Origin of the sequence: Corynebacterium tapiri (assembly GCF_006334925.1) — a bacterium.
Classification (GTDB): domain Bacteria; phylum Actinomycetota; class Actinomycetes; order Mycobacteriales; family Mycobacteriaceae; genus Corynebacterium; species Corynebacterium tapiri.
The window spans coordinates 57084-112889 of sequence record NZ_VDHJ01000007.1 but is presented as its reverse complement, the minus strand read 5'-3'; the positions used below and the strand labels follow the sequence as shown (position 1 = coordinate 112889).

Here is a 55806-nt window from a genome sequence, read left to right as displayed (position 1 = left end):
GGCCGAGGCGGATGTGATCATCATGGTGGTGGATACCAACGTGGGTATCACCGAAACTGACTCCGTCATGGCGCAGCGTCTGCAGCGTTCCGAGGTCCCTGTCATCTTGGTGGCCAATAAGTTCGACTCCGACTCCCAGTTTGCCGACATGACCGAGTTCTACTCGCTCGGCCTCGGCGATCCTTGGCCGGTCTCCGCTCTGCACGGACGCGGTGGCGCCGACGTGCTGGATAAGACTCTGAGCCTGTTCCCGGAGGTGCCGCGTGCTACCTCGATTACCGAGGGGCCGCGCCGAGTGGCCCTGGTGGGCCGACCCAACGTGGGTAAGTCCTCTCTGCTGAATAAGTTTGCCCGTGAAGAGCGCTCGGTGGTCGACAACGTGGCAGGCACCACGGTGGACCCGGTCGACTCCATCATCGAGCTGGATGAGAAGACCTGGCGCTTCATTGATACCGCCGGGCTGCGCAAGAAGGTCAAAAATGCCCAGGGGCATGAGTACTACGCCAGCCTGCGTACGCGCGGTGTCATCGACGCTGCCGAGGTCTGCGTTTTGCTTATCGACGCCTCCGAACCCATCTCGGAGCAGGATCAGCGTGTGCTCGCTCTCGTCCTGGAAGCTGGAAAAGCCCTAGTGGTGGCTTTCAATAAGTGGGACCTGATGGAGGAGGATCGCCGCTACTTCTTCGACCGCGAATTCGAGGAGCAGCTCGCCCACATTCCCTGGGTGAAAAAGGTCAACATCTCGGCCAAGACCGGTCGCGCCCTGCACCGCCTTGAGCCCGCCATGATGGAGGCTCTGGACAACTGGGACAAGCGCATCTCCACCGGTCAGTTGAATAACTGGCTGCGCGAGGCCATCGCGGCTAACCCGCCGCCGATGAAGAACAACCGTCTGCCCAAGGTGCTCTTTGCCACCCAGGCTTCGACTCGACCGCCGACAATCGTGCTGTTTACCACTGGCTTCCTCGATGCTGGCTACCGGCGCTACCTGGAGCGCAAGTTCCGCGAACGCTTCGGCTTTGAGGGCAGCCCGATTCGAATCGCTGTGCGCGTGCGCGAGCGTCGCGATCGCCGCAAGAAGTAACCGCTCGTGTCTAGGCCTGCGCCCACTCATAAAGGGCGCGAATGGCCTCGGCGTGCGTGTCGTACTCGGTGAGCGAACCGTCGATAAGCACTGAGCCACCGCCGGGGGTGGAGAGCTCCACCTGGGCTGAGGCCTCGTCTCGGTCCCGGATGAAGAAGGTGCGGCTGACCACATGGTCATCGTTGCCAACGAAGCCGCCTTCTTGTCCAGCGATGGGGAACTCGGAAGTAGCAACATCGATGAGATCGAGCGAGTTGGGTTCTCCGTAGTTAGCCCACAGAAGAGTTTGTGCTAGAGCCTCATCAATGCGATTCGCTTGTGCCATATTCCCGCATTTTAGCTTCGTTCCAGAACGAACGCGTCTGTGCGGTAGGGGATGGGAAGCAGCTGACCAGGTTGGAATTCCAAGCGTTCATGCAGATACCAGTTGAGGTTATCCGTAACGCGTTGGCGCACTTTTTCCGAGGACTTCAGCCAGTAAGAGCGTGTGTGAGCCAGCAGATGGAGCTGATCTGTCCGTAGGTGTGTGACCCAGCGGGTTCGTACCTCCCGGCTAATGGTCCAGGGGTAATGCACCTCAGGAACAAACCCCTCGCGGTGAATGTCTCCGGAATGAATAATGCGGGCTAGACGCAGGATCCACGGATGCGAAACGTCCAACGTATTCCACGCCAGCACCACCTTTCCGCCAGGGGAGAGGATGCGGTCAAGCTCCTGACATACCGCGGATGCATCCAGCCAGTGCCACGTTTGTGCAATGACGGCACCGTCCACACTGTTATCGGCCAGGCCCGTTGACTCAGCGACTGCCTGCCACACGTGCGCAATGGATTTGGAAGCGGCGATCGAGACCATAGCGGGAGAAGGATCGAGTGCACCTAGGAAAGAGGCGTTGAGCTTTTCGACGAACTTTCCTGTGCCTGCACCAATGTCCACGATCTGGTCGCAGCCGTTGAGCAGAGAAGTCACTTCCGGGGGGTACGAGGGACGCACAGCATCGTAGACGTCTGCATCTCGAACAAAGGCTCCAGCAGAATGCTGGCGATGTTGAGTAGACCGAAACGTCGGGGTGGACTTGGCCGAAGGCGGACGATGGAGTGACGGGCGCTGCACAACTCACCACTGTACAAAGCGCGATCTCACGGCCGGTGCTCTGACCATACCTAGTAAGCACCGCTAAAGTAGTGGGCATGTCACACAACAACCAGCGAGCCGTCATCGTTTTCAATCCGGTCAAGATTGAACGCGAGGAACTCGAGCCGCTCGTCAAGGCGGCCGCCTCCAAACACGGTTGGCAGGAGCCCGAATGGGTCGAGACCACCGAAGATGATCCCGGCGAGGGGCAAGCGAAAGAGGCTGCTGCCGATGGCGCAGACATGGTCTTGGCCTGTGGCGGTGATGGGACGGTGCGTGCCGTGTCCACTGGCCTGCGGGATACTGAAGCTGCAATGGGCATCATCCCGCAGGGAACTGGCAATCTGCTTGCACGCAATTTGGGATTGCCACTGGGCATGGAAAAGGCCATTGACGTCGCTTTTGGCGGCGCAGACCGAGTGATCGACTTCTGTGCTGCAGACGTGGTTGATGAAAGCGGCGAGGAACGCACCATCCCATTCGCTGTCATGGCTGGCGTGGGTATCGATGCTCAAATGATTGAGAACACCGACGATGACCTGAAGAAGAAGACCGGTGTGTTCGCCTATGCAGTGGCTGTGATCAAGTCACTCGGCGGAGGAAACCGCTTGAATCTCACCTACCGAATTGATGAGGGGGAGGAGACAAAGACCCGGGCTCATTCCGTGATCGTGGGCAATTGTGGCGAATTGATCGGGGCGATCGAGCTCATTCCGGATGCAGAACCCGACGACGGGCTTATCGACCTCTTAATTATGCGCCCCAAGGGAGTCTTTGGCTGGATCCCCATTATCTGCCGCATCGCTGGTCAAATTGCCTGGAAGTACCTAGGCCGTGGGAAGCGTTTCGACGGTGCCAAGCACACTTCAGACGATGTTCACTACGCCACAGGACACACTGTCTCTGTCGAGCTTTCGCAGCCTGAAGTCTTTGAAGTTGACGGCGATACCGTGGGTAAAGTTCGTTCTTTCGCCATCAGGTTGGATCCCCTGTCGCTTTCGGTGCGGGTTCCACAGGACGCCTGAGAGGAGATAATACGTCTGTGACTTCGACGGATTCAGCACAATCGGCTCAGGCTTCGCGCTGCTCCGACTTCGCTATCGAGCCGTTGCCCGGCACGGCTAAGACGGAGCGGGTGTACGTAGTTTTCGAGCATCCGAACGGGTGGAGCCATGATGTCTTAGACGGAGATACCTTTGGCTCTGATCTCACTGCAAAGATTGCCGCTCACTTGGACGGCAAAGCCGGGCTCCAGCTGATCCGCCAGCCTGGAAGAGAAGGGCGGCAGGTAAGACGGTCGCACTGCTTTATCGTGTGGGCCGAGCTAGCGATCACTGAGCTGGTGTGGATGAATGGTCCGGAGGAAATTCTCAACCTCGATCTGAGTGGGCCAGGAAAGAACGACGCAGAGATCGTTGAGCATCCCTTGGTCTTAGTGTGTACTCACGGCAAGCGGGACGTGTGCTGTGCGATTAAGGGGCGTCCGTTGGCCTCCTCCCTGCACCAGGCCTTCTGCGCACATGGTGGAACGGACAGCGTATGGGAGACCAGCCACACCAAGGGGCACCGCTTCGCCCCGTCCGTTCTGCTTATGCCCTGGGGGTATAGCTTTGGTCGACTGAATTACTTGGCGGCCACAGATTTGGTCCGGCGGGCGAATAAGGGCGAGATGTTTCTGGCCAGCAATCGCGGCCGAGGTATTTATGACCAGCACGGGCAAGTTACCGAAATTGCCGTGGCCACCCAGCTGGCTAAGGTCGGGGAGACGGTTTACTACGGCGATCTCTCTGTGCACGGTTCTGTCGTAGAGCACCGTGACGGGCGACGCTTTGTTGTCGAAACGCGTAGCCGCGAAGTAGACGGGGTCCTAGCCTCCTGCGGCAAGGCCCCAGGCGTGCAAACGGTCGTGGAGGCGACGAGCGTGAGTGAGCTCTAACCCTCGTTCTTTGCGGCAATGGCTCCGGACAACACGGTCGCAAACGTCGTCCACGCTGCATAGAGGCTCAAAACCGCTCCGCGTTCCGGGCTGGACTTCCAGGTCCGGCGAGTGAGATCTAGGCTGCTCAGGGCTAGGGCCCCGGCACCCGCGGTGGATAGCCAGGGGCGTCGAGCCCTAAAGAACAACCCACACCATCCGGCGTTCAGCACGAGGTTTGCCCCCAAAGCAGTGGCATAGCTACGCGCCTGGGTGGTCTGTTCTTTCTCTAGGTGGTCCGCGATGACGAGCGAGCTCATGCCCGCGATGTCCAAGTACAGCGCGCTCCACGCCTCGGGGAAAACCCATGCAGGCGGCTGGAAGGCGGGTTTGCGCAAGCGCTTGTACCACCTGTTGTCGGGCTTGGTCAGGACGCTGCCTGCTACCGCGGTCGCAGCCACTGCGGATCCCACACCTGCAACGACCTTGAACCATCGGCGGGTATCAGTGTGCTCGGTGGCTTTAGCAATAGCTTCTGCAAAGGCGGTGTTTCCGCCTTCGGGTTGGCCAACCAGGCCTTCCAGGTCGCGCTCTTTGACCACTGTGTGGTGAAGTAGCGATCCCATAAGCGCGTTGATGAGGCCGAGGTCAATTGGGGTCACAAGCGCCAGACCGCGGGCAGCGATTTGCTGATTAAGAATTGGCGCGGTTACCACCGGGTGGGTGGGCAGCTTGGTCACGCGCGAATAGGTCTTCAGCATATCCGAATAGGCCAGCGTGTCAGGTCCACCGATATCGAAAGTGCGGTTGAGTTCGGCCGGCAGATTGGCTGCGCGGGTGAGATAGAAGATGGCGTCGTCTACGGCGATGGGGGTGATCTGGTTGCGGATCCAATCTGGTCCGATGACGCCAGGCAGACGTTCGGCAGCATGGCGCAGCATGGTGAACGACGAGGAACCTTCGCCAATTACCACGCCCGCCTGCAGGCATGCGGCGGGTACGGACGACTCCAAAAAGACCTGTCCTACTTTGACCCGCGACACCAAGTGGGCGGATAGCTCCTGATCGTCCGGGTGGAGGCCTCCCAGGTAGACCACCCGGGAGATCTGAGCGTCTTCGGCGGCCGAAATGAAGCGTTGCGCCATGTTTCGCTCGGCGGTGACAAAGTCTTCTTCGCTATCACCCATGGAGTGCAGGAGGTACCACGCGACATCGACGTCTTCTAACGCGTGACGTAGGTCGTCCTGCGAGGAAGCATCACCGACAAAGACCTCAACTTCACCGGCGTGCGCGGTGTCGTGCTCGGGCACGATGCGCTCGCTATACGGCATGGACTCGGCCTTGTCGCGACTCCGGGAAAAGGCACGGACTGCCCACCCCTGTTCGATGAGGGCTGAGACCACCTTGCTGCCGATGTATCCGGTGGCGCCGGTGACCAGGGCGTGGCGGGTAGCGTCTTCCCGCTTAGGCTCGTTCATCTCGGGGGATCCTCTTCCATCGCGTTAGACTTCCACTGGTTACCCTGCTCAGTGTAGGTGTTATGTCACACTGAGGAGTATGACTGCAACGGCGTCGTTTCCCACCGCCCCTCCACAAACCCGGCCCTGGGCAGCAGTTGTCGCGCCCGCCGTTTTGGTAGCTGCGTTACTGCTGGCATCCGCGCTGGCTAGCCCCGCCTCGCCGACGTTCTATAAGGCAACCTTGGCTTCTGCCGCAGTCCTCTTTGCCACCTGGTGGTGGCAGGGCGACAGGGGAGTTTTCAAAGCGGATCAGCTGGCTACCCACGTCCTGCGTGGTGCAATCTTCGGCGCTGGTTTGGCGCTGTTGTTCTTCCTCGGGGCAGTAGCCGTGTCCTATATCCCGGTGTTGGCAGGACCAGTGGAAAGGCTCCTGGTCAATGCGCAGGGGCCGGCTGTGGGACTGACCTTGCTAGTCACCTTGGTAAATGGAGTCGGGGAGGAACTGTTCTTCCGTAACACCGTCGTCCGTCACCTCCGCCCACGGTGTGGGCGCTGGGTGTACTTTGCAGCGCTTGGACTCTACGTTGCGGTCACCGCCACCATGCTGGTCCCGCTATTGGCAGTGGCCGCGATCGCCGTGGGCGCTCTGGCCCACTATGAAGCCCACCGCACCGGGGCTTTGACGTCCGCGATAGTCATGCACGCGGTATGGGCGGTGATGCTGATTGGACTGATGCCGATCGTTCTTTAACGGTCAGATAGGCAAAAACGCACAACCAGCGGTTGTGCGTTATTTCTGTCGGGCTAACAGGATTTGAACCTGCGACCCCTACACCCCCAGTGTAGTGCGCTACCAAACTGCGCCATAGCCCGTCCGTCGCGCGGTGTATCGTGCGACTCGCACAGCTTACAACACTGTGATCTTCTGCTCCGAATCGGCAGGTCAAGGGCAGTGATCTAGGGCCGAGGTCAACTAGTCTGCAATGACCCCATCGGCGTAATACCAGCAGTTATCACTTCCGCGTTCGAACCGGGAGCGCTCGCGCTGGGATCCACGCTCTGCTCCCTTGTAGAACGCTTCGAACTCCACAATGCCGGTGTCGTCAGTAAGCCCGCCATTGACGACATCCAGGATGTCGAGCCGGTAGAACCGGATCGGAAATTCGCTTAAGTCCAGCGAATCCGGACGAGTGGCCGGGGCCCAAGTCCGCAGCAAGTAGTCCTCGTTACGCACTGCGAATGCGCTGAATCGAGACCGCATGAGGGCGAGGGCGGTCGGGGCTGGCTGTCCCTCGTGATAACGCTGACAGCACTCGTCGAAGGGCAGTCCGGTGCTACACGGGCAACGCACTAGCGATCCTGAACAGTGATGCCAGAGAATAGGCCGTCAACGTCGCTGGACTTAGCGACGGCGAGCAACGATTCCTTCTCCTCTGCGCTCAAGTCACCGATCAGCTCGATGCGGCGCTCGAAGGTGGTGGAATCAACTTGGCGGACATCTACTCGCACATCGTCCAGGTCCATCTTCGAGCCAGCCTTGCGGATGGCTTGAGACGCTGTCACCGCGACAGCAGCCATCAGCAAATCGGCTGCCGAGTGGCCCTGATCTTTACCGCCGTCCCGTTTGGTGCGATCGGTCTGGATCTCACCGAAGGTCGTGGACACCACATCGCCATAACGCAGACCCCGGGCGCTGTGGGAGAATACGTGATCCTTCTCGGGGGTCTCGACCGCGGACTCATCGCGGAGGTAGAACTGTACCCAATCGCCGATGATGTCAGCTGCGCGCTGTGCCGTGCCCTGCCTGGTCAGCAGGTGGTCGGCCTTGTCTAGGGCCACCAAAGACTTGGGGTAGCGGGTGAGCGAGAAGATGGTCTGAGCGTTGTCCACGCCGACGGTCTGATCGATCGGGGAGTGCACGAGTAGAAGGGGCTTGCGCAGGCGGGGGAGATAGGCCTCTGGGTTGGTTTCCGCCAGATCTTCGAGGAAGCCACGGGAAATCACAAGCTCGCGCCCACCCAGCGTGACGGTGACCTCTCCGTTGGCATCAACCTCGCTGATCTTGTCGGCATAATGCAGAACGGAGTGGGCGGGATCGAAGGGAGCGCCAATCGTGGCGACGGCCTTCAGACCTTTCAGCTCGGTGGCGGCTTTGAGAGTGGCAGCTCCACCCAGCGAGTGCCCCATGATCAACTGCGGAGCCTGGTAGTTTTCCTCCAACCAGGCGTAGGCAGCCTTGATGTCGGCGACATTCTGCGAGAACGAAGTGTCCTGGAACTTGCCTTCGGACTGGCCTAGGCCGGGGAAGTCGAAACGCAATGTGGCGATTCCGTAATCAGTGAGGCGCTTGGACACGCGCGAAGCGCCAGGGGTATGGCGAGATCCCGCGAAACAATGCGCGAAGATCGCAAACGCCTTAGGGCGCGTCGACGGAAAATCGATGGTGGCTGCGAGCTTGACGCCTGTAGATGAGGGCAGGGACACGTTGACGGATTGCACTGACGGCCTTTCTTTCCGGTCGAAGTCTGCCTTACTTTATCGCAGCCGAGTCCCCATCCCCGCTGGGGAGGTGGTGCACTAGTATGGCAGCGTTAACGACCCGGGCCGACCGGTCCCTGCTCATCCAAGCGGAAGGACAAGACATGGCAGCTTTTGGATGGTTCTGGAGGGCAATGGGAGCGCAGTCCGAGCGCAACCAGAAGAAATCCCTCAAGACCGTCGCAGCCGCCCGAGCTGCGATGGAAGAGATGCGGGGTTGGTCAGACGCGCAGGTAGCACAACGGGGGCGTGAGGCTGCCAACACGCAGGGTGAAGGCAAACACCCTGTTGTTTTGGCGTCTTTGGCGCTTGCCGCAGAGCGCACGATGGGGTTGCAGCCTTTCGACGTGCAGCTGCAAGGTGTGCAGCGACTCTTGGCTGGTGACGTTATCCACATGGCCACAGGTGAGGGCAAGACTTTGGTGGGCGCGATGGCAGCAACAGGCTTCGCGATGTCCGGCAAGCGCGTCCATGTGGTGACTGTGAATGACTATCTGGCGGCCCGAGACGCTCAGTGGATGCGTCCGCTTGTGGAGTTTTTCGGGGTGAGTGTTTCCCACGTCATCGATGAAATGGACGCACCGCAGCGTCGTCACGCCTACGCCTGCGACGTCGTGTATGCACCGGTCACTGAGATCGGCTTCGACCACCTGCGCGACAATCAGGTAACCCGCCGCGAGGACGAGGTTCAGGTGCACGCTGATGTGGCGCTTGTCGACGAAGCCGATTCCGTCCTCGTAGACGAAGCACTCGTACCGCTTGTTCTGGCGGGAAGTGTGAGCGCACAACAGTCGACAGGTGAGATCACCGCGGCTGTTTCTCATCTGCGCGAGGGGCGCCACTACACGGTTGATGCGGATCGGCGAAACGTGTTCCTGACAGACGAGGGTGCAGCGGAGATCGAGCGACGCTTGGGCATCGATTCGTTGTATTCGGAGGACGCTATCGGCTCGGTTCTGGTGCGGGTGAACCTGGCGTTGCATGCACAGGCGCTGTTGACCAGGGATGTCCACTACCTGGTGCAGGACGGCAAGGTGCAGCTCATCGACGCTTCTCGGGGCCGTGTGGCCGACCTGCAGCGTTGGCCCGATGGCTTGCAGGCCGCGGTCGAGGCTAAGGAGGGCCTTGCGGTATCCGACGGGGGACGCATCCTGGACCAGATCACTCTGCAGGCGTTGATGTCGCGCTATCCCACGGTGTGCGGCATGACGGGTACCGCAGTAGAAGCGGTGGATCAGCTGCGGCAATTCTATGGGCTTACGGTTTCCGTCATCGAGCCCAACGTCCCGAGCCAGCGCATCGACCATAGCGATGCCGTCTATGCCACTGCGCAATTGCGTAACCGGGCAGTCGTCGAGGAGATTGCTCAGGCCCACGCGAAGGGACAGCCGGTACTGGTGGGTACACATGACGTTGCTGAATCGGAGGCATTAGCCGCTGCGCTCGAGAAACGTGGAATCTCAGTAGCGGTACTGAACGCGAAAAACGACGAACAGGAGGCAGCGATTGTCGCCGAAGCCGGAAAGGCCTCCCGCGTGACCGTGTCCACGCAGATGGCCGGGCGCGGAACCGACATCACTCTGGGCGAAGGCGTGGCAGAGCTGGGTGGACTCAAGGTCATCGGCACCTCGCGTCACCGTTCCTCACGTCTAGATCACCAGCTGCGCGGACGTAGTGGTCGCCAGGGAGACCCGGGAGAGAGTCTGTTCTTTGTCAGCTTGGAAGATGACCTCATCACCACCGGAAGCGACGGTGCACAGGTCAGTGCGCAGCCTGATCAAGCGGGCCGTATCGAGGAAAAGCGCGTGCATGACTTCATTGCCCACTGCCAGCGAGTGACTGAAGGGCAGCTGCTCACCATTCACGCCCAGACCTGGAAATACAACAAGCTGCTGGCTGATCAGCGTGAGATCATCGACGAACGACGCGCGAGCCTCCTGGACACAGATGCCGCCTGGCAGCAGCTTGCCCAGGCCGCCCCAGAGAGAGCCGCAGAGCTAGAGCATTTGAATGCGGAGACGAAGCAACAGGCTGCGCGCGAGATCATGCTCTTTCACTTGGACGATGAGTGGGCAGAGCACCTTGCCATCATGGACGACGTGCGCGAATCGATTCATTTGCGCGCGATTGCCAAGGAAACCCCGATCGACGAGTTTCATCGCATTGCGGTTCGCGAGTTTAAAGATCTTGCCCAACGAGCGGTAGAGAAGTCGGTGGAGACGTTCCGCTCTGTGCTTATCGACGATTCGGGGGCACACCTGGAAGACGCCGGACGCTCTCGCCCATCCGCCACGTGGACGTACATGGTCTCGGACAATCCCCTGTCCGGTGGCGGTGGCGGAGCCCTTTCGACATTCGAAAGCTTTATCAGTTGATAGTGACGGGGCATGAGCATCGTCGCGCTAGTATGATTACCAATAAATCGAAACCACTCGGAGGTAAATAATGAGTGAGAACACGGGCACCCCGGAGGCTCAGATCGAGACCACCTCGGTCTTCCGCTCGGATCTGCTGAAGGAAATGGAGTCCCAGGCAGCTGCCGCTCCAGCCGACAGTGCTGAAGGCGTGCCGAGCGGGCAGGCTCTCCTGGTGGTTAAGCGTGGACCCAATGCTGGGGCACGTTTCCTTCTCGACCAGACCTCCACCTCGGCGGGTCGCCACCCGGAGTCCGACATCTTCCTGGATGACGTGACGGTGTCGCGTCGCCACGCTGAGTTCCGCATGAGCGAGGGCGACTTCGAGGTCGTAGATGTGGGATCTCTGAACGGAACCTACGTCAACCGGGAGCCACGCAACGCTCAGGTCTTGTCCAACGGCGACGAGATCCAGATCGGCAAGTTCCGCCTGGTTTTCATCCTCGGCGATAAGTAAGAACTATCGCCCGGTCCGGCCACGAACAGTAGGGCGGAACCGGTAGCTTTTCGGCATGAGAATCGCTATCGGGTCCGTGCTCCGTATTCGTGGTTGCACTTTTATGTACCCAATTCCTCGGTAGTAAGAAATCTCTTTGACTGTGAACGCACTCCGTAAACCGCAGGCTTCCCGCCAGACTAAGAAGACGATGTCCATTGGTGTGGTCTTGGAACGTGTCCGGGAAGAGTTTCCTGAGGTCACCGTTTCTAAGATTCGCTTCTTGGAATCAGAAGGCCTGATCACCCCTCAGCGGACCGCTTCCGGATACCGTCGTTTCACCGATGACGATGTAGAGCGCCTGCGTTTCATCTTGACTACACAGCGGGACAATTACCTGCCGTTGAAGGTGATCCGAGAGCAGCTCGACGCCATGGATGCGGGGCACGTCGCAGCAGTGATGACCCCGGCAGCTCAGGCGGCTGCATCAAGTCCGGTTTCCTTGGCTGTTCAGCAAACCCGCGTGACTGCAGCAGATCTAGCCGCTCAGGCGCAGTGCGAGGAGACTTTCCTGGCCGAGTTGGTCAAGGCTGGAATCATCACGCCCGATGCCTCCGGATTTTTTACCGCCGACGACGTTGCTTCCGCATCAGCGGCCCACAAGCTTCACGAGTCGGGGTTGAGCGTTTCCCACCTCAAGCGTGTCAAGACCGCTGCGCAGCGCCAGGCGGACGTTATCACCAGCGCAGCAGGTGCACAGTCCGGGCATGGACGCAGCGCGGACGCCAAGCAGGCAGCTGAGGAGAGCGCGGCTCACCTGACGTCCTTGGTCATCAACCTGCATTCAGTGTTGGTGAAGGCTGCAGTACGTGCGGATGTGCAGTCCTCATGATCGAGCTGGAACTTGCCGGGATTCAGCGCATCGGGCCCGAGCCTTTTCATTGCGCACTCTTGCTGTGGCGCGAAGAAGCTCGGATACTGCCCATTTGGGTATCTGCGCACGATGCCGATGAGCTTGAGCGCAGGATAGAGGATGACGAGGACGTCGATACGCAGCGTCGCCCCAACACTTACGATCTCTTAGCGGAGACTCTGGAGCATGTCGAAGGAGGCGTCCGGCAACTCGCGCTGACCAGCTACTTTGAAGGTGTTTACATAGGGGAGATCACTCTCGGGTCATCGCAGGTGATCGATGCTCGGCCAAGCGATGTCTTGATCCTTGCGCAGCTGATGAAGCGAGAAGTGATGGCTGACGAGGAGGCTTTGAGTCAGGCCTTCCTCAAGCTCAATGACGATGAGCTGGAGGAGTACTTGGGCTTCCGTTTTGGCGAGGACTCGGAGCCCTCCAGCCCGTCTGGTGAGGTCGATGAAATCTTGCGTCACCTGGACTTTGACCTTGAAGTTGATAGCAATGATTCTTCTGAGGCCAATGATTCAGATGAAGGCCCTGGGGCAGAGGGTGACAAACGGGAAAATCGTTCCTAAACTTAAAGTTGAGGTTGAGGGTTCGGCGTGTCGGACCGAGATGTATTGACGAGCGTCTAACCTTGCCTTTTAATGGCAGATACGTGCTACAGACGCATCTGTGGACCTAAACCCCAACGGAGTAATTACGTGATCGAGCACAACACCCTCAACGGCGCCTACGTCCAGGAATCGCTTTTCGACGTCGGCCCGGGCGATGAAGTCGGCTACCGAGTGCCCATTGCATGCCAGGTAGCGGGGATCACCTACCGTCAGCTCGACTACTGGGCGCGTACTGATCTGGTTAAGCCGTCGATTCGGAACGCCCGTGGCTCTGGCTCCCAGCGTCTTTATTCCTTCCGCGACATTCTGGTGCTCAAGATTGTCAAGCGTCTGCTGGATACGGGCATCTCCCTGCAGAACATCCGCTTGGCCGTTGATCGTCTGCGCGACCGGGGTGTGAACGACATTGCCGAGATCACCCTGGTATCCGACGGCACCACCGTGTACGAGTGCCGTTCCGCAGACGAGGTTATTGACCTGCTCGGTGGCGGCCAGGGCGTGTTCGGAATTGCTGTACCGGGCATTGTGAAGGAACTCTCGGGCACCATCGCGTCGTTCCCGTCGGAGCGCGTAGACCTGGACGACGCAGTCATCGGCATCGATGAGCTGGCTGCCCGTCGCGCACGCAAGAGCTCCTAGTAAGAATTAAGCTCCCCTTGCCCGTTCTCGGGAAGGGGAGCTTTGCCTTCATCGACTAAACACCACTGGTCTGTGCAATGGCTTGCGGCAAGTCGGAGGGGTTCGCATGTGTGGTGGTAGTAGCGACCGAGGCCAATTCCTGGTCTGCTGGTTGATCACCGACATGCACGATGGCGAGCTCAACTGCGGAGTCAGCAAGCTGCTGGCGCACGGCCTCGATGTTGCCTTGGTCGCTGGTGCCCGAGGTGATCAACACGACGTGAGCCGGCTGGCCCGTAGCACGAGAGCGATCGGCAGCGTTGGCTACAGCTGCAGCCACCGCTTCGCGAGTAAGTGGTTGGCCACCAATTCCCAGCAGATTCGCTGACTTTCCGATAGCTCCACCGTCGGTGCTAAAGCCGATATTGACGCGGAAACCCTCAGTTACGCCTGGGTTCAAGGGAGACGAGTAGTTCCACAGGGCTACCTGCTTACCTTGCTGAGTGAGATGAGTAGCTGCATCGCCAATGCCCTGCGCAGCGGCGTCCTTAGCCGATTGCATAGCGGTTGAGGTATCAAGCAGGAACAACGTATCTGCTGGAGCAAGCTGTGGCGACTGAGACTCAGTCTGCGTAGCCGGGCTCTCTTGGTAGTTTTCGGCAGCTGAACTGACCACCTTTTCAGCGGCCTCAGTCTGGGCGGGACCGACGCCTCCATGCGGCTGCAACACGTGCGCGACAAGAGTCTTTCCATCAACGTTCGCGACCGGCTGGGGACTTGCCTGTGCAGCCAAGGAATGCTCGTCGAGCTGGGCACTGATGTCCTCGCCCTCAGGCGCAATCAGCACAACGGCATCTGAGACTGAATCTACTGCTTCCACCCGGTTGCAACCGCCGGAAGCCGAGAGGATGCCAGCCACCTCTGAGGAGGTACTGCCATCCGTGGCGGCAACCGGGATCAACGCGCACTCATCGGCCTGGGCAGATGCACTGCTAGAGGCCGATGCGGAGGACGTGGTCGGGGAGGCCGGCTCGGGCGTGCCCGAATCTCGGAGAAACCACCACAACAATAAGACCACGATTGTCAGGAGTGCGATGATCGCCAGGATCAGGCCGACTGGTTTCCGAGCACTGCTAGAGGCAAGCTCTTCCGGGCGGGAATGGCGTCCCATAGATACGTTCTCCTACCGCGTTGATCGAGAAAGGACTAAATGTCCTCATCGTAGTCTTTCAGGACGCGCTCGACGCTGCGGACAAGCCGCGTGCGCAGTGCTCGTCCTGATTCCGCCAGACTGCGCTGCTGCGCGACGTACTCCGCCTTGCCGTCTGGAGTTTCTATGGCAATGACTCCCAGCCCAAGCGAGCGACAATCGTATGGTGAAGCCTCCATATCGATGATGCGGGCGCGAGTAGCTAGGTCGAAGGCCTCGAGCATGAGCTCGCTGCCGACCAGAGGAGCCAACTTGGCGGCCCATTTATACAAATCCATCGTGGCGTGAATGCACCCGGCTTGGTCGAAGCGGGGCTGGTCCTCGCGTTCCAGGATGGTGAGGTTAAGCGGGCGGGCAGCAGGGGTGAAGAATCGGAAGGCGTCGTAGTGGGTGCACTTAATGCGATGGGTTTCTACGACTTTGTTGGTCTCCTCTGCGGAGAGCCGGAGGGGCAGGTCATGACGCGGGCGGTCTGTTCGATACACCATGGCCCACTCGTGCAGGCCGAAGCAATCGAACGACGCCGGGTTGGCTTCGGTGGACTTTTGCAAATGGACGACGTAATCGATCAATCCTCGTTGGCGTTCCACAAAGGCGGGGACATCGAAATACGTCACACCGTCCTGGCAAAGATAGCCGCGGGGAAAATGGTCAACTGGGGCGTCGAGAAGCCCAATCCCTGCCCCGGGGTGCCAGCGCTTGAGATGTGCGGGCCGGAAGGGGTAGTACTCAAAAAGAAAGTCGAACACTGGGTGTTTTTGGCCGTGGGAGCGTCGCTGGAGATGGCTCTGCGTGCGCTCTTCTGCCGCGGCGTAATGCCGCTGGGCGCGTTGGCTCCATTCCGAATAGGGGAGAACCTGCGTGAGCTGCATTGGTTAGCCTCGACGACGGCGTGCGATCGGCTCTTGCTTCTTTTTGCGACGTGGTCGCTGCGGTCGCTGTCCAGGCTTCTTATCTGACTGCCTGCCGCCAGCGTGCTGAGCAGAACCCTTCGCAGCGTTCTTTGCCTGCTGCTGTACCGGAGGGGGCAGGGGAGCACCAGCGAACTTTCGCGCACCTGTGAGCTTGGCCAAGACGGGCGAATCGGCATCGACGCGGACCTCGTCAGCGGACACCCCGGCTTTGCGCATGAGCGTCTCCACCTCTTTGGTCTGCTCGTCCATGACTAGGGTGACCACCATTCCTGCGGTGCCGGCGCGTGCGGTTCGCCCGGCGCGGTGGAGATAGGCCTTGTGCTCTGCGGGCGGGTCGACGTGCACCACCAGAGAGACATCGTGGACGTCGATGCCACGAGCAGCGATGTCGGTGGCTACCAGGACAGGGATGCTTCCGTCATGGAACCCGGAGATCGCGCGAGTGCGAGCCCCCTGGGACTTGTCACCGTGGAGGCCGTGGGCGTCAATGCCGATGCGACGCAGCTTTTTAACCTGCCGATCAACTCCATGCTTAGTACGCATGAACATGATCGTCTTACCCTCCCGGGCCGCGATCCGGGCCACAACCTCGTTTTTGCTTTCACGCGTTCCGACCAGCAGGCGCTTGTGGGTCATGGTGTCGACCGCAGCCTGGGCGGGCGCGGTGGAATGCGTGCGCGGATTAGTCAGGTATCGCTCAACGAGCTTGTTGACCTCGCCATCCAAGGTGGCAGAAAACAGAAGGCGCTGTCCGTCGCGCGGGGTGAGATCAAGCAGCTTGCGGACCTGCGGCAAGAAGCCCATGTCGGCCATCTGGTCGGCCTCATCAAGTGCGGTAATGCACACCTCGTCGAGGTGCAGCTTCTTCTGGTTGATCAGATCCTGTGCACGGCCTGGGGTGGCCACGAGTAGGTCAACGGACTGGGTTAGAGCCCGCAGGTGGTGATTGATGTTGACGCCACCGACCACCTCAATGACGCGCAAGCCCACTGCGGCGGCTGGATCTTCCAGGCGCTCGCGGATCTGGCTAGCGAGCTCGCGGGTGGGAGTGAGGATGAGCCCGCGGGGGTGGCCCGGGCGAGACAGGCCTCGGCCGGTGAGGCGCGCAAGCATGGGCAGACCGAAGGTGAAGGTCTTGCCGGAACCTGTCGGGCCGCGGCCGAGTACGTCGCGCCCGACCAGTGCATCGGGGATGGCGGCGGCCTGGATAGGGAAGGGCTCGATGATCCCTTGCTTCGTGAGTACCTGAGTGATGGGTACGGGCAGGCCGAGATCAGCGAAGGTTGTCATTGCCTCAACCCTAGCGGGCACAACACAAACCCCCGCAATCCTGCCGCGCATAATGGGCGACTGGTGTGCGGGGGAGCGTCGAAAAGCGAAAAAGACTTAGCTCTCGACCGCGATTTCAGAGCGGTCCGCGGACCACAGCGTGTGGAAGGAGCCTTCTTTGTCGATGCGGCGGTAGGTGTGAGCACCGAAGAAGTCGCGCTGGCCCTGGATGATGGCGGCGGGCAGACGCTCGGCACGCAAGGAGTCGTAGTACGCCAGCGAAGAAGTAAACACCGGAGCCGGCAGACCAAGCTGGGTGGCAACGATCACGATGCGACGCCAGGAGTCGATGAGGTCCTTGAGCTCGCCGTTGAAGTACGGGTCGAGCAGCAGCGACGGCAGCTCAGGGTTGGCGTCGTAGGCCTCGCGGATGCGGTTGAGGAACTTCGCGCGGATGATGCAGCCGCCACGCCAGATGGTGGCCAGATCGCGCGGGTCGACGTCCCAGTCGTGCTCGGCGGAGCCGGCCTGGATCTCGTCGAAGCCCTGGGCGTAGGCGACCAGCTTGGAGGCGTACAGCGCGCGGCGGACGTCCTCGATGAACTCCTCGCGGCTGATGCCCAGGTCCTCGAAGGTCTTCAGTGCGCCGGTCGGCAGATTGCCCTGAGCGGCGGCACGCTGGTCCAGAGAGGAAGACAGTGCGCGGGCGAAGACAGCTTCGCCGATGCCGGTGGTGGGGATGCCCAGGTCCAGGGCCTCCTTCACCGTCCAGCGTCCGGTGCCCTTCTGTCCGGCGGCGTCCAGGATGACGTCCACGAGCGGCTTGCCGGTCTCGGCGTCCACCTGTCGAAGGACCTCGGCAGTGATCTCGATGAGGTAGGAGTCCAGATCGCCCTTGTTCCACTCGGCGAAGATGTCGGCGATCTCGGCGGGCTCGAGGCCAGCGCCGAAACGAAGCAGCTGGTAGGCCTCGCCGATAACCTGCATGTCGGCGTACTCAATGCCGTTGTGAACCATCTTGACAAAGTGGCCAGCCCCATCGGGCCCGATGTGCGTCACGCAGGGGACACCGTCGACCTTGGCGGCAATCGACTCCAGCAGCGGTCCCAGGGACTCCCAGGACTCCACCGGGCCACCGGGCATGATCGAGGGGCCGTTGAGGGCACCTTCCTCGCCGCCCGAGATGCCAGCTCCAACGAAGTGACGGCCGCGCAGAGCCATCTCCTTTTCGCGGCGGATGGTATCAGTAAACAGGGCGTTACCACCGTCAATGATGACGTCGCCCTCCTCCATGGCGTCGGCCAACTGGTTGATCACGGCATCGGTGGCGGCACCGGCCTGGACCATAATGATGGCCTTGCGCGGACGCTCGAGAGAAGCAACAAACTCCTCAATGGTCTCGGACGAGATGAAGTTACCCGTCTCACCGAAAGCGGCCATGAAGGCCTCGGTTTTACCGGCGGAGCGGTTGTACACGGCGACGGTGTGGCCGCGGGATGCGAAGTTACGTGCCAGATTGGACCCCATAACGGCAAGTCCAACGACGCCGATCTGGGCGAGATTCTGCTCATTGGTCATAGCTGCCAGTCTACGGTGGTGCGGCGCCGGAATAAAGACGAAACGCAAAAAAGATAACACCAATTTTTGTTCGGCTAGGATCAGCGGTCATGACGCTTCTCGACGCCCTCGGCAACCTCCCGCTCACGCAACCTCTCACGCCCGAGCAGCTGGAGACGCTCAATGCTCACAACGGGGGACTGGATCAGACGATTCACCTGCGGTACTGCCATATTGCTCCGCGCTGCGTGCGAGCACGATTAAGCGTTGACGATTCACACCTGCAGCCGGCTGGGCTCGTCCACGGTGGGGTGTACGCCAGCATGGCGGAGTCGGTGGGCTCGCTGGCATCCGTAGTAACGCTGGGGGAGCCGGTCGTGGGCGCGAACAACTCCACTGACTTTCTCGCAGCGGTGAGCTCGGGGGACATCGAGGCAGAAGCCACACCGATCCACGTGGGCCGGCGTACCCAGCTCTGGAGGATTGAGTGCACCCAGAATGGCCGTGTCGTTGCAGTGACGACCCTGCGCACTCTGGCGGTCAACAGCAAGTAGCCATCTACAACCAGTGGTTCTTGCGGAACCACCAGAAGAGCGCCCCCATGATCGAAAACATCATTGCCAAGGCGAAATAGTAGCCAAAGCGGAGCTGCAGCTCGGGCATGTTGTCAAAGTTCATGCCGTAAATTCCGGCGATGAGGGTGGGCACGGCTGCCAGACCAACGAATGCTGAGATCGCGCGCATGTCCTGATTCTGTTGGAGCGTCACCTTGGCCACTGAGGCGTCGAGAAGCGACGTTAGGCGCTGGTCGTATCCATCGATGTGATCCTTGACCACAGCCTCGTGATCGAGCACGTCGCGGAAGTACGACCGGATCTTCTTGGGAATCAGGTCCTTGTGGTCCTTGATCAACGAGTTCAGGGCCCCAGCGAGCGGGTCAGTAGCGTGGCGCATTTCCAGGATCTCTCGCTTGAACAGGTAGATCTTGTCGATGCTGAAATCTGAACCAGGAGTAAATACCTCCTCCTCGAGTTCATCGACCTCGTTGCCGAGCAAGCCGGCGATGCGGACGTACTGGTCCACGAGGAAGTCAGACACGCGATATGCGATGGCCGAGGGGCCGGCACTGTAGTGCTCAGGATCACTGTCAATGTCCGCGAATAGCTGAGGCAGGCGGGCGTTGTGGCGAACCGTAATGATGAAGTCCGGGCCAAGCAGCATCTGCACCTCGCCGGTGCTGATCACGTCGCGTGTGTTGGTCACTTCTTCGTCGTCCCGGAAAAGCACGGAACGCACCACGATGAAAAGCTGGTCGTCGTAGCGCTCTACCTTCGGGCGCTGATGGGCGGCCACGGCGTCCTCAACAATGAGCTCGTGGATATTGAAGTGCTCCGCCACACGGGTCATTTGCTCCTCAGAGGGCTGGTTGAGCGCAAGCCAGACGTAGGCGCCGGACCGCCCCCGCACTTCTTGGACCGCGGAGCTGACGTGGTACTCACCCGGCAAGCGCTCGCCGTTGTGGATAATGCGGCAATGCTCGATGCAGCCTTCCACGGGAACACTTAGCCGAGAGGTGCGGCCAGGGGAGTGCGATGCCATAGGGGATTTCCTCACGATCTAAGGCTGAGCGAGTTCACAGCGGTCTTATACTATGTCCTATGCCGACCTGGAAAGAACTTATCGCCCGTAACCCGCAGCATTCCGAGAATTACGCACAGCGATGGCGCCGTCTCCAGGAACAGGGCCACGATATCCACGGGGAAGCGCGGCTTATCGACGCTCTTGCCGAGCGCAATTCCACCATCCTCGATGCCGGGTGCGGAACCGGACGAGTGGCCGGGTACTTGTCCGAGCAAGGCCACAACGTGGTGGGCACCGATGTGGACCCGGTGCTCATCGGTTATGCCCGAGACGACTTTCCGCGCGCTCGCTTCGTCGTCGGAGACCTGTGCCGAGACGCGATCCCGGATGGTCCCTATGACCTGGCAGTCTCAGCAGGCAACGTCGTCGGTTTTATCCCAGTCGATGATATTCCGCTAGCCCTGGGTCACGTCCACGCGGCCCTGCACGCGGGTGGGCGCTGGATCGTGGGCTTCGGTGCCGGCCGCGGACTCGAGTTTGAGCAATTCTTGCAGATGGCGCGGGAGGCCGGCTTTACGGTGGAGAACACCTTTGAGTCCTGGGACCTCAAGCCGTTCACTCAGGACTCGACCTTCCTGGTCGCCTTCCTGCGCAAGTAAAAAGCGGGTGCTGGTCCTCCCACAGGGAGGAGGCCAACACCCGCGTTTCTTTCGCCCCGCCTCTGTCTAGTTGGATAGCGGGGCAGAGCCGGTTTCTACTTAGCAGAGTCCTTCGGCAGCTTCTCGTTGAGCTGGCGGCGCGTGGTCGCCAGGTTGATGCGGTCACGAGAAAGCACGTTCAGGCCCCAGTTCACGGCCGAGACGAAACGGTTGCGGAAGCCAACCAGGAACATCACGTGGACGGCTAGCCACATGACCCAGCCGATGAATCCGGTGAATTCGACCTTGCCCAGCTTCACCACGGCGGAGAAGCGGGAAATGATGGCCATGGAGCCCTTATCGAAGTACTCGAAGTCCTCGCGCTGCTCCGGAGCACGCTCCTCTTCCACACCGGCGATGATCTGCTCTGCGGCGTACTCACCGGTCTGGATGGCGGTCTGCGCCACGCCCGGCAAGCGGTTGAGGCTCATCATGTCGCCCACCACGAAGACGTTGCGGTACTCGCCAACCGTCAGGTCGTTGTTGACCGAGACCTTGCCAGCGCGGTCGGTTTCCACACCGGCCTGGTCAGCGATCATCTTGCCCAGCGGGGAGGCGGCAACACCGGCAGACCAGATCTTGGTCTTGGAGCTGATGGTGTGGACGGAGTCGTCCTTCATGTTCTTGTAGGTGACCGTGTCCTCGGTGACGTCGGTGACCATGGCGTTGAGCTTGACGGTCACGCCCAGGCGCTCGAGCTGGCGCTGGGTAACGCGACCCAGGCGCTTGCCAAACGGTGGCAGAACCTGCGGTGCGCCATCCATGAGCACGATCTTTGCGGAGGACGGGTTGAAGTTGGAGTATTCGTCCTTCAGGGTGCGCGAGGACATCTCGGCGAGCTGTCCGGCCAGCTCCACACCGGTCGGGCCAGCACCCACGACCACGAAGGTCAAAAGGCGCTCACGCTCGGCGGGATCGTCGGTAAGCTCAGCGCGCTCGAAGGCGCCGATCACGCGGGCGCGAATCTCGAGAGCGTCGTCCAGGCTCTTCATGCCAGGTGCAAACTCGGCAAAGTGGTCGTTGCCAAAGTAGGACTGGCCAGCACCGGCAGCGACAATAAGGGAGTCGTAGCTGTAGGTGCGCTCGTACTCACCCAGGGAAGCAGTGACGGTCTGCTCCTTAATGTCGATGTTGGTGACGTCGCCCTTAATCACGTCCACGTTGTCCTGCTTGCGCAGGATCTGGCGGGTCTGCGGAGCGATCTCACCGGTGGACAGAATGCCCGTGGCCACCTGGTACAGCAGAGGCTGGAAAAGGTGGTGGTTGGTGCGGTCGATCAACGTCACGTCGACGTTGGAGCCCGCAAACTTCTTGGCAGCGAAGAGGCCGCCGAATCCGGAACCAATAATGACTACGTGGTGGCGTCCGCCCTCGGGACGGAAGCTGTTGTTGCTCATGCGCGAACAGTCCTTATCTAACAAATGGGAAGTCATAAGTTACTTCGCCACTATAGACGTCGATTGGATTATGGTCAGATCTTGCCGGCGTGGGCATCGAGGCAACAGCGCCCGGGAGCGTTAGGGTTGCTGGGTGACCAAGGATCATCTTGAGCTTATCGACGCGGTGCAGTGGCCGGCTGTCGCAGAAGTTCCCTCGGTAGCTTTCGGGGCCGCTCGGGCCCGCGCCGCTGAGGCCTATTTCGCCTTGACCTGCGAAAAGGCTGGAATTGAGTTGGATCCCCAGCGAGGCGCTGATCTGGAGGTCAAGCATCCGGAGTTGTTTTTGCGCTTGGCGCTGGCCGGCTGGACCGGTCTGGCGGAGTCCTACATGGCGGGCGAATGGCATGCGGACGACCTTGTCGATGTGTTGGAAAAGTTGATCCGCGCAAAGTTTCGCCCACGTCACATTTTCAGACACAAACGGGCAGAAACGGGTGTGGGGGAGCTGCCCGTGGAACTCACGAGCCTCTACTCCGGAGACGGCACGAACGCCTGTATGGCGGTGTTCTCTTCCGCAGTGCCCACGACCGTACGCAAGCAGGTTCCCAGCTACGTCGACAGGGCTGGCCGGGGGAGCGAACCAGCGCACCATTTCGTGGACGTCACCACCTACGCCCAGCCAACCAAAGTGGAACGAGCCGACTTAGGCGATGGTCAACAACGGGCGATGGATGTGCTTCTCGACGCAGCTCGCGTTACCCGCGGCACCCATCTGCTGGAGTTTCCGTCCTCTGGTGGGGGTGTGGCTATCCGCGCAGCCTTGCGAAGGGCCAGCGTGGACTGCCTCACTGGTGATATCGACTTCGCGAGTGCCGTTAAGGAGCGACTAACTCTGGCAGGAGTGTCGGACTCTGTCCGAACGGCGGTGCGCGATTCCCTGTACTCCGGCGCGCGTGACTGGCGCGAGCATTACGACGCCGTGGTGGGTGTCGAACGCCTCGAAACTCTCGCGCCGTCCCAGCGGCGGGCTTACGTTCGCAGCATCGATCGGATGCTGGACGTGGGGGGTCGAGCCGGCCTGCAAACGATGGTCGCTACAGACACACTTTCCTCGACGGCGCGCGACGCGCTACGGGTAGCCAATCACTACCTGTGGCCAGGTCTGGAGTACTCGAGAGTAGAAGATCTACACCGGCTGGTGGATAAATACACCGGATTGAGGATTATTGGTCAGACCCACTTTGGTTCCCATGCGCAGCTGAGTCTGCGCCTGCAACGTGAACTATTGCAAGCGCATGAGCGCGAGGCCGCCGCCGAGGGATTCGACGCGGTCTATCGTCGACTCTTTGATTATCAGCTCGCGCTACGGGAAGCTCTCATGGAATTGGGAATGCTCGATTGCGTGCAGCTAACCCTCACGCACCGCAATCGAGGCGGTCGGCGTTAGCCGGTAATGCTGTTCATGTCCGTGTTCTTGGACTCCCTGGTGAACAGGATCGACGCCAAGGACAGGATGGACACCGTCGCCAGGTACCACCCCACGGCCTGCACGCCGTAGCTGTGAGCCAAAGCTGTGGCAATGAATGGGGCAACGGCCGCGCCCAGGATCGACGCCACATTGTAGGAGATTCCAGATCCGGTGTAACGGACATTAGTGGGGAACAGCTCCGGCAAAACAGCAGCCATCGGCCCAAAGTTCATTCCCATCAGCAACATGCCAATAGTCAGGAACGTCAATACTCCAGGTAGGGTCGCCTGGGCTGGATCCAGGAAGAACTTGAAGGTGAAGGCGTAAACACAGATTGCGGAAAAAGTGCCGATGAGGGTGGGGCGACGACCCACCGTGTCTGCCAACCAGGCTGCAATGGGGATGCCCACCATGAAGGCGACGATGGAGACGAGCTGGATCTCGAGGAACTTGATGTAGGGGATACCCAGGCCCAGGCCGGCGGACGCATCCGCAATACCAAAGGAAAGGATCCAGGTGGTGACCAGGTAGAAGAGGGTATAGGTTCCCACCATGACCAAGGTTCCTACTACCAGTGGGCGCAGCGCAGATTTAAATACCTGCGAGACCGGAGACTTCACCTTCTCGCCCTGATTTAGGGCCTGCTGGAATACCGGGGTCTCTTCCAGCTGGAATCGCACATACAGTCCGATGGCCACCATCAGTGCGGAGAGCAGGAAGGGGATGCGCCAGCCCCACGTCATGAAGGCGCCGGTGGTGTCACCCAGCTCGTAGCCGAGCGTGGCGACGAGGATGAGGAACAAGCCGTTAGCTAAGAAGAAGCCGAATGGCGCGCCCAGCTGTGGCCACATGGCCGCGCGTGCGCGCTTGCCGGGGGCGGCATACTCGCTAGACAGCAGCGCCGCGCCCGACCATTCACCGCCCAGTCCGAGGCCTTGGCAGAAGCGCATGAGAGCGAGCAGAGCCGGAGCGATGATTCCGACCTGGTCGTACGTAGGCAGGATGCCGATGATGAAGGTGGCAATTCCCATCGTTAACAAGGCTCCAACCAGGGTGGCCTTGCGGCCGACACGGTCGCCGAAGTGTCCGAATACGACGGACCCCAGCGGACGGGCGATGAAGGCCAAGCCGAAGGTGGCAAAGGACTGCAGGAGAGCGACCGTAGGCGAGTTGGACTCGGCAAAGAACAGGTAGGGGAATACGGCGACAGCTGCTGTGGCGTACGCATAGAAGTCATAAAACTCAACCGTCGTGCCAATAGTGGATGCGAAGTTCACCTTCGCGCGATCACGCGAACTAATGGTTAACGTCGGCGATGCTGACGGGGTTTGGGTAGCTGTCTGAGTGCTCACCGTGCGCCTTTCTCCAGTGGAATAGCTGTTTCATCTGTTAAGACGAGTATCCTAGCCCATGAGACGCGCGTATCACAATATGAGAAAAGGGCTGCGGAATAATCCGCAGCCCCGGGCGAAATTCCCTAGTCTTCAATGTTGAAGTACCAGGACAGGCCGTACTTGTCGTTGACGATTCCGAAATGAGCGCCCCACGGGGCACGCTCGAGGGGCATGGCTACCTCGCCGTCAGCGGCGAGAGCATTGAAATAGGTGGTGTACCGCTCGGCGTGGGCGGAGTTAGTAACCAGCGAAAGCTGAATGGCATCACCGTACGTCGGTGTCTTGCCTGGTTGGCCGTCTGAGGCGAAGAGCATTGGCTCGCCGTCAACGGTCAGCTCGCCGTGCATCACCTTGTCCAGATGGTCTTCTCCGACCTGTTCTGCGGTCATCAGATCGCGAAATACTGAGATAGTCGTGCTTCCGCCAAAAATGTCGGCGTAGAACTCGAGGGCCTCTTTGGTCCGGCCATTGAAGTCGATGTAGGGAATTGGGTGGAGGGCCATGGGAGTCCTTTCGGTGGGGGGATGTCCACTCGATTATGTAGGATTTTTCTGTAGAGCGTCCTTAACGGCGCTGATGAAGTCGTCTATATCGCCAGCGGAATGATCGGCCATAACGGTTGCGCGAATGATCGCCTTCCCTTTGGTAACGGTGGGGTATCGAATTGCTGGCGCTATAAAGCCGTGGTCAGAGAGGTAATTCGCTACCGATAGTGCACGTTGCTCACTGCCAATGTGAATGGGAATGATCGGGGCTTGCCCAGTGGGTGCGTCGAGACCCGAGCGCAAGTGTGCGACATTGCGGTGCAGGCGAGTAATTCGTTCCTGTCCTTCGGCAGATCTTAGGATGCGCACGGCTGCGAGTGTCGCCGCAATGACGGGAGCGGGGTTAGAGGTAGTGAAAACGTACGGGCGACCCTGATTACGCAAGATTTCTGCCTGGGTATGGTCGCACGCCACAAATGCCCCTTCAGATCCGAGAGCTTTGCTGGCGGTGCCGATAAGAATGTCGGGTGCTCGGCCGCTGTCGATGAGCGGTGCGCAGCAGCCACGCCCGTCGAAAAGCGTACCGATGCCATGGGCATCGTCCACGACGAGCATCGCGTCGTGATTCTCTCGGACCGTACTCAGGTGGTCTACGTCGGCGACAGTCCCGTCCATGGAAAACACTCCATCGGTCACGATGAGAGAAGGTTGAGGGGGTAGCTTGCCGAGCTGTCGGTGTGGGTAGACCTTGACGTCAGCGCGGGCGAGGCGGCATCCATCAATGAGGCTGGCGTGGTTGCGTTCGTCAGATGATATCGTCACTGACGAATCTCCGAATGTGCTCAACACCGCGAGATTGGCTATGAAACCGGAGCTGAAGAGGACGCAATCCTCGTAACCAAGCCATTCGGCGATTTCCGCCTCGAGTTCGCGGTGTAGGTCGAGGGTGCCGGTGGTGAGGCGGGAACCGCCTGATCCGCATCCATATCGGTCCAGGGCTCGGTGGGCTGCCTCCACAAGTTTCGGGTGCGTGCTTAGGGAGAGGTAGTTGGAAGAAGCGAAGAGGAATCCGTCTTTGACGTGCGGGTCCTGCGCGGAAGAAAACGTGTGTGGGTAACGGCGAAGACCGGCGTTATCCCAGGCGATGAGTCGCTCGCTAAGGCGCTGGCGGAAGTTCATTCCATCAGCTTAGGGGGGGACGGGGTCTAGCCTGGGCCCGTTTTTAAAATGACATAATGTACATTATCGGACAATGAACAAAGTGCTGGGTATCACGCCTGAGTTGGTGCTACTGAGCTTCCTGGCGGTCTTGACGTCGATACAGCGTCACGAGCTGCCAGGCTGTAAGCAGCCCTAACAGCGCGGCGATCCCCAAGAAGATCCATGCTCGATCGATCGCCATCACAATCATGAGCACCACGATGGCTGCCAGGCGCAGCCACACCGCGATCTTCATCTAGGACTCCTTCTCAAAGGACAGCAAGATGTTGACCTCACCTTCGTCCGCGATCTTCGCGGCGATCATCTCGGGCGACTCCACGCCAAAGGAATTGCGATCCACGAGAAGGTCCCCGGAGACGATCAGCTTGTCGCCGTCGCGCAGGACCTGAAACTCGCCAATGACTGGCTCAGTGTGTCCCTTGATAGTCAGCTCACCCGTCAGCTCCACCATGCCCGGCTTTCCATCGGTCGGAACGGTAGACAGGTCCACAGGCTTAGTTACGCGGAATCGAGACTCAGGGTACTTCTCCGATTCGAAGAGCTTGTTACGAACATTTACGTCACGAACGTTTTTATCGGTGGTGATGGTATTCATGTCAACGGTTACTTCACCGGCCGTCAGCGTATCGTTCTCGACCAGAATTTCCCCCGACACGTCCTGAGTAGATCCGGAGGTCCGGCGAGCGTCGCTAGGCAAGAGCTCCTCGAACGTGAACCCAACCGAGGTGAAGTTTGGGTGCGATCCCCGAGCGACCTCCCACGTGCCGTTGAGTTCCGTCGAAGCCTCGTGGGCCTTCGTGGCGTCTAAGGGCTCAGTCTTCACGCCTGGTCCCAGAGCCAATGCGAAGATCACCGGTCCGATGGCCGCAGCGACCAAGCCGACGATCAGCACCACAAAAACGCTGATGACTACCTTGGGATTCAGCGACTCCAAAGCCTTCTTCATTTACCTCAACTTCTCCATCTTGCGTGCTAACGAGACTAGCTCGTCACACAGAACGCGCAGGTCATCCGACGATGCGCCCTCATCTGCGGCGGTGGCAATATCTTCTGCAGCGCAACGTAGTTCGAACAGACCATCGTGAAAGTCTCGCACCTTTTCAGGGCGCATGATAACTGCTTCCGGCGAGATCGAGGAACCAGCAAGGCGGGCCCTCTGCTCATATGCTCGCTGGCGACAGGCAGCTCGGCAGTACTTTCGAGGACGCCCGCGTGGGGACTCAGGTACTTCCCCGCCGCACCACTCACACGTTGCTCGATTCGCTGACACAGTAGAAAAGACTAGCCGACGGCATTTCCTACCGGGCACGGGAACACAGTCAACGATTGCAGCGTTATACTAAGGCGCTAGTGCTTGTAAAGCCCCCGCTTGTTGAGAGAGGATGATCGCGCATGGCAGATCGCGTGCTTCGTGGCAGCCGCATGGGAGCCGTCAGCTATGAGACGGACCGCGACCACGACCTGGCCCCGCGCCAGATGATCAAATACCGCACGCCGGACGGCGAAATCTTCGACGTCCCCTTCGCTGATGACGCGGAGATCCCCGAAGAGTGGATGTGCAAGAACGGCCAGCTTGGTGTTCTGGTTGAGGGTGAGGGCGTGGAATCCAAGCCCGTGAAGCCGCCGCGTACCCACTGGGACATGCTGTGCGAGCGTCGCACCATTGAAGAGCTGGATCAGCTCCTCGAGGAGCGTCTTGAGATCCTGCGCAAGCGTCGTCGCAATGCGGCAAAGTTGCTCAAGGAGCAGCAGGAAGCTCAGGCCCAGAGCTAAAGCGGGCCGCAAAGGTAAATAAAGCCCCGGTCAAGCGGAGAAAAGTCCGCTCGACCGGGGCTTTTTGCGTGGGTGGCTTAACGACGCTTCTTCAGCTCATACTCAATGAGCTCGCGAGTAGAGACTGCGAAGTCGCCGGCGTTGCGCAGCGACTGGGCGATGCGGGAAGGTACGCCCGGCAAGGAAGACTTACGGTACTGGTACATTCCCAGATCACCGAGCGCTACCGCCAGGTTACGGACCTGTTCGGTGCGGTGGGACACACCCCACTTGGTGACCTCAAGCAGTGAGTCCTTGACAAAAGATCCGTCGAGCTTGGACTCGCCGTATTCACGCTCCGTAAAGGTGATTGGAACCTCGCGCACATCAAAGCCATTCTGTACCGCGCGGAAGGCCATATCTACCTGGAAGATGTACCCGGCGTTGGATAGCTCGTCGAGGCCAATGGTCTCAAGAACCTCGCGACGCATCGCACGGTAGCCAGCGGTCATGTCGGACAAACCAGCGCCCAGAGCAGCAGAGATGTAAAGGTTGCCGCCCTTGGACAAAACGAAGCGCTGAGTAGGCCAGTTGACTACTTCCCCACCGTCGACATAGCGCGAGCCAATGACCATGTCGGCGCCTTCATCAATCTGGTCCAGAAGCCGGTGCAACTGCTCGGGAGCATGGGAGCCGTCGGCGTCCATCTCGACGAGCACGTCGTACTCTCGCTCCAGGCCCCATCGGAAACCTGCAAGGTACGCGCCCAGGAGTCCAGTCTTCTCGGTGCGGTGCAGAACGTGTACCCGCTCGTTCTCAGCAGCGAGCTTGTCGGCTGCTTCGCCAGTTCCGTCCGGGCTGGAGTCATCCACAATCAGAAGATCGACGGCGGTTGCCTCGAGCACGCGCTTGCTAATGCGAGGCAGGTTCTCGATCTCGTTGTAAGTGGGGATGATGACGAGGGTGGACTCGCTCGGGTTTGCCATGTGTCTTAATCCTTGATCCGTTTCCTATTGGCCACAAGTGCGATAAATGCCGTAAGGGCTCCCATGATAGTCAGGCCCCACTCCAGCAGCTGCCCGAAGTGTACCGCGGGTGTAACTGTGCTTTTGAGCGGGAGGGTCTCTACCAAGCTACCGGGCTCGAAAATTCCGGTTTGCTGGCTGACGCTGCCATCTGGATGCACAATCGCCGAGACCCCGGAAGTTGCGGCCACCACCACGGCACGATCGAGTTCGATGGCTCGCAGCCGGCTCATCGCGAGCTGTTGGTAGGTCATGTCGCTGAACCCGAAGGTCGCGTTGTTGGTGGGCGTAGCAAGAATCTGGGCTCCGTTCTCGACCGCTGTGCGATAGGAATCATCAACGATGACCTCGTAGCAGGTGGCTACGCCCACGCGGATTCCGTCCATAAGCACGGTGGAGTTCCCGGTTCCAGGCTTGAAGTCTCCCGCGAGATCCACATAGGAGGAAAACATGCGGAAGAAATCTCGCATAGGCATGTACTCGCCAAAGGGCTGCAGGTACTTCTTGTGGTGGAAGTCCCCCGCACCGGTCTCGGGGTCGAAGACTTGCATGGTGTTGCGCTCCCCGACCTCATCCTCTGTCAGCGTGCCGACGAGCACCGGAGCCCCAATGTCCTGCACGGCGGACTCAATTGTTGTGCGAGCTTGATCGTCGGCGAAGGGATTGACGTCAGACGAGTTTTCCGGCCAGATCACCAGATCTGGCTGTGCGCCTGCCTGGGCGAGCTGGTGGGTTACCCGCGCATGGTTGTTCAATACAGCTCGGCGCTGTGCGTTGAAATCAAGCCCCAATCGCGGAACATTGCCTTGGATCGCTGCGACGGTGGCCTCACCAGCAGTTTCCTCAGCCATTGAGCGATGAAAGACCCCGCTTGCGACCCCTGCCACCAGACAGAGGACCAGCGCTATTCCTCCAGCCTTGCGTGGTTTGCACAAGACGGCCACCAGTGCGCATCCAGCCAACGCCGCGCTAAAACTAACCAGGACCGGACCCCCTAACGCAGCCAGAGGCGCGAGGGGGCCGTCTATCTGGCCCCATGCCAGACGCAGCCAGGCAAAGCCGCCAAAGGGAAAGGAGCTACGCAGGTGCTCGACTGCGACATAGAGGAAGGGAAAGAGCACAAACCCATAGCGCCAACGCCCGATTGCCGTTCCCCCCAGGCCGGTGAGCAGCGCATAGATCGCACACGAGATGGCAAGCGCGACGTAGGGGAACCGCCCAACCAACTCACCGATCCATGGCAAGGTGAACAAATACATGGTGACGGCATGGACAAAGCCCAGAAGCGCTCCGAGACGCAGGCTGGGGCGTCGCCACACCAGCAAGAAATACAGAAGGCCTACCCCGATGATCCCCGCGGGCCACAGACCGTGTGGCTCGTAGGACAGGTAGGTAAGCCACCCGGAGAGGGCGGCCAAGGCAAGCTGAAGTGCGATCATTGTTTAGGCGCGGGGATCCTCGTCGATCACGAACGAGCCGTAGGAGGTGTGGCGCTGAGCCATGGGTGAGGCCGAGTAGGCGCGCGCACCGAAATCCTGCACCCGGCGGGTCAGCGAGTTCGCTGCGGACTTGCGAACGAGGCTGCGCGTGAAAGGAATGATCAGGAAGAACCCCGGGATGGCCGTGATAAAACCGGGGCTGGCAGCCAAGATTGTGCCCGCAAAGAGCAGGCCGATGTCACCTGCCAGCTGCCCCGGACCAATGCGACCCTGCGCGGCGCGGGCGCTTACGCGTCGAACCTGGCTCATGCCCGCCAGACCGCCGACAACCATGAGAGCAAAGAGGGCCAATAGGGCCCAGCCAATGCCGAGCCAAGTAGCAACGGCATAAAAGGCGACGGCTTCAATGGCGATGTAAAGAAAGACAAGTACGAGCGGCATGTTCGCCACGTTACCGGAGCTTGCCGAGCAGCCAGGAAGCATCCTCGGCAAGGTGGTAAAAATACGGCCCAAAGTGCCCCAGGCCGGTACGTCCTGGCAGGCGCGGACCGGTGCGTTCAACAAACTCGGTTGTAGGCCATTTCCGCGCGAGTTCGGCTGCCTGGTTGAAGGGAACAATATCGTCGTTACGCGAACCCCAGAGGCGCACCGGACACGAGGGTTGGTTCTCGGGCTTCTCCCCGACGACGCGACGCAGAATTTCGGCACGCGTGGCAGGTAGAAGATCTGCGAGTTCCCCCAGCGATTGGCCTGTGGTGGACCAACGGTTTGTCCTGCGCCAGCCTGAGGTAAGAAGCGATCCGGCCGTGCAGGTGGTGAGGTTTTCGGTGAGTTCGGCGAGGCCGTCGTCGGTAAGCACACCCACAATCTCAGCGCGAATTTTTGGGCTGGAGACCATCAATCCAGCCAGGGTGTAGGCGATGACTCCGGTGGCAAGTGAGCCATCCACGTGGTCGAGGACGTCGTCAAGGCGTATCGGGGGCGCGCCCACAACCGCAGCAGTTGGGTATTTCCCATCCCGATCAACGTCCTCCAGGTAGGCCGCGACGGTCGCGCCACCTTGGGAGAAGCCCCAGAGTCCCAATACGCCACGACAGCCCAGGGTGCGCGCTGCGGTGATGGCATCGCGCAGCGCGAGGGCTCCGGATTGATGATCACAGTACAGCTGGATTCCGCTCTTGGGGTCGCGCGGATAGTCGATGACTACCACGTCCGCGCCGGCGTCGAGGAGCCAGTTGATGGCAGGTTGTTCGTAGGCCGCGATGAGGTCGTCGGCGCCGGCCTGGCGAAGTCCCACCGTAGAGGTATATGAGGGATCGCAGTGCCTGGCTACGCCCTGTGTCGAGGGAGCGAAACCAATGAGCGGAGCGTTGGGCTGTCCGCAATGAAACAATGCTCCCGTGGCGCTGAGGAGTTGCCCGCGAGACGTTTCGGTGAGGTATTCCAGCTGCGTGGCCGACTCTCTCCTGCGCAATCCCACCGCTCGAACAGGTCGGGTGTGCACCAGATCCCCTGGCCTCCCGGAGGGCGAGCTGACGTAGCGGGAGGCGCCGGGGCCGGCGGGCTCCTCACGCAGGAAAGCACGCATCGAATGCACCACCATTGGTCCTAGCGTGCGGGCGGTCCGGGAGACGATTCCGGAGCGGAATGTGTGCATGCCTTTAGCCTAACTAGAATTGCCCACTATGGATTTGATCAGCTCCGCCGATGGTACGACTGCGCGAGTAGCCATTCCAGGTGGCAGGCTTAGCGCTAAAGAATGGGCTCACCTGGTGCGAATGGCGCAGGCTGGGGACGGCCGGTTGCATATCACGTCCCGGGGCAACGTCCAGATCCGTGGGGTCGACACGGCTGAGCTCGCCGAGCCAATGTGGCCGGAGGCTGCTGTCATCGCTTCGCCTCACTCCCCTGTCTGTGCCCAGTTGGCGCGTGAGGTAGCGAAGCGCTTGCCGGTGGGAGCTCCCCTCGTCGCGCTTGACGACGGCTCCGGGGACGCTCTTGGCCACGGCGCGGCACACGCCATGACCGTTCGCGGCGAGTGTGCGACGGTACACGGAGTATCCGGTGAGCTGAATCACTCGTCGGCTGTGGAGAGCCTAAGCCGGTTGGAAGGCGCTGCCGATTCTGCGCCGACGTCGCCGGTTCGTCTGGGGTGGATTGAGCAACCAGACGGGCGAGTCAGCATTGCTGGAATGCCCCCGTTAGGCACGCTAAGCGAGCAGATCATTCAGATGATCCAGGCGTTAGAAACGGACGTCAGCGTGACGCATACGCGCGCGATCGTCCTTCATGACCTGGAGGAGGGTGTGGCCGAGGCGGTGGTGCGCGTTCTGGCTCCGCTGGGCATTAGCTTTGATCAGAACAGCACGCTTTCCTTGGTCACTGCCTGCGTGGGCTCTGGCTGCAGGTTTAGTGTGAGTGACGTGCGTAGGGATGCACTGCAACTAGCGGCTACCGGAGTGGATGAGCGCACCCACTTCGTGGGTTGTTCCATCGGTTGTGGCCGGCCGCATGGCGCTTACGTGGACTATGAGGCCACTGGCGAGGGAGAATACGAGGTGTCTCAGCGCGGCATGTGACGCCAGATGGGGCGCGGCACAACACGCATGACTGCAGCCAGAACGGCTAGGCGGCGCGGGATCCAAATGGTCCCAGGCTTGCCCAAACGGTCGACGATGGCCTCGGCCACGTCGCGGGGGCGCACCGAAAGAGGCGCAGGGCTCATTCCCTCAGTCATGGACCCGATGACAAATCCGGGGCGGGCGATGTAGAGCTCGAGCTCGCTGCCGTGCAGCCGGTCAGCCAGGCCTTGGCAAAACGCATCCAGGCCAGCCTTGGTTGAGCCGTACACATAGTTGGCCCTGCGTGCGCGCCACCCGGCGATCGATGAGAAAGCAATGATTCGCCCGGAGATCATGGTGTCTGCCAGGACGGTCAGCATTGAGATCTGCGCCGTGTAGTCGACGGTGGCGATCTCTACTGCATGCGCTTCGTCGCTTTCCGCACGAGTCTGGTCCCCCAAGATGCCGAAAGCCACGATTGCGGTGGTGATGGGACCGGCCAGGCGCTCGGCCTCCTCCACAACTTGCCGGTGCGAGGCCAGATCCGTGGCCTCAAAGGCGATGCGATGCGAGCTGCGTGCCCGTTTAGGCTCCGGAATTGCCTCGGGGTTTCGGGCGGCGAGGACGACGTCCTCTCCCGGCGCTAATAGGTCGAGCAGCTGAGTGCCGATGTCACTGGTTGCGCCGAGGAGGAGAATGCTCATGCTGTTACACGGTACCCCGTCATCGACAGCGATCCCATCGTTCTTTCCTCGTTAAAGGTGGAAATGTCGGCAGATTCCGTTGCTGCCGACACACCCGCAACGTAGGCCAGCGGGAGGAAGTGATCCGGAGTCGGCACAGCGCGTTCGAACGCTTCGTGACTCATCAGAGCTGGTAGGCGCGACGGGTCGGTCACCATGATGTCGCGTGCTGCCTCATCGAAAGATTCGGCCCAGGAATAGCCCTGGTTCTCTGCGTGCCAGTCCATGAGTGAGAGATTGTGCACGACGTTTCCGGAGCCGACGATGAGCACGTTGTTGTCCGTCGCTAGCTTGGCCAGACGGGTCCCCAACGCCACGTGCTCCTCGAAGGGCTTGGTGGCATCGATGGAAACCTGGATTACCGGGATCTTTGCCTCGGGAAACATGTGTTTGAGCACGGACCACGTTCCGTGGTCCAGTCCCCACTCATGGTCAGAATGCACGAGTGTGGGCTTGGCTACATCCTTGACGAGCTCTGCAATCTCCGGATCACCAGGAGCCTCGTACTGGACTGCGTTGAGCTCAGCGGGAAAGCCCCAGAAGTCGTGGATCGTCTTCGGGTTGGTCATGGCAGTGACACCCGTGCCACGGGTGTACCAGTGGGCTGAAACGGAGACAATTGCGCGCGGAGCAAGCGATTGCCCGATGTTGTTCCAGGTACGGGTGAATTCGTTGTCCTGAATGGCGTTCATCGGGCTGCCGTGGCCGACAAAGAGCGCGGTAGTGTTCATGTCAACATACTAGCGCTTGGTTGGTTGAAGATTCAAGCGAATGGCCTCATCTGCTACCACGACGATGTCTTCGATCCGCACGCCCCACTCCCCTGGCACGTACACTCCAGGCTCAATAGAGAACGCCATGTTGCGGGCGATCTCCTGCTCATTGCCAGAAAGAAGGTAGGGCTCCTCGTGCGTTGACATACCAATGCCGTGGCCCAAACGGTGAGTGAAATACTCTCCAAGGCCGTAGCTTTCGATGATCTCGCGCGCTACCGCGTCGAGTTCTTCTGCGCGGATACCAGGGCGAACGGCGTCAATGGCCGCCCGGTAGGCCTTGTGCACAGCCTCATATGCGCGTTCAAACTCAGCAGGGGGATTTCCACCCGGGACAACGTGCGTACGGGTGCAGTCCGAGCGATATCCAGAGGGCATGCGCCCTCCCAAATCGATGACCACGGGATCGCCGGGTTGGAGCACTCGATCGGAGAAAGAATGGTGGGGATCCGCACCGTTGGGGCCCGAGCCAACGATGACGAAGTCGACCTCAACGTGCTCCTTCAGGATGAGTTCGTGCAGCTCGTCGGCGATTTCCCGCTCCGTACGACCTGCTCGTAGCAGCGCCGGAACCTGGGCGTGTACTGCGTCGATAGCCTCTGCGGCCTCCCGCAAAAAGGCAATTTCCTCATCCTCTTTGACCTGGAACAGTCCGGCCGGCAACAGACTGGTCTCCCCTGCGACGGCACGCTGGATGCCCAAAACGTGCGGTGCGCTGAGGGAGGATCCGAGCCCAATCTGGCCACGGCCCACGAGTTCCGCGACCATAGCGTATGGGTCTTGTCCGTCGCGGAAGCTCCTGATCTCCACATCCGAACCCACTTCGCGCTCCAACTGAGCCACATCGGTTATGGGGGCGATCACCACTGCCGAGCTAGCCGAAATAACCAGGGCAGTTAGTCGCTCATGCGAGCTGGTCCAGCTATTGATGAAGTAGGCCAGCTCCGGCCCGGTACCAACGACGAGTCCGCCCCATTCCTGGTTAGCGACGAGTTCCTGGGCGCGGCGAATACGTTCTGCAAACTTCTTTTCCATACCCGCCAGTGTAGGAGCACCGTAAAATGCTTAGGCACTTACCGCGACGACTCCGCGGGAGATCGCGCCGATAGCTTTGCGCGCGTTTCGACGTACCTCATCCGTGTAAGCAGTTTTAGCAACCTGCTCGAGCGCATCATTGAGCTGAAGGCAGGAACGGACAAAGTCTCCAGGAGTGAGCTCGGCGCCTCCGTGCGCCGCCGCTTGCAGGCAATACCCCAGTGGAGCACCGGCGGCCCACTGGTGCGCGGCAGTAGCAAAGGCCGGATCAGGTTCCCGGCTAAGTGGTAGCCGGTGGCGTCGTTCGTCTGAGGCCAACTCGCCCCAGACACGCTGGGTGTGGGTAATCGCTGCCGCCATTGCGTCGGTGGGGACATCAACCTCGCCTTCTGCCAGGGCCTTGCGGTTTTCGAATACACAAGTCGACACCGCGCCCGCGAGCTCCGCAGGGTCGAGATTGTCCCAAACCCCCCGCTTGAGGCATTGAGCGATGAGCAGGTCTGAGCCTGCGTGGATTCGCGCTAGCCTCTCCCCTTCCTCGGTGACCTGGTACTCGCCTGCTTCAACCTCGACATAATCCATCTCGCTGAGCAAACCGAGGATGCGGTCAAAGTGGGATCCGAGCGTGTCTTTGGCCCGAGAGACCGTGGCCTTGCGCGCGTCCAGGGTGGACTTTGCCTGGGAGTATTCCAGCGCCAGCCGGGCGAGTTCCTCCCGGTCCGAGACCGGCCACGCATGCACCGGGTGTTCCCGGATCTGATTCTTGATCTTGGAGGAGACGCGAGAACGAGCCTTCATCGACTTGGGGCGCTCGAAGTGTCCGCGGCGCAACTCTGCGGTAATCATGCGTGTATTACGCCGCGGGTGATTGCGCACGTTCTTGGGCACCCGAATGCGACCAATGGTGATCGGCGGGATTGCGATGCCACTGGCGTCGATCCGACCGGACCATCCCTTTTCAGTAGTGATCCAGGGGCGGGGGTCATGGGGCTGGGATGCTGGTGTGACCACCGCTGCGAGCTGGGGGCGCTTTGGCCCCGCTAGGGCAATCACATCACCCACCTGGAGCTTGCCCAGGACAGCCACGACCTCCTTCTTACGCTCGGTGCTGGCACGTTGCTTGGCTTCGCGCTCCTCTCGGCTGAGGCGTTGCCGCAGTTGCACGTAGTCCACGATGTCGGCACGGCCACCTGGGACGGCCAGTTCACGGATCCGGTTATCCAGGGCATCCTCTAGCGAGTCAACGACCTGGCTTTCCTTCTCTATCGCGCGTACGTCGCCGACCACGGAGGCGTCCGCCTGGAACTGTGCGAAGGACTTCTCAATCAAGCGCAGAGACTCTTCACGACCGTTCATCTTCACCATGTTGATCGCCATGTTGTATCCCGGGGCGAAAGTAGAAACCAAGGGATACGTCCTGGTCGAAGCCAATCCTGCCACCGCCCGGGGGTCGAGCGCGGGTGCCCACTGCACGACGGCATTACCCATGTGGTCGATGCCGCGTCGCCCAGCACGCCCAGTGAGCTGGGTGTATTGCCCTGGAGTGAGGTCGGCGTGAGTTTCTCCGTTGAACTTCACCAGCTTTTCCAACACGACGGTGCGCGCCGGCATGTTGATCCCCAAGGCCAGAGTTTCCGTGGCGAAAACTGCCTTGAGCAGGCCGCGAACAAAGAGCCTCTCGACGATGTGTCGAAAAGCAGGCAGCATGCCCGCGTGGTGAGCCGCGAACCCCCGCATAAGAGCTGCCCTCCACTGCGTAAAGCGCAGGACCTGCAGATCTTCCGGGTCAATGTCGGCGACTGCGTCGTCGACAAGCTCCTTAATTAATGCCGACTCCTCCGAGGTAGTGAGGACTAGCTGCGAGCGCAGGCACTGGAAGAGCGCGCCGTCGCAGCCTGCACGCGAAAAGATGAACGTGATGGCCGGCAGCATGTCCCGATCGCGCAACACGCTAATGACCTCGGGGCGGCCAAGGGGACGAAAACGATCTTCTGCACGTTCGACCCGTTCAATCTTGCTGAGCAACTGGCCGTTGACCCGGTCGCTGCCGGGCTCAAAGAGTTCGTAGACGCGTCGACCTACCATCATGTGCTGGTCGAGCGGAATGGGACGGTGATCAGATACGACGATGTCGGTGTCACCACGAACGGTCCGCAACCACTCGCCAAACTCCTCCGAGTTCGACACAGTCGCCGACAACCCGATCAGTTGGACGTGATCCTCCAATCCGAGGATCACCTCCTCCCACACAGCTCCCCGGTCTCGGTCAGCAAGGAAGTGGATCTCGTCCATCACCACATGCGTAAGGCGATCCAGAGACCCGGAGGACGCGTAGATCATGTTGCGCAAGACCTCGGTGGTCATGACCACGATCGGTGCGGAGGGGTTGATGGAAACATCCCCGGTAAGCAGCCCCACCGCGTCCTCGCCGTGATCCGTGACGAGATCATGGAACTTCTGATTGCTCAGTGCCTTAATCGGAGTGGTGTAAAAACACCGGGTTCCCTGGCGCAAAGCAACTGCGGCGGCAAACTCTCCCACGATCGTCTTACCTGCACCGGTTGGCGCGCAGACGAGCACAGAGCGCTCGTCTTGCACGCTACGGCAACCTTGGAGCTGGAAATCATCCAGCTCAAAAGACAAGTGAGATACGAACTCGTCGAGAAGGGACATGCCCTCTAGAGTACGTCGTCGAAGTTAGCCTTAGTCACCGGTGCCGTGGGATTAGCCGGCTCGATCGGTTCGGGCTGGTAGTCCAGCTCGGAGGCCTTCTCGTCGTCGAGGTCGGCAAGATCGTCGTCAAGCGAGACTCCCCTACGCTTGTCGTTCCACTTGCAGAATTGGAAGGCGAGCTCGATGAGTAGGCCAACGCTCGTGCCCAGTGCGAGCATGGAGAACGGATCGCCGCCTGGGCTAATGGGAGCTGCGATCACGTAGGTGATGACCCAAATGATCCGGCGCTTTCCGCGCACTGAGCGGTACTCCAGGATCCCCAGAATGTTGAGCATCACGATGATCAAGGGCACCTCGAAACAAGCGCCGAAGATCACCACGAAGGCCAGAACGAAGCCGTAATACTCCTTACCGGTGAGAGCCGCGACCTGGGCCTCTTCACCGATAGTAAGCAGGAAGTACAGGCCCATGTCGATGACGAAGTAGGCCATCACCGCGCCCGTGACAAAGAGGATGACGGCCAGGGAAACGAAGGTGAACGTCCACCGACGCTCGTTCTTATGCAAGCCAGGAGTGATAAATGCCCAGATCTGATACAGCCAGATGGGCGAGGACAAAATGATGCCCACCAGGGCGCTCACGCGCAGGCGAAGTAGGAACATCTCAAATGGACTCGTCGCCAATAGGCGGCATTCCCCATCACCGGTGAAGTCGGCGCGGAACTCTGGGGGCAGGCTGCAATAAGGCCCACGCATGATCTCTCCGAGCGGAGCAATCCCAGGAGGTGCGGTTTGATACCAGATAAAGCCCAATACTCCCGCTGCGAAGAACGCGAGTACCGAGTAGATGAGGCGGAGACGTAGCTCTTTAAGGTGCTCCACCAGGGGCATGTCCCCGGTGGGATTTGCTTTTCGACGCGCCCGGGCGCTCGGCGCCTTGGCAGCTGCCGATCGCGAACGTTTGGCAGACATAAAAGCAGCAGAACCCTACGTATTTCTTAGCGAGCCTGCGGGTTCTCGTTGTGCTGCTGCGGCTGGTAGCGCACTTCGGTCGTTGGGTTTGCCGGGCGGTTATCGATTGCGCGCGGCTGGTTCTCCGGACGGTCCCAGAAGTCCTCAGACTGTGCCTGAGGTGCAGCAGGCTTGTTCTCGTTGTTCATCTCCTTCATCTCCGACTTGAAGATGCGGGCGGAACGTCCCACGGAACGAGCCAGGTTAGGAAGCTTGGTAGCTCCGAAAAGAAGCAGGATGATCAGCAGGATCAGACCGATTTCCATAGGCCCGAGGTTCATGAGTTAACTACCTTTCCTAACGTTGCTCAGAGATTGATTCAGCATATCGGGAAAGTCTCTCTTTTGCTCGACGAGAGACCTCTTGGGCGAGTGATGTTGGAGACACCAATCGGAGTCGGTCGGCGTTGCTCAGGCAGAACCGTACCAGCCACTCATCACTGCCGTACGACAGCGTGCCCGGTACCATGGGAGCAGCAGGATCATCGTCTGCGGAATGCAGCGTGATGGGATGGTAATCCGCCAGCCACGTCGCCGTCCGGGCAACCTCGACCTCAGCCTGATTGTGAAAGCTGAAGGGGCCATTTTCACCCTTCACCCCGGAAGGCTTTTTGGGCGCTGGGTGGCGGGAGACTTTGTCGTCGAGAAGCACCGCCTCCTGGATGCGATCCAGGCGGAAAGTACGGTGGTCGTCCCGTTCGAGGTCCCATGCGAGTAGGTAGCTGAAGCCGGAGGCAAAGAAGAGGCGAACGGGATCGATCGTGCGCTCGGTGACCGAACCGGAGGACTCCGAATAGTAGGCAATCTTCAGGCGTCGTTTAGTCAGCAGCGCGGTATTGACGGTGCGGACCTGCGCAGTTGTTGACTGATCCGATACGGTGGCCTCTCCCCCTTCACCTACTTCGGAGGTGACCACGCCGCGCGCAGCACCGCCGAGCAGAGTGCGCAGAGTCTGGGCAGCAGAATCCACTGCTGCGCGATCGTCCACATAGGGTGCCAACTGTTCCAGGGACAGCAACAACGCTGCTGCCTCCACCTGCGTCAGTCGCAGCGGCTTGGTCAACCCCTGATCCTCGGTGATCTCTACTGACGTGCGATTGGCGTTGAACGTGAGGTCAATGAGCTCTTCGGTGTGCGTGCCCACGCCCGAGGTATGCAGTCGCTGGAGGTCCCTGACCATCTGCTTGTGGTCCATACCCAAGTTCGTTGCTGCCTCCAGCAGCGTGTGGTCCGGGTGCGAACGGAAATACGGAATGAGGTTGAGGGCACGTACGAGGTCGGCTCGACGGTCAGTCATGGACTGCCTCCTGCAAAAGCGCAATGACGTCCTGTTTTACATCTTCGGGTGCGTTCACGGTGACGTCGACATCCGTACTGGCTACCGCGCGGATGAGCGCCTCGCGGTCGACATCTCGTAGCTCGACGACCCCATCAACCGCTGGCCCAAACTGATCGTGATAGTCCTCGCCCACCAGCAGTCGAGCGTCCGTGCGAGCCTTAGACAGCGAGCCCCGAACGACGTCGAAAAGATCTTCAACCGGCGGGTGCTGGATGGGGTTTTCGCTGAGCTCGACGGCGGAAACCTTGGTTGCACGGAAGCTGCGCGGAGCGTCGCGCTCGAGGTCGAATCCCACCAAGTACACGCGCCCGCTAAGCGGGACAAAACCCCACGGATCAAGCGAGCGCCGCTGCGGTTCGTCTACCGGTGATCGACGGTAATCAAGCGTGACACTGCGACTACGCCTAATCGCTTTGAGCACAGTCGTGAGCGTGGCGGGGTCGAGAATGGTGGAATCGTCGAAAGACGCGTAGGGGTCGCGCAACTCAAGATTCTTCTGGGCTCCGGCAGCCGCTAACTTTGTCCAGCCCGAGCGTGCGAATGCGGCCAGCTGCCCGGCGCGGCCAAGATCTCCGGCGAGGCCGACCACTGTTGCCTCGGCAGGAGTGAAGCGGACGGGGGCAAGCTCGTAGTCATCATGGCGAATAGCCACACCTCCGTCCCGTTTGACCAGCGGAACTCCTGCCTCGTGGAGTTGTTGGACGTCGCGCTGGATCGTTCGACGATCGAGCTTTTGGTAGCCGTCAACGTGGGTGCGAATCCACTCCCAACTACGGGCGCGTGGATCATCAAGCAGCGCGAATGCGAGATTTGTCTGGCGGTAGAGGATGTCGGCGTTGTGTTGCTCCACCTACAGCTCCTTTAACAGCCCGGCGATGTGTTCCTCGTCCGTAGCAAATGGATCGAGAAGTTCTACCTGAGTTTCTCCCGCCCGCATCCGAACCCAGTCCACGGTGACTGGTTTGCCAGCTTCCCGAGCCTGCGCCAGGATGCGCCCGCGCAGCGCGGCTCGCGTTGTCGCCGGCGGGTGGGCAACCGCGTGGGCAATGTCCTCCTCGTCGGTATGGCGTCGGACGAGTCCGCGGCGCTGTAGAACGTAGAAAAGGCCGCGATCAGGTCGGATGTCGTGGTACGCCAGATCCAGCTGGCGCAACTTATCTTCACTGGCGCGTCCGGCGTATCGCTGGAGCAGATTCCGCTTAATCACCCAGTCAATCTCAGTGCTCACTGCCGCAAAATCCTGCGTTTCCACGGCCGTGATCACGCGTTCCCATAGGTCAACCACGTACTCCAGGTCTGGGTCGGGTTCTCGTTCGCTCAGGAAGGCTTGGGCGCGCTCGCACAGGTGCTTTTGCACCGCAAGTGCCGTAATGGTTCCCCCGGCCTTCAAGTCCAAGAGCGTTTGGCCAGTGGGGTCGAGAGCGATGTCGCGGATGTGGGCAATGGGATTGTCCAACTCGACGTTGTCCAGCGGCCAGCCTTCGTCGATCATGTCCAGGACTAGCTGCGTAGAACCTACCTTCAATAGGAAGGTGGACTCGGCCATGTTGGAGTCTCCGACGATGACGTGCATGCGTCGGTACTTGGTGGAGTCTCCGTGCGGCTCGTCGCGGGTATTGATGATCGGGCGTGAACGGGTGGTGGCCGAAGAGATTCCCTCCCACACCTGGTCTGCTCGTTGAGATAGGCGGAATTGCCCGTTCTTGTACAACCCCGCTCCGGCGATGAGCTGGCGGGTGATCATAAAAGGCAGTAGTTGTTTTCCCAGAGCCTTCAACGCCACCGCGCGGCTGATCAGGTAGTTCTCGTGGCAGCCGTACGAATTACCGACGGAGTCCACATTGTTCTTAAACAAATACACCTGGCCGCCGATCCCCTCAGCTGCCAGTGCCTGCTCAGCCTGGAGAGCAAGCTCGTTGAGCTGATGGTCGCCGGCGCGCTCGTAGCGCAAGAGCTGTCCGATGGAATCGCACTCAGCGGTGGCGACCTCCGGATGCGCGCCTACGTCGAGGTAAAGGCGCCCGGCGTTGGGAGTAAAGACGTTGGTTGAGGAATACTCCGCGACAACCGGGCGGAAGAGATAGCGTGCGGTCTCGTCAGGGCTCAAGGCGCCGGAGATGCCGTATTCGGTCTCCACGCCCATTATCCGACGCGTCACTGGCCGCCCTTTTGCACGTAGGAGCGAACGAATTCTTCTGCGTTGCTTTCCAGCAGGCCGTCGATCTCGTCGAGCAAGTCATCGGCTCCCGAGATCTGAACCTGGCCAGCCTCGGGGAGGACGTCGTCGTTGTCGTCCGATCCCCCATGACCGTGAATGCTGTGTTGTGCCATCGTGGTCGCCTCCTTAACGGTGAGTTAGTGCGGGTGCGGGTGATTGATGTGCTCGCGCTCGTGATGAGTGTGATAGTACATCGGCGCGTGGCCGGCCTTTTCTAAATTTGCCACGAGCTCATCGGCGGTGGTGGAGCCTTCCAGGATCTCTCCCAGCTCAGCGCGGTCGAACTCGTCCACCGTATCCAAATGGAATTTCGCGGTGCCGGAGGAATACTTCAACACGACGGTCTGCCACGACGCGGCGATGATGTCGTCACCGAACTTTTCGCAGACCCGTCCACGGAAGTAGGCACGGGAATCCTCAGGGGGATTCGCCGCCGCGTGGGCAATAGTCTCCTCTGAAACCAGCGTCTTCATCCGACCTGAGCGAACGAGGGCATGGTACAAGCTCTTGGTCGGATCGATGTCGCTGTATTGCAGATCGATGAGCTTGAGCTTGGCGTCCGACCAGCTGGCACCCTTGTCTACGTAGCGCTTGAGCAACGCATATTTTGCGGTCCAGTCCAAGCGGTCGGCGGTACTCAGCGGGTCCCGGCCGAGGTCATCAAGGATCTCTCCCCACAGCGTGAGCACGCGCTCATCCACCTGATCTTTAGCTCTCACGCGCTGCCGGTACTCCGCTAGGATCTCCAGGGCGGTGAGCATGCGTCCGTCGACAAGCGAGAGTTGATGCGTCAGGGTCGTGTCGTGGGAGACCGCCTTGAGCTCGGCTACCGAATCCTTTAACCGCAAATCCGAGAAATCCACGCCGGCTTCAATCGCGTCGAGGACCAGTTTGGTCATCCCCAGCTTGAGGAACGTGGAGTACTGGGACAGGTTGGCATCGCCGATGATGGTGTGGAGCCGGCAGAAGTGCACGGCATTGGCGTGGGGCTCGTCACGGGTGTTCACGATTCCGCGGTTCAGCGTGGTTTCCAGCGACACTTCCTGGAAGAAGTAGTCGGCGCGCTGCGAGATTTGGAAGGCATCTACCTCACCTGCCTCTCCCACTCCCATGCGTCCAGCGCCGATAATGACCTGGCGGGTGACAAAGAAAGGCAAAAGCGCCTGGGTGAGCGTGCCAAAGTCCGTGTGACGGGAGTACTGGTAGTTTTCGTGGCTGCCGTAGGAGGCGCCCTTGCCGTCCACGTTGTTCTTGTAGATCTTCAGCGGCGGGCACGGGTCGTGAGACCGCAACACCGAGATCTGGTCCTCCCAAAGATCGCCAATGTCCGCGATCGATTGCCGGAGGATGTAGTCCCCCGCTGCGTCGTAAATCATCGCGTCCCAGGCATTCGAGCACTCCGGACTGGAGTACTCGGGGTGGGCATGGTCGACGTAGTAGCGCGCGCCATTGGGCGTGATCACGTTCGCGATGCCCACCGTATCTGGCTCGATAATCGGCACGGTGTGGTGACGGCGCAGATCAAAGCCACGCGAATCAGCCAGCGGCTTCTCGTCCTCATAATCCCAGCGCGAACGCGCGCCGGTACGCAGCGCCGCGTAAGACACGACTGCATGAGTCGAGGTAATTATCGAGCTGACCTCGGGGTGGCTGGGGGTGGCGATGCCATATTCCGTCTCCGTGCCCATGAACCTGCTCATGGGTTAGAGCCTAACTGAGGATGCGCGCCGAGATGACCCGTTCTCCATGCCGACCACTGATTCGGCTCCACTCGTCCGGGTTGGCCGTATTGGGCAAGTCCTCACTCTCGTCCTGCTCGGCGCGAATTGCGTCGGCAAGATGTTCAGCGGTAACTCCTGCCTGGCTAACCTGCGAGAGATGATCCTTGATGGCGGCCTTCTTCGCCCTATCGACGACGTTGGCGATCATGGCACCGGAAATAAAGTCCGCATACGTCAAGGTCTCGGTGCGGCGGCTTTCCAGGGTGAGTTCGACGAAAGGACGGGGTTCAAAAAGCTTATCGACGGCCTGATCAAGCAGATCCTCGATGTCTCCCACATGGGGTACATCGCTGGTCAGGTAGCGAGCAAGAATGTCGCGAGCTGCTTCCCTATCCGGTCGTTCCACGCGGATTTTCACGTCCAGGCGGCCAGGGCGAAGAATGGCGGGATCGATGAGCTCTTCGCGGTTGGTTGCTCCCACGATGATGACGTTGCTGAGGTCTTCCACGCCGTCCATCTCCGTGAGCAGCTGGGGAACGATCGTGGTCTCCATGTCAGAGCTGACACCCGAGCCGCGGGTACGGAAGAGCGACTCCATCTCGTCGAAAAAAATGACGACCGGTTTGCCGCCCTCGGACAGCTCGCGGGCTCGCTCGAAGATCAGGCGAATTCGGCGCTCGGTCTCACCCACAAACTTGTTGAGCAGCTCAGGTCCTTTGACGTTGAGGAAGTAAGACCCATCTCCGCCCAGCGAATGGGCGATGGCCTTGGCGATCATGGTCTTACCGCACCCGGGAGGGCCGTAGAGCAGCACGCCCTTGGGCGGCGCTAGACGGTACTCCCGGAAGAGCTCGGGGTGAGCGAACGGAAGCTCCACCGAGTCGCGAATATTTTCAATCTGCGAGTCAAGACCACCGATATCCGAGAACGTCACGTCCGGCACCTCTTCCAGAGCCAGCTGCATGACCTCGGTCTTTGGGATGACCTCGTAGGCGACCGCTGCCTTAAGGTCCACGAGTACGGCATCACCCGCGCGGGCTGAATCTCTGAGAGGTTCAGCCATCCACACCAGAGTCTCATCGCCCTGAGTGGTAGTCACAAGCGCTCGATTCTCGTCGATTTTTTCGACGATCGAGGTCACCGTCCCCGCTTCCTCGAAACCGCAGTCTTCGACTACGACGAGCCCTTCACCCAGGCGAACTCGAGCGCCGACAGGTACATCGTGTACATGGGGAGAAACCTTCACCCGCATACGACGCCCCGAAGTAAACACCTCGGCTTCACGGCCGGAATAACCGAGGAAGACACCGTAGGTCGACGATGGCTCGGCCAAAAACTCCAGCTGAGCGTTCAAGTCTTTCAGCTTGTCTCGGGAGGCCTTAAGCATCTCCGTGAGCTTGAGATTGCGTGCTGAAAGGTTGCGTACCTGGCGCTCGAGATCGGTTGACATGCCTTTTAAGTTTAGCGACGTGCGCGCCGCTGGGGGCGAGGCGGCGTAACGCCGTCGGCGAGACGACGAGTCCATACCAAGAAGGCAGTGTGGGCGTTCATGCGGTGCTCCGGACGCGTCGCCAAACCTTCAACCTTCCACTCTCGCACCAAGGACTCCCAGGCCCGCGGCTCAGTGAAACACTTCTGGGCACGAATGCCCTCCATGATGTTCATCAACTGCGGAACGGTGGCCACGTAGGTCATGAACACACCACCCGGGATGAGGATCTCGCGCACCGTATCCAGGAACTGCCACGGTTCAACCATATCCAGGATCACGCGATCCACCGGACCACCGAGGTCCTCGGGCGTAACTTCACCGAAGTCGCCTAAACGGGGTGACCAGTGTTTGGGCGTCTCACCAAAATATTCCTTGACGTTGTCGCGGGCGTATTCCAGGTGGTCCTCTCGCAACTCATAGGAGTAAACGTGCCCCTTCTCCCCCACAGCTCGCAGCAGGGACATGGATAAGGCACCAGAACCCGCGCCAGCTTCGAGCACTCGAGCACCGGCGAAAATATCGCCCTCCACCAAGATTTGAGCAGCGTCCTTGGGGTAGATCACCGCAGCACCCCGGGGCATAGACAACACGTGGTCGACCAAAAGGTGGCGGAAGCAGAGGAAGTCCGTACCGAGCGTCGAGGTGACGACGGATCCTTCGTCGGAGCCGATGATGTCATCGTGGGCCACCATGCCCTTGTGCGTGTGAAAGTTCGCGCCGGGCACGAGCTCGATCGTGAAATGGCGACGCTTCGGGTCAGTGAGCTGCACCTTGTCGCCGGGCTGAAATGGGCCGGAATAGGCCATGATGAGTCCTCCCTTTAAGATCCGATCAAGTATGCCTCAAGGGCGTCGGTGAGCCACAGCTGGTCCTGGGTACCGACGAGCTCGCGGGCCGAGTGCATGCTCAGCAGCGGTACTCCCACATCCACGGTCGAAATACCCAACCGCGTGGCAGTCAGCGGACCAATCGTCGTGCCGCACGGGACAGCATTATTGCCCACAAAGGTCTGGTGCGGGATACCTGCACAGGCCCGCTCCCACATGGCGATGCTGACCGCATCCGAGGCATATCGCTGTTTGGCATTGATTTTGGTCACCGGACCCCCATTAAGAATCGGCTGGTGGTGCGGGTCATGCTTAGCCGCATAGTTCGGGTGCACCGAGTGGGCGGCATCTGCGGACACACAGCTCGAGGCAGCAAACATTTCCCGCGGATTACGGCCTAGCCCCTCGGCGACACGCGTGAGCACATCCTCCAAGAACGGTCCGGCGGCTCCCTGGGCGGTGGAAGAACCGACCTCCTCGTGATTGAAAGCGGCGAAGACGAGAATGTCTTCGGCGTCCTTCGCGGCGCGCTCGAAGGCACACAGCCCGGCGTGTACCGAGCTCAAATTGTCGAGCCGGCCTGCAGAGAGAAAGCCCCCGAGGACTTCTGCGGGCTGAGCATCGGTGGTGATCAGTTCGTGGCCCGCTATATCTGCCACATCGACGCCCAGCTGGGCAGCCACCGCATCCATGATGGGGCCGATACCCGAGATGGGCTGGACATGAGTTTGCTTATCCAGTTCGGTCTGGCCGAGGTGAATAGCCAGGTTGGGAATGCGCACGCAGGGTCCAAGGTCGACCAGGTGCTCGGTGCCGTCGATAAGCACCACGCGTCCGGCCACCGTGAGATCCCGATCGAACCAGGAGCTGATGATGGGTCCGCCGTAAATTTCGACCCCGACTTGGTCGAAGCCGTGCGCCTGGAAGTCCGGCTGAGGTTTGAGCATGAAGCCTGGGGAATCCGTGTGCGTCCCGATGATGCGGAATCCCCGCGGGTTCTCCGGGATTACGTAGCTAATGACGGCACCACCACGCACAACGGTGTGGCCGCCTTCGGATACCGGAAGTGGCCGCGTCTCGTCGTGGACATCGAATCCGAGGCGGTCCGCGACGATGCGGGCCGCGTGATACGCGCTCGGCGAAGCAGAGAGGAAGGAGATGAGATCGTGCGTCTGATTCATAGGTTCTACTGTGCCACGATTGACAACTCCACATCCCGCAAATTCGCGGGTTGACTCGTGGTCGATAGGCTAGGCGCATGGCTGTTTCCCCGCTCGCGCTCTCGCCCTCCCGGGCAAATGACTACCAGCAATGTCCGCTGAAATATCGCTTCCGAGCCATCGACAAGTTGCCTGAGCCAAAGACGGTCGCCCAGGTCAAAGGCACCTTGGTCCATGCCGTTTTGGAGACGATGCACGGCTGGCCACGTCCTGAGCGAACCTTTCCCGCTGCAGTCAAGATGCTCAAACCTCACTGGGCACAGATGACCGAAAAGGATGAGGAGCTCAACGACCTCATTGAGGATGAGTACGCCTTCTTCGTCGAGTGCCGCGATCTCTTAAGGGGATACTTCATGATGGAGAATCCACAGGGGTTCGATGCGGACGGGATTGAGAAATACGTCAACACCGTACTGCCCAACGGTGTTCCAGTGCGTGGGTTTATCGATCGAGTCGACGTCGCTCCGACCGGGGAGATCCGTGTCGTCGACTACAAGACGGGCAAGAAACCACTTCCCCGTTTTAGTGCTGAGGCACAGTTTCAGATGCGCTTCTATGCGCTCGTGTATTGGCGACTTTGGGGAACCATCCCTCACCAATTGCGACTGATGTACCTCAAAGTCGCCGACTCGCTATTCCTCTCCCCGTCGAAGGAGGAGCTGGAGTACTTCGAGCACGATCTTGCCGAGCTGTGGCACAAGATCCAGGCGGATGGTGCCTCGGGCACGTTTGCCCCGCGGCAGTCCAAGCTGTGCGATTGGTGCAGCTTCCAGGAACTGTGCCCGGCCTTTGGCGGTACACCACCGGAGTACCCTGGCTGGCCAGGTTCAGCGGCAGACTCCTCACACGCAGAGGGCTCGTCTGCCGCTGAAGGCTAGGCGTTAGAACAGCCCCGAAATGGTCCCCGACTCGTCCACATCAATGTGGTTGGCAGACGGGACCTTAGGCAGGCCCGGCATGGTCATCACCGCACCGGTGAGGGCCACGACGAAACCGGCGCCCGTGCGTGGGACCAGCTCGCGCACGTGCAGGGTGTGCCCTTCCGGAGCGCCGAGCTGACTCGGGTCGTCAGAGAACGAATACTGGGTCTTAGATACGCATACTGGCATCGTGTCCCAACCATTCGCCTTGATCTGTGCCAGGGCCTTCTGCGCCTGGGCACTGTATTCCACGCCATTTGCGCGGTAGATCGTGGTGGCGATCTTCTCCAGCGAGGCCTCGATGCCATCGGCTGGGTCGTAGATGGGCTGGGATTGTCCCTCAACCAGGTTGTCCAGCACGGCGTCGGCAAGCTCGAGAGCGCCTTCACCACCCTTGGCCCACACCTCGGACTCTGCTAGGGCAACGCCCTTCTCCTCGGCCCAGGAACGCAGCCAGGCACGTTCCTCGTCGGAATCAGAGGTAAACAGGTTGACGGCTACGACTGGCTTGACGCCAAACTTCTTCAGGTTGTCCACGTGGCGTTCGAGGTTAGAAATACCATCGCGGACCGCGTCGACGTTGTCCTTGGTCAACTCCTCGCGGGCAATACCGGCGTTGTACTTGATGGATCGAATCGTGGTCACTACCACGGCGCCGGCCACATCGAGCTCACCGAAGCGGGCTTTGATGTCAAAGAACTTCTCGGCGCCCAGGTCGGAGCCGAATCCGGCCTCGGTCAGAACGATGTCGCCGAAGCGGCGGGCCAGGGAGGTAGCCAGAACAGAGTTGCAGCCGTGGGCGATGTTGGCAAAGGGCCCGCCATGGACGAACGCGGGCGCACCACCCAGGGTCTGCACCAGGTTGGGGTTGATCGCGTCCTTGAGCAGGGCAGTTAGCGCACCTTGGGCCTCGAGCTGGTGAGCAAATACCGGCTCACCGCTGTAGGTGTAACCGATCGTGATGCGTCCCAGACGCTCCTTCAAGTCCTCGAGAGAGGTGGCCAGGCACACGATCGCCATGATCTCGGAGGCCGCGGTGATGGTGAAGCCGGTTTCCCGAGGAACTCCATGGGCCTTGCCGCCGAGGCCGATGACAACGTTACGCAAGGCGCGATCGTTGACGTCCAGGCAGCGCTGCCAGGTGATCTGGCGAGGATCGATGCCCAGGGAATTTCCCTGCTGTAGATGGTTGTCGATCAGCGCCGCTAGGGTGTTGTTGGCTGCGGCGATCGCGTGGAAGTCTCCGGTGAAGTGGAGGTTAATGTCTTCCATCGGCACGATCTGGGAGTAACCACCTCCTGCTGCCCCGCCCTTGATTCCCATGACAGGGCCCTGGGAGGGCTCGCGCAGCGCAACGACTGCGCGCTTGCCCTTGAGCTTGAGCGCGTCGGTAAGGCCGATCAGTGTCGTGGACTTACCCTCGCCTGCCGGAGTAGGCGAAACGCCGGTCACCAGGATGACCTTGCCCTCTCGGTGAGACTCACCGACCTTGGTGATGTCTACCTTCGCCTTAGTTGTGCCAAAGGGAATAAGGGCGTCATCCGGGATCCCGGCGTCGCGAGCAATCTGATCGATGGGTTGGAGCTGGTGGGCTTGCGCAATTTCAACGTCACTGAGCATGCCCCCAGTTTAATGAAGTCCCTAGCTCTCGTCTGTGGATTCGAGGTACAGACGTCCCCGGAACTGGGGGTGGATCAGATTGCTGTTGGAGAGCACCTCGTTGAGAGTGTCTTCGTCCATGAGCCCCCGCTCAAGCACGATCTCGCGCACGCTGCGACCAGAGGACAGAGCCTCGCGAGCAACCTCGTCACCGTTGTGGTGGCCGATGAACGGGTTGAGGTAGGTCACGATACCGACGGAGTGCTCCACATAACCGCGGCACACGTCGGCGTTGGCCGTGATGTCCTGCACGCACTTTTCACGCAGCGTATCGGCGCCGGCGCCCAGAATGCGGATGGACTCGAACAGAGCCTGGGAGATCACCGGCTCCATGACGTTGAGCTGAAGCTGACCAGCTTCTGCAGCCATGGTGACGGTGTGGTCGTTGCCGAAGACCTTGAAGCAGATCTGGTTGACCACCTCGGGGATGACCGGGTTGACCTTGCCCGGCATGATCGACGAGCCTGCCTGGCGCGGCGGCAGGTTGATCTCATTGAAGCCAGCGCGCGGTCCCGAGGACAGAAGACGCAGGTCGTTACAGATCTTGGAAAGCTTCATTGCCGCACGCTTGATGGCGGAATGGATGTGCACGTAGGCGCCGGTGTCGCTCGTGGCTTCGATGAGATCGCGTGACGACGTCACGTTCAACCCGGTAATTTCACGCAGCGCAGAGGTCACGTGGTCGCGGTAGCGCGGAGCCGTATTCACACCTGTGCCGATGGCGGTCGCACCCAGGTTGATTTCCAGAAGGCGCTCCTGTGCCCACTCCAGAACGGCCTGCTCCTCGGCGAGGTTGGAGGCGAATGCACCAAACTCCTCCCCCAGGGTCATCGGAACCGCATCTTGCAGCTGCGTGCGCCCCATCTTGATGACGTCGGAGAACTCGTCGCCCTTGACCCGGAATGCTGCCTGGAGCTCGTCGAACTGGCGGATCAAGGTTCCCAAAGCCGCGTGCAGGCCCAGGCGGAATCCCGTGGGGTACGCATCGTTGGTGGACTGGGAAAGATTGACGTGGTCGTTGGGGTTGACGATGTCATAGGAGCCCTTCTCGTGGCCCAGGTACTCCAGCGCCAGGTTGGCGATGACCTCATTGGTGTTCATGTTCGTGGAGGTGCCCGCACCACCCTGGAACACGTCGATGGGGAACTGATCCATGCAGCGCCCCTCCTCCAGCACCTGGTCACAAGCCCAGATGATGGCCTCGGCGATGTCAGCCGGAAGGGCGTGAGCGCGTCGATTAGCGATGGCTGCCGCCTTCTTTACGGTGACCATGCCGCGCACGAACTCCGGAATAGAGGACGTTTGGGTACGCGAGATCTGGAAGTTGTCGACGGCGCGCTGAGTATGAATTCCGTAGTAAGCGTCTGCCGGGATCTCCATGGAGCCCAACAGATCCGATTCAGTTCGGGTAGACATGCCTACCAAGGTAACGACTACCGCGACTAAATTCGCGCAATCCTCAATTCCGAAGCCAGTATCGCTTTCGCTCCGAGAGAAGCTAACTCGTCCATGATGGCGTTTGCCCTGCTCTTTGGAACGAGGGCACTCACCGCGACCCAATCATCGAGTGCCAGCGGTGAGACAGTCGGCCCCGACAATCCGGGGGTAACCTCCGTGGCTTCGGAGAGGCGATCCCGCTCGATGTTGTAGGCGATCATCAGGTAGTTATGAGCCGTGAGAATTCCGCGGATGCGTTCCAGCACCACGCGGTGGTCGGGCGAAAGCTCCCTGTCCGCGGCCTTAATGACGACTGCCTCGGAATCAATGATGGGCTCCCCGAAAGGAACCAGGCCCTGCTGGCGCAGCGTGTTGCCGGTAGAAACAACGTCCGCGATGACATCGGCCACGCCCAACTTGATAGAGATTTCTACTGCTCCATCGAGGCGAATGACCTTTGCCTCCATGTTGCGGGCGCGAAGGTCGTTGCGCACCAAGTTGGGGTACGAGGTGGCAATGCGCTTGCCAGCAAGCTGCTCGACCGACCAGCTCTGGCCAGCCGGAGCTGCGTAACGGAAGGTGGAGGACCCAAACCCGAGGGAGAGCACCTCCTCCACCTTGGCGCCGGAGTCTCCGGCCAGGTCGCGTCCGGTAATGCCGAGGTCGAGGTGCCCGGCGGCGACGTAAATTGCGATGTCCTTGGGGCGCAGGAAATAGAATTCGACGCCATTTGCCTCGTCGACGACGCTGAGTGCCTTATCCCGCCGAGGCTTGTACCCCGCCTCGCGCAGGATCTCATTTGCGGCTTCTGAGAGTGCGCCCTTGTTGGGCACAGCGATGCTAATCATGCGGATGACCTCCGGTGAGCTAAAGGTTGCGCTTGACGTCGTCCAGGCTCAAACCACGCTTAACCATGAGCACCTGAGTCCAATAGATGAGTTGCGAGATTTCCTCCGCGAGCTCTTCATCAGACTGGTACTCAGCGGCAATCCATACTTCGCCCGCCTCCTCAATGATCTTCTTGCCGATGGCATGCACGCCCTTGTCCAAGGCAGCCACGGTTCCAGATCCCGCGGGGCGCTCGGCGGCGCGTTGGGTCAACTCGGCAAAAAGCTCATCAAAGTTCTTCACGGTTCCCTAGCCTATCGAACCATCGATATAAAGTGTGGGAGTTCACCCCCTCAAGGCTGATGCGATCCTTCAAGTCCAGAATGGAGGTCGCTCCCTCCGGGACCTTTTCAGCCAAGCCAATAACGACACAGCCTGCGCTTACTCCCGCGGACATGCCGTGCCAAGAATCCTCGAAGACCATGCAGTTCGCGGGAGCTACGCCGATTCGCTGTGCCGCGGTGAGATACATCTGAGGATCCGGCTTGGGGCGGTCAACCTCGTCACCGGCTACGGAATCGACAAAGTATTGTCTCCCGACTGCATCGATGCACGGATCAGCCAATTCGCGGGCCGTGTTGGTTACCACCATCATCGGCAGGGGTACAAGATCGTCGAGAAGTTCTCGAACCCCTGACATCGGTTGAATTCCGCCGAGCAAAGTGGCCATCCGGTCAAACATCAAGCGGCGTAGGGAATCGACGTCGATGTCTTCGAGAGTCTTGCCGGCATTGGCAGCACACACCTCAAGGGTGGAGAGGAAGCTGCCTCCCACAGTTTTTGCTCTGAGCTCAGGTGTGAGCGGGTTGCCGAGGATCTCGGCGAGTTCGTAGGTGGCTTTTCCCCATAGCGGTTCTGAATCCACCAAGGTGCCATCCATATCCCACAGGACTGCCTGCAGGGTGCGTGCGGGGTTACTCAAAGTCTGGCAGCTCCCCCAGAGCCTCGTCGTCTGCGCCGGTTGCTGCGGCGGCGTCGTAGACAAGTTCCTCAATTGCTGCACGCTCCTCGGGCTCGATCACCGCATCCTCAAAGGAGCGATTGATTTTCTCGAGTTCCGTGTAAGCGGAGGCAACTACCTTCTTAAGGACGTCACCTGTGGGGTCTGCCGGAACCGCGTCAAAAGCGTCCAGCAGCTTTTCCAGAGTCTTTTTCACCTTGGGCAAGGCCGCTACATCAAAAGGGGCCTCCCACAGGTCGGTCTCCCCCTCTTGCAGGTAAGACCCGGTGGCGAAATCATTCAGGTCAGATATGAACTCATCGACCCTCGGTTGGAAATCGGCGCGAATGCTCATAGGCGCCATTGTGGCCTAGAACAGTTAAAGGTGCACCCCAAGGAGCGCATTGAGTGCTGTTGCCATCAGCTTCGTGGCCTCCGGATCAGCTCCCGGGCCTTGCGCCCACGCATCCACGATCTCCAGCGCCTTCGGGGTGTCCAAGTCATTGGCAAGGGCTTTGCGCAGTTCAGCGACAGCTGCGGTAGTGGCAGCCCAGTCAGAACCGCCAGAACGCCAGCGTGCGAGACGATCTTCCGCTTCTTTCAGAACGGCGTCGGACCAGTCGCGATCGCTGCGATAGTGGCCGGCGAAGACACCGAGGCGAATAGCGGAGGCCTCATGACCAGCAGCTGTGAGCTTATGCACAAAGACCAAGTTGCCCAAAGACTTGGACATCTTTGTGCCCTCTAAACCGATCATTCCGGTATGGACGTAGTGCCCCGCCATGCGGGGGATGTCACCAGCAGCTTCTGCGTGGGCGGCTGAGAACTCGTGATGTGGGAAAGCGAGGTCGCTTCCCCCGCCTTGGATAGCAAACGGTGTACCCAGGTAGTGCTCTGCGATGCTGGAACATTCCACATGCCACCCAGGTCGCCCTGGCCCGAAGGGGGACTCCCAGGCCGGTTCGCCCTCGCGTTGGGCGCGCCACAACAGCGGGTCAAGTGGGTTGAGCTTCCCCGGTCGATCGGGATCGCCGCCGCGTTCTGCGAAGGCACTAGCCATCTCGTCCGGGGTGTAGTTGGAGGCGTAGCCAAACTGCTTCGTGGCATCAACGTGGGCGTAGACATCTGGGTAGTCGGCATCGTCGACAACATAGGCCGCACCGGCTTCAAGCAAGCGGGAGACCAGGCCGATGACGTCGTCAATCGCCTCCATGGCACCGATATAGTGCTGCGGCGGGATGACGGAAAGCTCGGCCATATCTGAGCGGAAGAGATCGATCTGGCTGGTCCCAAGCTCTCGCCAGTCGACTCCATCACGTTGAGCGCGCTCAAAGAGCGGATCGTCAACATCGGTGATGTTCTGGGCGTATGTGACGTCTTGGCCGTTATCCAGAAGCTGGCGATAAACCAGGTCGAAAGTCAGGTAGGTAGCGGCATGTCCCAAGTGAGTGGAGTCATACGGGGTGATGCCGCACACATACATGCCCGCTCCCTCGACTTCGCGGACACACTGATCCGCGGTGTCATAGAGGGAAAGCGGGACAGAAGTTCCGTCTAACGTAGGTACTTCGGGCACGGGCCAAGAACGCATGGCGCCTACCTTAGTACGGCTGCAGGACTCCCAGTGCCAGCAGGATCATGACAAGCACGCCAACTGGGATGCGGTAAGCCGCGAACCAGCTAAACGAGTGATGCGCGACAAAGCGCAACAACCAGGCAATGGAGACGTAACCGAGAACGAAGCAGATGGCCACGCCGACAATCAGCATCGGAGCTGTCGCAGCCTGGCCGGCCTCAGGGTTAAAGGCATCCGGGAGAGAGAAAAGACCAGAG

57 protein-coding genes and 1 tRNA gene (2 of these 58 running past the window's edge) are annotated in these 55806 nt (G+C 60.2%); 15 read left to right on the top strand and 43 right to left on the bottom strand.

Going from position 1 to position 55806, the window contains the following annotated elements; all coding sequences use genetic code 11:
- Nucleotides 1-1084 carry the 3' portion of a ribosome biogenesis GTPase Der gene (der, locus tag FHE74_RS06080; protein WP_139465614.1) on the top strand. It extends 506 nt beyond the left edge of the window, so only the last 1084 of its 1590 coding nucleotides appear in the window; its start codon lies off the left edge, out of view; the stop codon is at nt 1082-1084.
- A gap of 10 nt (nt 1085-1094) precedes the next feature.
- Here der and FHE74_RS06075 read toward each other — a convergent pair whose 3' ends face one another.
- The gene (locus tag FHE74_RS06075) at nt 1095-1409 is read right to left on the bottom strand and encodes a hypothetical protein (protein WP_139465613.1); all 315 of its coding nucleotides are present in this window, start codon (nt 1407-1409) and stop codon (nt 1095-1097) included.
- Nucleotides 1410-1420: 11 nt separating this feature from the next.
- The gene (locus FHE74_RS06070) at nt 1421-2053 is read right to left on the bottom strand and encodes a class I SAM-dependent methyltransferase (RefSeq protein ID WP_246049207.1); all 633 of its coding nucleotides are present in this window, start codon (nt 2051-2053) and stop codon (nt 1421-1423) included.
- Nucleotides 2054-2274: 221 nt separating this feature from the next.
- On the opposite strand from FHE74_RS06070, the gene FHE74_RS06065 reads away from it, so the two are divergent.
- A complete protein-coding gene (locus FHE74_RS06065; protein ID WP_139465611.1) occupies nt 2275-3243 on the top strand; it encodes a diacylglycerol/lipid kinase family protein in 969 nt (322 codons plus the stop codon).
- A gap of 17 nt (nt 3244-3260) precedes the next feature.
- A complete protein-coding gene (locus FHE74_RS06060) occupies nt 3261-4154 on the top strand; it encodes a sucrase ferredoxin (RefSeq protein ID WP_139465610.1) in 894 nt (297 codons plus the stop codon).
- Here FHE74_RS06060 and FHE74_RS06055 read toward each other — a convergent pair.
- A complete protein-coding gene (locus FHE74_RS06055) occupies nt 4151-5611 on the bottom strand; it encodes a tryptophan-rich sensory protein (protein ID WP_139465609.1) in 1461 nt (486 codons plus the stop codon). The genes FHE74_RS06060 and FHE74_RS06055 overlap by 4 nt on opposite strands.
- Nucleotides 5612-5690: 79 nt before the next feature.
- On the opposite strand from FHE74_RS06055, the gene FHE74_RS06050 reads away from it, so the two are divergent.
- On the top strand, nt 5691-6344 hold the full coding sequence (locus tag FHE74_RS06050) for a CPBP family intramembrane glutamic endopeptidase (protein ID WP_139465608.1): 654 nt from the start codon (nt 5691-5693) through the stop codon (nt 6342-6344).
- A gap of 48 nt (nt 6345-6392) precedes the next feature.
- On the opposite strand, the gene FHE74_RS06045 is transcribed toward FHE74_RS06050, so the two are convergent.
- The 3 genes from FHE74_RS06045 to FHE74_RS06035 all read right to left on the bottom strand — a co-directional run bounded on the left by FHE74_RS06045 (nt 6393) and on the right by FHE74_RS06035 (nt 8092).
- A tRNA-Pro gene (locus FHE74_RS06045) sits at nt 6393-6466 on the bottom strand.
- A gap of 100 nt (nt 6467-6566) precedes the next feature.
- Nucleotides 6567-6944, bottom strand: a complete 378-nt coding sequence (locus FHE74_RS06040) for a YchJ family protein (RefSeq protein ID WP_246049206.1) — start codon at nt 6942-6944, stop codon at nt 6567-6569.
- Nucleotides 6944-8092, bottom strand: a complete 1149-nt coding sequence (locus tag FHE74_RS06035; RefSeq protein ID WP_139465606.1) for a bifunctional alpha/beta hydrolase/OsmC family protein — start codon at nt 8090-8092, stop codon at nt 6944-6946. Before FHE74_RS06035 ends, FHE74_RS06040 begins: the two co-directional genes overlap by 1 nt.
- Before the next feature lie 143 nt (nt 8093-8235).
- Between FHE74_RS06035 and secA2 the strand changes: the two genes are divergently transcribed.
- The 5 genes from secA2 (at nt 8236) to FHE74_RS06010 (ending at nt 13147) form a co-directional block, all read left to right on the top strand.
- Nucleotides 8236-10506 (top strand): accessory Sec system translocase SecA2, encoded by a 2271-nt coding sequence (secA2, locus tag FHE74_RS06030; RefSeq protein ID WP_139465639.1) that lies wholly within the window; start codon nt 8236-8238, stop codon nt 10504-10506.
- A 70-nt stretch (nt 10507-10576) separates the two neighbouring features.
- Nucleotides 10577-11002: an oxoglutarate dehydrogenase inhibitor Odhl gene (odhI, locus tag FHE74_RS06025; RefSeq protein WP_139465605.1), complete on the top strand. Its 426-nt coding sequence runs from the start codon at nt 10577-10579 to the stop codon at nt 11000-11002.
- A gap of 190 nt (nt 11003-11192) precedes the next feature.
- Nucleotides 11193-11873, top strand: a complete 681-nt coding sequence (gene ftsR / locus FHE74_RS06020; RefSeq protein ID WP_139465638.1) for a transcriptional regulator FtsR — start codon at nt 11193-11195, stop codon at nt 11871-11873.
- On the top strand, nt 11870-12466 hold the full coding sequence (locus FHE74_RS06015; RefSeq protein ID WP_139465604.1) for a bifunctional nuclease domain-containing protein: 597 nt from the start codon (nt 11870-11872) through the stop codon (nt 12464-12466). Before ftsR ends, FHE74_RS06015 begins: the two co-directional genes overlap by 4 nt.
- Nucleotides 12467-12595: 129 nt before the next feature.
- The gene (locus FHE74_RS06010) at nt 12596-13147 is read left to right on the top strand and encodes a MerR family transcriptional regulator (protein WP_180339695.1); all 552 of its coding nucleotides are present in this window, start codon (nt 12596-12598) and stop codon (nt 13145-13147) included.
- A gap of 55 nt (nt 13148-13202) precedes the next feature.
- Here the strand turns inward: FHE74_RS06010 and FHE74_RS06005 are convergent, their stop codons facing one another.
- From FHE74_RS06005 to gndA, 4 genes are all read right to left on the bottom strand, one after another.
- Complete coding sequence (locus FHE74_RS06005) at nt 13203-14297, bottom strand: VWA domain-containing protein (protein WP_139465603.1); 1095 nt, start codon at nt 14295-14297, stop codon at nt 13203-13205.
- A gap of 35 nt (nt 14298-14332) precedes the next feature.
- Nucleotides 14333-15208, bottom strand: coding sequence for a 3-methyladenine DNA glycosylase (locus FHE74_RS06000; RefSeq protein ID WP_139465602.1), 876 nt, complete (start codon nt 15206-15208; stop codon nt 14333-14335).
- Between the two features lie 3 nt (nt 15209-15211).
- On the bottom strand, nt 15212-16540 hold the full coding sequence (locus FHE74_RS05995; RefSeq protein ID WP_139465601.1) for a DEAD/DEAH box helicase: 1329 nt from the start codon (nt 16538-16540) through the stop codon (nt 15212-15214).
- A gap of 96 nt (nt 16541-16636) precedes the next feature.
- Nucleotides 16637-18097, bottom strand: coding sequence for an NADP-dependent phosphogluconate dehydrogenase (gndA, locus tag FHE74_RS05990; RefSeq protein ID WP_139465600.1), 1461 nt, complete (start codon nt 18095-18097; stop codon nt 16637-16639).
- A gap of 89 nt (nt 18098-18186) precedes the next feature.
- On the opposite strand from gndA, the gene FHE74_RS05985 reads away from it, so the two are divergent.
- The gene (locus FHE74_RS05985; protein ID WP_139465599.1) at nt 18187-18630 is read left to right on the top strand and encodes a PaaI family thioesterase; all 444 of its coding nucleotides are present in this window, start codon (nt 18187-18189) and stop codon (nt 18628-18630) included.
- 4 nt (nt 18631-18634) lie between these two features.
- On the opposite strand, the gene FHE74_RS05980 is transcribed toward FHE74_RS05985, so the two are convergent.
- Entirely contained in the window at nt 18635-19675 is a 1041-nt protein-coding gene (locus FHE74_RS05980; protein ID WP_139465598.1) for a magnesium and cobalt transport protein CorA, read from the bottom strand.
- Between the two features lie 59 nt (nt 19676-19734).
- Between FHE74_RS05980 and FHE74_RS05975 the strand changes: the two genes are divergently transcribed.
- Nucleotides 19735-20316, top strand: coding sequence for a class I SAM-dependent methyltransferase (locus FHE74_RS05975; protein WP_139465597.1), 582 nt, complete (start codon nt 19735-19737; stop codon nt 20314-20316).
- A 95-nt stretch (nt 20317-20411) separates the two neighbouring features.
- Here the strand turns inward: FHE74_RS05975 and FHE74_RS05970 are convergent, their stop codons facing one another.
- Nucleotides 20412-21752 carry an NAD(P)/FAD-dependent oxidoreductase gene (locus tag FHE74_RS05970; RefSeq protein WP_139465596.1) on the bottom strand — a complete coding sequence of 447 codons (1341 nt, stop codon included), beginning with the start codon at nt 21750-21752 and terminating at the stop codon, nt 20412-20414.
- A gap of 133 nt (nt 21753-21885) precedes the next feature.
- Here FHE74_RS05970 and FHE74_RS05965 point away from each other — a divergent pair, with 133 nt between their 5' ends.
- Nucleotides 21886-23181: a class I SAM-dependent methyltransferase gene (locus tag FHE74_RS05965; RefSeq protein ID WP_139465595.1), complete on the top strand. Its 1296-nt coding sequence runs from the start codon at nt 21886-21888 to the stop codon at nt 23179-23181.
- On the opposite strand, the gene FHE74_RS05960 is transcribed toward FHE74_RS05965, so the two are convergent.
- The 5 genes from FHE74_RS05960 to FHE74_RS05945 all read right to left on the bottom strand — a co-directional run bounded on the left by FHE74_RS05960 (nt 23178) and on the right by FHE74_RS05945 (nt 27248).
- Nucleotides 23178-24554 carry an MFS transporter gene (locus tag FHE74_RS05960; protein ID WP_139465594.1) on the bottom strand — a complete coding sequence of 459 codons (1377 nt, stop codon included), beginning with the start codon at nt 24552-24554 and terminating at the stop codon, nt 23178-23180. The two genes, FHE74_RS05965 and FHE74_RS05960, sit on opposite strands and share 4 nt — an antisense overlap.
- Nucleotides 24555-24679: 125 nt before the next feature.
- On the bottom strand, nt 24680-25099 hold the full coding sequence (locus FHE74_RS05955; RefSeq protein WP_139465593.1) for a VOC family protein: 420 nt from the start codon (nt 25097-25099) through the stop codon (nt 24680-24682).
- Nucleotides 25100-25132: 33 nt separating this feature from the next.
- Nucleotides 25133-26260: an aminotransferase class I/II-fold pyridoxal phosphate-dependent enzyme gene (locus FHE74_RS05950; RefSeq protein WP_139465592.1), complete on the bottom strand. Its 1128-nt coding sequence runs from the start codon at nt 26258-26260 to the stop codon at nt 25133-25135.
- Nucleotides 26261-26369: 109 nt separating this feature from the next.
- Entirely contained in the window at nt 26370-26537 is a 168-nt protein-coding gene (locus FHE74_RS10655) for a hypothetical protein (RefSeq protein ID WP_180339694.1), read from the bottom strand.
- A complete protein-coding gene (locus FHE74_RS05945; protein ID WP_139465591.1) occupies nt 26538-27248 on the bottom strand; it encodes a YceI family protein in 711 nt (236 codons plus the stop codon).
- 446 nt (nt 27249-27694) lie between these two features.
- On the opposite strand from FHE74_RS05945, the gene FHE74_RS05935 reads away from it, so the two are divergent.
- Nucleotides 27695-28075 carry an RNA polymerase-binding protein RbpA gene (locus tag FHE74_RS05935; protein ID WP_139465589.1) on the top strand — a complete coding sequence of 127 codons (381 nt, stop codon included), beginning with the start codon at nt 27695-27697 and terminating at the stop codon, nt 28073-28075.
- A gap of 77 nt (nt 28076-28152) precedes the next feature.
- Here the strand turns inward: FHE74_RS05935 and FHE74_RS05930 are convergent, their stop codons facing one another.
- From FHE74_RS05930 to FHE74_RS05915, 4 genes are read right to left on the bottom strand one after another with little or no spacing between them, the layout of a single operon-like run.
- Entirely contained in the window at nt 28153-29040 is an 888-nt protein-coding gene (locus FHE74_RS05930; RefSeq protein WP_139465588.1) for a polyprenol monophosphomannose synthase, read from the bottom strand.
- A gap of 5 nt (nt 29041-29045) precedes the next feature.
- Nucleotides 29046-30518: an apolipoprotein N-acyltransferase gene (gene lnt, locus FHE74_RS05925; protein WP_139465587.1), complete on the bottom strand. Its 1473-nt coding sequence runs from the start codon at nt 30516-30518 to the stop codon at nt 29046-29048.
- 3 nt (nt 30519-30521) lie between these two features.
- The gene (locus tag FHE74_RS05920) at nt 30522-30959 is read right to left on the bottom strand and encodes an FxsA family protein (protein ID WP_180339693.1); all 438 of its coding nucleotides are present in this window, start codon (nt 30957-30959) and stop codon (nt 30522-30524) included.
- 10 nt (nt 30960-30969) lie between these two features.
- Entirely contained in the window at nt 30970-32175 is a 1206-nt protein-coding gene (locus tag FHE74_RS05915; RefSeq protein WP_139465585.1) for a lipase family protein, read from the bottom strand.
- Nucleotides 32176-32203: 28 nt separating this feature from the next.
- On the opposite strand from FHE74_RS05915, the gene FHE74_RS05910 reads away from it, so the two are divergent.
- Nucleotides 32204-33097: a hypothetical protein gene (locus tag FHE74_RS05910; RefSeq protein WP_139465584.1), complete on the top strand. Its 894-nt coding sequence runs from the start codon at nt 32204-32206 to the stop codon at nt 33095-33097.
- Here FHE74_RS05910 and FHE74_RS05905 read toward each other — a convergent pair.
- From FHE74_RS05905 to FHE74_RS05840, 14 genes are read right to left on the bottom strand one after another with little or no spacing between them, the layout of a single operon-like run.
- On the bottom strand, nt 33082-33783 hold the full coding sequence (locus FHE74_RS05905) for an SDR family oxidoreductase (RefSeq protein WP_139465583.1): 702 nt from the start codon (nt 33781-33783) through the stop codon (nt 33082-33084). The two genes, FHE74_RS05910 and FHE74_RS05905, sit on opposite strands and share 16 nt — an antisense overlap.
- Nucleotides 33780-34553, bottom strand: a complete 774-nt coding sequence (ygiD, locus tag FHE74_RS05900; protein ID WP_139465582.1) for a 4,5-DOPA-extradiol-dioxygenase — start codon at nt 34551-34553, stop codon at nt 33780-33782. The genes FHE74_RS05905 and ygiD overlap by 4 nt, the downstream gene beginning before the upstream one ends.
- Nucleotides 34554-34562: 9 nt before the next feature.
- Nucleotides 34563-35630: a M24 family metallopeptidase gene (locus tag FHE74_RS05895; protein WP_139465581.1), complete on the bottom strand. Its 1068-nt coding sequence runs from the start codon at nt 35628-35630 to the stop codon at nt 34563-34565.
- Nucleotides 35631-35660: 30 nt separating this feature from the next.
- Nucleotides 35661-38303 carry a DEAD/DEAH box helicase gene (locus tag FHE74_RS05890; RefSeq protein ID WP_139465580.1) on the bottom strand — a complete coding sequence of 881 codons (2643 nt, stop codon included), beginning with the start codon at nt 38301-38303 and terminating at the stop codon, nt 35661-35663.
- 5 nt (nt 38304-38308) lie between these two features.
- On the bottom strand, nt 38309-39274 hold the full coding sequence (gene tatC / locus FHE74_RS05885) for a twin-arginine translocase subunit TatC (RefSeq protein WP_246049205.1): 966 nt from the start codon (nt 39272-39274) through the stop codon (nt 38309-38311).
- 26 nt (nt 39275-39300) lie between these two features.
- A complete protein-coding gene (gene tatA, locus FHE74_RS05880) occupies nt 39301-39594 on the bottom strand; it encodes a Sec-independent protein translocase subunit TatA (protein WP_139465579.1) in 294 nt (97 codons plus the stop codon).
- Between the two features lie 16 nt (nt 39595-39610).
- Nucleotides 39611-40609: a helix-turn-helix transcriptional regulator gene (locus FHE74_RS05875; protein ID WP_139465578.1), complete on the bottom strand. Its 999-nt coding sequence runs from the start codon at nt 40607-40609 to the stop codon at nt 39611-39613.
- Nucleotides 40602-41501: a helix-turn-helix transcriptional regulator gene (locus tag FHE74_RS05870; RefSeq protein WP_139465577.1), complete on the bottom strand. Its 900-nt coding sequence runs from the start codon at nt 41499-41501 to the stop codon at nt 40602-40604. Before FHE74_RS05870 ends, FHE74_RS05875 begins: the two co-directional genes overlap by 8 nt.
- Nucleotides 41502-42794, bottom strand: coding sequence for a Pup--protein ligase (gene pafA / locus FHE74_RS05865; RefSeq protein ID WP_139465635.1), 1293 nt, complete (start codon nt 42792-42794; stop codon nt 41502-41504).
- An 11-nt stretch (nt 42795-42805) separates the two neighbouring features.
- Nucleotides 42806-42982, bottom strand: coding sequence for a ubiquitin-like protein Pup (locus FHE74_RS05860; protein WP_139465576.1), 177 nt, complete (start codon nt 42980-42982; stop codon nt 42806-42808).
- 24 nt (nt 42983-43006) lie between these two features.
- Entirely contained in the window at nt 43007-44569 is a 1563-nt protein-coding gene (dop, locus tag FHE74_RS05855) for a depupylase/deamidase Dop (protein WP_139465575.1), read from the bottom strand.
- A gap of 10 nt (nt 44570-44579) precedes the next feature.
- On the bottom strand, nt 44580-46040 hold the full coding sequence (gene arc, locus FHE74_RS05850) for a proteasome ATPase (RefSeq protein WP_139465574.1): 1461 nt from the start codon (nt 46038-46040) through the stop codon (nt 44580-44582).
- 11 nt (nt 46041-46051) lie between these two features.
- Entirely contained in the window at nt 46052-46888 is an 837-nt protein-coding gene (locus tag FHE74_RS05845; RefSeq protein ID WP_139465573.1) for a tRNA (adenine-N1)-methyltransferase, read from the bottom strand.
- A 14-nt stretch (nt 46889-46902) separates the two neighbouring features.
- Nucleotides 46903-48090: a M18 family aminopeptidase gene (locus tag FHE74_RS05840; protein WP_139465572.1), complete on the bottom strand. Its 1188-nt coding sequence runs from the start codon at nt 48088-48090 to the stop codon at nt 46903-46905.
- A 77-nt stretch (nt 48091-48167) separates the two neighbouring features.
- On the opposite strand from FHE74_RS05840, the gene FHE74_RS05835 reads away from it, so the two are divergent.
- A complete protein-coding gene (locus tag FHE74_RS05835; RefSeq protein WP_139465571.1) occupies nt 48168-49007 on the top strand; it encodes a RecB family exonuclease in 840 nt (279 codons plus the stop codon).
- A 3-nt stretch (nt 49008-49010) separates the two neighbouring features.
- On the opposite strand, the gene FHE74_RS05830 is transcribed toward FHE74_RS05835, so the two are convergent.
- The 8 genes in view from FHE74_RS05830 to FHE74_RS05795 are tightly spaced (at most 26 nt apart) and all read right to left on the bottom strand, a layout consistent with a single transcriptional unit that may run on beyond the window.
- Entirely contained in the window at nt 49011-50669 is a 1659-nt protein-coding gene (locus tag FHE74_RS05830; protein ID WP_139465570.1) for a formate--tetrahydrofolate ligase, read from the bottom strand.
- 21 nt (nt 50670-50690) lie between these two features.
- Entirely contained in the window at nt 50691-52124 is a 1434-nt protein-coding gene (gene aspA / locus FHE74_RS05825; protein ID WP_139465569.1) for an aspartate ammonia-lyase, read from the bottom strand.
- A gap of 26 nt (nt 52125-52150) precedes the next feature.
- Nucleotides 52151-52993 (bottom strand): ATP phosphoribosyltransferase, encoded by an 843-nt coding sequence (gene hisG, locus FHE74_RS05820; protein WP_139465568.1) that lies wholly within the window; start codon nt 52991-52993, stop codon nt 52151-52153.
- Between the two features lie 19 nt (nt 52994-53012).
- Nucleotides 53013-53276 carry a phosphoribosyl-ATP diphosphatase gene (locus tag FHE74_RS05815; protein ID WP_139465567.1) on the bottom strand — a complete coding sequence of 88 codons (264 nt, stop codon included), beginning with the start codon at nt 53274-53276 and terminating at the stop codon, nt 53013-53015.
- The gene (locus FHE74_RS05810; protein ID WP_281279399.1) at nt 53263-53955 is read right to left on the bottom strand and encodes an HAD family hydrolase; all 693 of its coding nucleotides are present in this window, start codon (nt 53953-53955) and stop codon (nt 53263-53265) included. Before FHE74_RS05810 ends, FHE74_RS05815 begins: the two co-directional genes overlap by 14 nt.
- Nucleotides 53948-54328 (bottom strand): hypothetical protein, encoded by a 381-nt coding sequence (locus FHE74_RS05805; RefSeq protein ID WP_139465566.1) that lies wholly within the window; start codon nt 54326-54328, stop codon nt 53948-53950. The genes FHE74_RS05810 and FHE74_RS05805 overlap by 8 nt, the downstream gene beginning before the upstream one ends.
- Nucleotides 54329-54352: 24 nt before the next feature.
- Nucleotides 54353-55564, bottom strand: a complete 1212-nt coding sequence (gene mshC / locus FHE74_RS05800) for a cysteine--1-D-myo-inosityl 2-amino-2-deoxy-alpha-D-glucopyranoside ligase (RefSeq protein WP_139465565.1) — start codon at nt 55562-55564, stop codon at nt 54353-54355.
- A 10-nt stretch (nt 55565-55574) separates the two neighbouring features.
- Nucleotides 55575-55806 carry the 3' end of an undecaprenyl-diphosphate phosphatase gene (locus FHE74_RS05795; RefSeq protein ID WP_139465564.1) on the bottom strand. The gene runs 629 nt beyond the window's last position, so 232 of the gene's 861 nt are visible here — the last part of the coding sequence; the start codon falls outside the window, past its right edge — the gene reads right to left on this strand; the stop codon is at nt 55575-55577.

Coding starts and splice junctions, on each gene's coding strand:
- FHE74_RS06075 (WP_139465613.1), bottom strand. CDS start 1,409: ATGGCACAAGCGAATCGCATTGATGAGGCTCTAGCACAAACTCTTCTG.
- FHE74_RS06065 (WP_139465611.1), top strand. CDS start 2,275: ATGTCACACAACAACCAGCGAGCCGTCATCGTTTTCAATCCGGTCAAG.
- FHE74_RS06055 (WP_139465609.1), bottom strand. CDS start 5,611: ATGAACGAGCCTAAGCGGGAAGACGCTACCCGCCACGCCCTGGTCACC.
- FHE74_RS06050 (WP_139465608.1), top strand. CDS start 5,691: ATGACTGCAACGGCGTCGTTTCCCACCGCCCCTCCACAAACCCGGCCC.
- secA2 (WP_139465639.1), top strand. CDS start 8,236: ATGGCAGCTTTTGGATGGTTCTGGAGGGCAATGGGAGCGCAGTCCGAG.
- odhI (WP_139465605.1), top strand. CDS start 10,577: ATGAGTGAGAACACGGGCACCCCGGAGGCTCAGATCGAGACCACCTCG.
- ftsR (WP_139465638.1), top strand. CDS start 11,193: ATGTCCATTGGTGTGGTCTTGGAACGTGTCCGGGAAGAGTTTCCTGAG.
- FHE74_RS06015 (WP_139465604.1), top strand. CDS start 11,870: ATGATCGAGCTGGAACTTGCCGGGATTCAGCGCATCGGGCCCGAGCCT.
- FHE74_RS06005 (WP_139465603.1), bottom strand. CDS start 14,297: ATGGGACGCCATTCCCGCCCGGAAGAGCTTGCCTCTAGCAGTGCTCGG.
- FHE74_RS06000 (WP_139465602.1), bottom strand. CDS start 15,208: ATGCAGCTCACGCAGGTTCTCCCCTATTCGGAATGGAGCCAACGCGCC.
- FHE74_RS05995 (WP_139465601.1), bottom strand. CDS start 16,540: ATGACAACCTTCGCTGATCTCGGCCTGCCCGTACCCATCACTCAGGTA.
- gndA (WP_139465600.1), bottom strand. CDS start 18,097: ATGACCAATGAGCAGAATCTCGCCCAGATCGGCGTCGTTGGACTTGCC.
- FHE74_RS05985 (WP_139465599.1), top strand. CDS start 18,187: ATGACGCTTCTCGACGCCCTCGGCAACCTCCCGCTCACGCAACCTCTC.
- FHE74_RS05980 (WP_139465598.1), bottom strand. CDS start 19,675: ATGGCATCGCACTCCCCTGGCCGCACCTCTCGGCTAAGTGTTCCCGTG.
- FHE74_RS05975 (WP_139465597.1), top strand. CDS start 19,735: ATGCCGACCTGGAAAGAACTTATCGCCCGTAACCCGCAGCATTCCGAG.
- FHE74_RS05970 (WP_139465596.1), bottom strand. CDS start 21,752: ATGAGCAACAACAGCTTCCGTCCCGAGGGCGGACGCCACCACGTAGTC.
- FHE74_RS05955 (WP_139465593.1), bottom strand. CDS start 25,099: ATGGCCCTCCACCCAATTCCCTACATCGACTTCAATGGCCGGACCAAA.
- FHE74_RS05950 (WP_139465592.1), bottom strand. CDS start 26,260: ATGAACTTCCGCCAGCGCCTTAGCGAGCGACTCATCGCCTGGGATAAC.
- FHE74_RS10655 (WP_180339694.1), bottom strand. CDS start 26,537: ATGAAGATCGCGGTGTGGCTGCGCCTGGCAGCCATCGTGGTGCTCATG.
- FHE74_RS05945 (WP_139465591.1), bottom strand. CDS start 27,248: ATGAAGAAGGCTTTGGAGTCGCTGAATCCCAAGGTAGTCATCAGCGTT.
- FHE74_RS05935 (WP_139465589.1), top strand. CDS start 27,695: ATGGCAGATCGCGTGCTTCGTGGCAGCCGCATGGGAGCCGTCAGCTAT.
- FHE74_RS05930 (WP_139465588.1), bottom strand. CDS start 29,040: ATGGCAAACCCGAGCGAGTCCACCCTCGTCATCATCCCCACTTACAAC.
- lnt (WP_139465587.1), bottom strand. CDS start 30,518: ATGATCGCACTTCAGCTTGCCTTGGCCGCCCTCTCCGGGTGGCTTACC.
- FHE74_RS05920 (WP_180339693.1), bottom strand. CDS start 30,959: ATGCCGCTCGTACTTGTCTTTCTTTACATCGCCATTGAAGCCGTCGCC.
- FHE74_RS05915 (WP_139465585.1), bottom strand. CDS start 32,175: ATGCACACATTCCGCTCCGGAATCGTCTCCCGGACCGCCCGCACGCTA.
- FHE74_RS05910 (WP_139465584.1), top strand. CDS start 32,204: ATGGATTTGATCAGCTCCGCCGATGGTACGACTGCGCGAGTAGCCATT.
- FHE74_RS05905 (WP_139465583.1), bottom strand. CDS start 33,783: ATGAGCATTCTCCTCCTCGGCGCAACCAGTGACATCGGCACTCAGCTG.
- ygiD (WP_139465582.1), bottom strand. CDS start 34,553: ATGAACACTACCGCGCTCTTTGTCGGCCACGGCAGCCCGATGAACGCC.
- FHE74_RS05895 (WP_139465581.1), bottom strand. CDS start 35,630: ATGGAAAAGAAGTTTGCAGAACGTATTCGCCGCGCCCAGGAACTCGTC.
- FHE74_RS05890 (WP_139465580.1), bottom strand. CDS start 38,303: ATGTCCCTTCTCGACGAGTTCGTATCTCACTTGTCTTTTGAGCTGGAT.
- tatC (WP_246049205.1), bottom strand. CDS start 39,274: ATGTCTGCCAAACGTTCGCGATCGGCAGCTGCCAAGGCGCCGAGCGCC.
- tatA (WP_139465579.1), bottom strand. CDS start 39,594: ATGAACCTCGGGCCTATGGAAATCGGTCTGATCCTGCTGATCATCCTG.
- FHE74_RS05875 (WP_139465578.1), bottom strand. CDS start 40,609: ATGACTGACCGTCGAGCCGACCTCGTACGTGCCCTCAACCTCATTCCG.
- pafA (WP_139465635.1), bottom strand. CDS start 42,794: ATGGGCGTGGAGACCGAATACGGCATCTCCGGCGCCTTGAGCCCTGAC.
- FHE74_RS05860 (WP_139465576.1), bottom strand. CDS start 42,982: ATGGCACAACACAGCATTCACGGTCATGGGGGATCGGACGACAACGAC.
- dop (WP_139465575.1), bottom strand. CDS start 44,569: ATGAGCAGGTTCATGGGCACGGAGACGGAATATGGCATCGCCACCCCC.
- arc (WP_139465574.1), bottom strand. CDS start 46,040: ATGTCAACCGATCTCGAGCGCCAGGTACGCAACCTTTCAGCACGCAAT.
- FHE74_RS05845 (WP_139465573.1), bottom strand. CDS start 46,888: ATGGCCTATTCCGGCCCATTTCAGCCCGGCGACAAGGTGCAGCTCACT.
- FHE74_RS05840 (WP_139465572.1), bottom strand. CDS start 48,090: ATGAATCAGACGCACGATCTCATCTCCTTCCTCTCTGCTTCGCCGAGC.
- FHE74_RS05835 (WP_139465571.1), top strand. CDS start 48,168: ATGGCTGTTTCCCCGCTCGCGCTCTCGCCCTCCCGGGCAAATGACTAC.
- FHE74_RS05830 (WP_139465570.1), bottom strand. CDS start 50,669: ATGCTCAGTGACGTTGAAATTGCGCAAGCCCACCAGCTCCAACCCATC.
- aspA (WP_139465569.1), bottom strand. CDS start 52,124: ATGTCTACCCGAACTGAATCGGATCTGTTGGGCTCCATGGAGATCCCG.
- hisG (WP_139465568.1), bottom strand. CDS start 52,993: ATGATTAGCATCGCTGTGCCCAACAAGGGCGCACTCTCAGAAGCCGCA.
- FHE74_RS05805 (WP_139465566.1), bottom strand. CDS start 54,328: ATGAGCATTCGCGCCGATTTCCAACCGAGGGTCGATGAGTTCATATCT.
- mshC (WP_139465565.1), bottom strand. CDS start 55,564: ATGCGTTCTTGGCCCGTGCCCGAAGTACCTACGTTAGACGGAACTTCT.